Genomic DNA, 57,671 nt, shown 5'->3' on the forward strand with positions numbered 1-57,671 from the left:
CAGAAAGAATGTTACACCAACATAATAGAACCAGGATATAAGTATCCTCTCAATTTTGAAAGGAAGTATACAAGCAAGAATCTACCTTTAAAAAGAGGATGTAATTGGAAATTGAATATATCGAACCTTACCGCCCCCGAGGTTTGGTGATTTCAGTAAAAAGTTTTGGAAATCTATGTGACCTGTAATTTCTCCTGAACGCTTCGTACCTTATCTTCCATGGTCTGTTCACGATCCGTGCGTGTTCCCAATCGGATCGTTGAAGAGATGCGAGGTGCCCCCATCTCATGCACCCGTTCATGACAACGCTGTATCGCCTTAAACACATCTTCCCAATCACCCTCGATGTTCGTCCCGTAGGCGTGCAGCTGGGTCTTCAGCCCGGCCTCAGCCAGGATTTTTTCGCATTCAGCGATATATTTCGACACAGATACCCCCACCCCTATGGGGACCAGGCAGAAATCAACAATTACTTTCATATTTAACTCTCTTTTCTTTCTGTTTCAACGGCTTACCAGGTCTCTTGCCGATTGGACGATACGCTCCACGTTTGGCAAGGTCTGGTATTCCAGTGTCCTTGAAAACGGGATGGTACTCGTAGTGCAAACCCGCCCATACCGGATGCTCAAACCCGCCTCACCAATAACGGCGGCCAACTCTCCGGATAGCCCAAATTCCTGGTAATCTTCATCGACGACCAGCATCCGGCCGGTTTCTGACACAAAACCAATCACCAATTTTCTATCCAATGGAGAGATCGAGCGCAGGTCTATCACCTGAGCCGAAATTCCTTCTTGGTCAAGCAGCTTAGCTGCTTCGATGGCCCGGTGGACTGACACACCCACAGATACGATGGTGAGATCTTCTCCGGTGCGCCGTAATGTTCCCTGACCGATGGGAATAGGCTCCCATACTTTTGGTACTGCTCCGCGTACGCCCTCTGATGGGACGTCAAACTTTACATTCTTCCGGCTGCTGCCTCCCATGGAATCCAACCAGGTTTCCGATAGCAGCTTATGCTCCAGGTAGATTACCGGTCCATCATGTGCTAAAGCAGACGCCATCAATCCGCCTGCATCAAATGGCGTGGAAGGCACCAGCACCACCAAACCGGGGATGTGTGCCAGCCAACCCCACAGGCTCTGCTCATGCTGGCCTCCGTCCCCATATCCACCTCCGCAGGCGGCGCGGATAACCAAAGGCACCTTCCACTGGCCATTGGAAAACATCCCTATCTTGGCTGCCTGGTTGAAGATCGCATCCAAGGTCACCCCAATGAAATCAATCAGCATGACTTCCACCACCGGACGAAGACCACCCATGGCAGCTGCGACGGCTGCCCCGACGAAGGCTGATTCACTGATGGGTGTGGGCAAAACACGGTCGCGCCCAAAACGCACCCGCAGGTTTAATCTCAAGCCTTGTACATCCTCCCCCAGGATGATGATACGATCATCTTGGGCCATCGCCTGCATCAAGGCATCTTCGATTGCATCTTCGAAGCTCATAGTCCTCATTGTGCCCAGCCTCCCTTCGGCTCAACCGGGGTGCTTACCGAATCAACAATGGCTTTGATCTCAAAATGTACCTGCTGTTCGATCACTTCTACTCTGGCAGCATCGACTTGTACCAGCTTCTTTCTCAAAGGTGGGATCGGATCCCCTGCACCTGATCGAATTTTCCCAGCATTTTCACGGATTAGGTCGAGCATTTCCCTTAATCCTGCGGTTCGCTCCCGCAGGGGTGCGCCTCGCGATTGGGTATGGGCCTTCACCAACGGCACAGCGATCTTAATTGTCTCACCGATGGAACGATGGGCATTGCGTATCAATGGATCACCCAGGAAATGTCCCTCCAGGTGGGTGCAATGTGCCAGCAGGAATATCGGCCCACCTCCTTTCCTCAGCCTGTCGATCTCCTCATAGGCGGTCGTCCATACTTCCTCAACATCACTACCATCCACTTCAACAGCCCTGAGTCCAAAGCCGATGGCACGTTCAATCAGGTTTCCACCGGTCTGCTTGGATGTCTCGGTCATGAGCGCCAGTCCATTGTCTTTGCACACAAACAGAACAGGTAGCTTCCAGGCAGATGCCAGGTTGAACGATTCCAGCATCATTCCCTGGTTGGCTGCCCCTTCACCGAAGAAAGCCACGGAGATCTTCCCTGGTCTCAACCGCTGGTTAGCCAGCGCAAACCCCACCCCCGCTGGCCCCGATGCGCCGATGATCCCTGAAGAAGCAGCCAGGATTTCAGGGGCGAACAAGTGCATATGCCCACCCATACCACCATTGAGGCCATTCGGATTGCCAATAAACTCATTTAGCAATAATCGGGCATCCACGCCTCTTACCAGCAACGGAGCGGTAGCGCGGTGGTCAAGGGCCATGGCATCTCCATCCACCAGCTGGTCAACGATGCCAACCGCAATCGCCTCTTCCCCCATGCTCATATGCATCTCGCCGGAGATGATACCCTCATCCCAAACGCGTTTTACTTCGACTTCAAAGAAGCGGCAGCGTAGCATCTGTGTATAAAGGTGCCAGCTGTCAGGTTCAGGTTGTGTTCGATTCACGTCCATGTCTCGTCTTTCCTCCCCAATGAATACATTAATTCTCTTATTTTAATCCCAAAAGACACAAATCCTACAATTTGAGAAGGATTTGTGTCTTCAGCTTTGAGATTTACTGAGTAATTCTACTCCAGGCTCCCGATAATTTTTTCTACTTCGTCGAGGATTTCACCTGACTTGACCAGCTCCTTCATCTTGTTATGGTCTGCATGTAACGGACGGTCTTCATCCAGGTGGGATACGTGCCTCCTGATCACATCCCGGGCAGTCTGCACACCTTTTCCTGGGGAGAACTCCCTGAAGTCCAGCGCCTGGGCTGCCGCCATGAATTCGATGCCCAATACACCGTAGGCATTATCCAGGATCTGCCCGTTTTTAATGGCTGTGTTCATACCCATCGAGACGAAATCTTCCTGGTCAGCTGCGGCTGGGATGGACTGGATGCTGGCTGGCATGGAGAGGATGCGCTGTTCCACGATCATGGTATCGGCCGTATATTGGCTAAGCATCATGCCCGAAAACATCCCTGCACCTTTGGTGAGGAATTCCGGCAACCCTACACTGAGCGCCGGGTTGGTCAAACGATTCAACCTTCGCTCAGATAAAACGCATATCATGGTGATGGCCGCTCCCACCATATCCATCGGCAGGCTGACTGGTGAGCCCTGGAAATTCGCTCCCGTCAGGGTCAGCCGGTATTCCGGGAGGAAAATTGGGTTATCTCCTACGCCATTCAGCTCGATCTCCACCTGGCTCTGGGCATAATCCAGTGCGTCGTGTGCAGCACCAATCACCTGCGGTGATGAGCGCATGGAGTAAGCATCCTGGACCTTGGTTTTCATCTTGCCAGTGGTCAGATCGCTACCCTCAATGCATTTCATGATGACCCTGGCTGTCCGGACCGCACCTTTGAAGCCACGTGCCTGGTGCAAGCGTATATCATACGGTTTGAGGTTCGCCAGCAAGGCTTCCAGGCTCATGGCACATGCAATCTCCGCCTGTTTTAGCCAGCGATTCATGTCATACAGATGCAAGGCACTCATGGCGGTTAGCATGTTCGAGCCATTGATCGCCGCCAGGCCATCGCGTGCCTGCAGCCCAGGGATGGCAATCCCAGCCCTTTCCATGGCGATCCGCCCAGGCAGTCGCTCACCCTGGTAGAATGCTTCACCTTCACCCATGAGCAGCAAGGCGATCTGCGACATGGGTGCCAGGTCACCGCAGGCACCCACTGAGCCTTTCTGGCAAACCACCGGCGTCACACCTTTATTCAGCATTTCCACCAGGGTCTGGGTGATCTCCAGCCGACAGCCCGAGTTACCGTGGGCATGTACGTTGATTCTCCCGGCCATAGCCCCACGGATATTCTCCACCGGGCTAGGTTCCCCGATCCCTGCCGCGTGGTTGTAGATCAGGTAGCGCTGGAATTGCTGAACCTGGTCATCGTCCAATACTCTCTCAGAGAATTCTCCAATGCCGGTGTTCACCCCATACATGATCTCATGTTTCTTGATCTTTTCTTCAACCATCGCCCGGCAAGCTTTTATACGCTCCAGCGCTTGCGGGTGTAGCTCGACTTTTTCCCCCTCCCGCGCAATCTTCATCAGCTTCTCAAGAGTTAATCCTGTACCATCCAGGGTGATTGTCATAAATAACTCCTTTACTGAATATCCTGTATCCTCCCTGTTATACCGGAGAGTCGGATTATGGGCAAGTGATATTTGTCCGCAGTTGCCAGAGAGATTTCGTATTCTCATCAACCGGGTTAAGTTTTTACTTAAGATAACTTTCCTGGTACACATAGGATATCTGTCTCTACCCGGAATCTATAACTTGATATAATCTAATTACACCGTCTTACCACGGAGAGAATTTCATTATTTACTCCAACAACACCAATCATTATCCTGGCTGGTCCTGAAAGGAGGTCCGCTATGCGGCTATATGCCGATAGTGCTAAGTGCTCGGGGTGTCGAGCCTGTATGGTGGCTTGTTCACTCAATCTCTTTCAAGAAAGTAATCCAAAAAAAGCTTCGTTGAATCTGATCCCCCATTTCCCCGCCCCAGGTGTGTATGAGATGAAAGTATGCACCCAGTGTGGCGATTGCGCCGCGGTCTGTCCAACCGAAGCCATAAAGCTGAACGAACGTGGCGCTTATTATGTGGATTTTGCCGAGTGCAATCTCTGCGAAGCTTGCGTACCCGAATGCCCTGAGGACGTCATGTTCGTTCGTGCTGAGCTGGCTAATGCCGCCTGGAAGTGTGATCTGTGCGGTGATTGCGTCAGTGTGTGCGGCACCAGCGCATTATGGATCGACAACTAGGAGGCAGATATGAATGGCTATGGCGGAACAATCCTACGTGTAAATCTTACCGATGGAAAAATCACCAAAGAGCCCACACCTGCCCAATTGGCACGCGATTTTATCGGTGGGCGTGGTTTCGGTATATATTTCTTATTTAAAGAAGTCCCCAAACACGTTGACGCGCTTGGTCCTGAGAACAAGCTCATCATCTCCACTGGTCCTCTTTCCGGTATGCTTGCCCCTGGTGGCGGAAAATGCGATTGGACAACCAAGAGCCCCCTTACCGGAGGCTATGCCGACGCTTCCATGGGGGGTCATTTCACTGCCGAGATGAAATATGCTGGTCTGGATACAATCATCCTGGAAGGCATCAGCCCCAAGCCAGTCTACCTGTTCATCGATAACGACAAAATCCAGCTGCTCGATGCTGCAGCCTTTTGGGGCAAGGGTGCCATTGATGTAGAGGTGGAGCTCAAGCACAAATACGGAGAGGAATATCAGGTGGCTGCCATCGGACCGGGTGGTGAAAACCAGGTCCTGTACGCTTGCATTAACCATGATTATGGTCGTCAGGCCGGGCGCGGTGGTGTGGGAGCCGTCATGGGCAGCAAGAAAGTAAAAGCCATCGTCCTGCATGGCACCAAATCAGTGGTCGTCGCAGACCCCGAGAATTACCACAAGGCTGGCCTGGCGCTCTACAAAGCCTGCAAGGATGCTGAAGGCCTGGCGGAGTGGTCACGTTATGGCACCACGGTGGTGACGAGCTGGTGCAACGAGGTGGGTGCCCTGCCAACCCGCAATTTCAGTGCTGGCTCGTTTGAGGGTATTGACCAGATCAACGGGCAGGCTATGCGCAAGGAAATCGTCATCACCGACAAGGGCTGCTTCGGATGCCCCTCCCCGTGCGGTAAGTACTCCAATATGAAACGCTACAACACCCAGGTGGAAGGCCCCGAGTATGAGACGATTGGCTTGATGGGATCCAACCTGGGGATCGCCGATATCCAGGTCGTGGGCGAGGCGAATCGCCTGGCAGACGATATGGGGATTGATTCGATCAGTGCCGGTAGCTGTATCGCCTGGGCAATGGAATGCTACGAAAAAGGTATCCTGACCAAGGCAGATACGGATGGCCTCGAGCTTAAATTCGGGAATGCGGATGCTGTCTTTACGCTGATCAAGAAGATCGGCCATCGTGAAGGAAAGCTCGGCGAGCTGCTCGCTCTGGGAGTCAATCGTGCCTCTCAGCAGGTTGGCCAAGGCAGCGAGAAATTCGCCATCCATGTTAAAGGCATGGAACAGTCAGCCTATGCCACCCACAACGCCACCGCCATGTTGCTGGCATATATGACCTGTGATGTAGGCGCTCACCATAACCGCTCCTGGGCCATTACCTACGACCTGCAGGTGGGGCGTGAGAAGGTGGTACCCGAGAAAGTCGCCCGCATCATCTGGTTGCAGAATTTCCGACCGATGTTTGACGTTATGGGTTCCTGCCGATTGCAATGGGTGGAGCTTGGCATTGACCGCGACCTTTACGTCCCGCTCCTGGAAGCCATCACCGGCGTAAAGCGAACCTGGCAAGACCTGGAAGCCGTTGGGAATCGCATCTGGACCCTAACCCGCATGTATTGGCTGCGGGAGAACGATGGCTTTGATCGTCAATGGGACCTGCCATCCCCACGCTTTTATACCGAGCCTCCCAAGACCGGTGCAACAGCTGGGCAGATCACCAAATTTGAGGATGTCCAGCGCTTACTCGATATGTATTATGAACAACGCGGCTGGGATAGCCATGGTTTGCCCACCCCAGCCACACTAGACACACTCAACCTGACTGCCCTGGTGGCATAGTCAAATAAATCCGAGGTTCGAGGTCCAATAAAGACCTCGAACCTCAATTTTGGGAGTTTATGAGCGCAACCATCCGTCCACTGGGCATGTTGAAGACCTACATCGGCGATCTTAAAGAGACCTCCGTCGAAGCAGGTCGGACTGTGCGCGAGACGATCCACCATATTGGTATCAACCCCGAGCTGGTAGCTGGGGTGTTTGTAAACAACGAACAACAATCCAAGGATTATGTGGTCCAGGATGGGGATGTTATCAAGCTCCTGGCAGTTATCGGTGGTGGCTAAACCACCTGCCCCTTAATCACCTTTTACACAAAATTCATTAATTACATCCCACAGCACCGGTAAACCGCTTTCGATAAACGATACCGGCATTCGTTCGTCATGCCCATGAGCTAGCTTCAGGACAGCCATCCCAGGCGGTAGGATGCCTGGAGTGAAGCCGTATACTTTGATCCCAGCTTCCTGATACTGGCAGGCATCCGTGGCACCCGTCATCATCATCGGGATGACTAACCCCTGTGGGTCCATCTGGTGGGTGCGCTTTTCCAGCAATTTATACAATTGCGTATCTGTAGGGAATGCTGCCCCAGGGCTGGTATATACGATCTCCAGCTCAATCTTATCACCCAGGATGTGCTGAAGCTCAGCTTTTACCGTTTCTGGTGTTTGCCCTGGTACCAGTCGACAGTCTAACCCTGCCTCGGCTACCGACGGGATAACATTTACTTTGCTACCCGCCTGGAGTATGGTTGGTGAGACCGTATTGGTAACCAGAGCTCTTAGTAAGTCACCCGCTTCTCCTTTAATACGAGGTAAGAGCAAGCTGACCATCAAAGGCGAATGCAGGATCTTGATGAGAAAGCTGACGGGGAACTTCAATTGGACTGCTGCAGCATCCAGCATCTGCAATAAAGTCGGTGTAAGATGTACAGGTAAATGTCCCACACGTTTCAATTTATCAAGCGCCTGGGCCAGGAACAACACTGCGTTATCTGAGTGTGGCACGGACCCATGACCCGGTTTACCATGGGCGATCGCCCGCAACCAGCACATTGACTTTTCTGCCACCTGGATCGGATAGACCTTGTTTTTCCCAAAATAGACTGTCAGTGCCCCACCTTCTGTGAATCCATACTCCGCATCGATAAGATCACGGTGCTGAGTGACCAAGAACTTTGATCCATGATCAAACCCGGCTTCCTCGTCTGCGATGGCAGCCAGGATGATATCCCGTTTCAAAGGCACCTTCTGGCGGAATAGCTCCAGGAATACCTGCAGATACATGGCTAGAAAACCCTTCATATCCAGGGCCCCACGGCCCCATACCATCCCATCGATGATCTCGCCGCCAAACGGGTCGTGGCTCCACATGTCGCGCTCAACCGGCACCACATCCACGTGCCCGCTTAATAGCAGCGGCCGCTCAGAGCCATCCCCTTTGAGACGGGCTACCAGGTTTGCCCGGTTGGGGGCTGATTCGACGATTTTATAAGCTTCTTGAGGGAACCCTTCCTTATCCAGGATATCCTTGATAATTAAGATCGCAGGAAGCTCATTCCCGGGCGGGTTTATGGTTTGTTCTCGTAAAAGCCGCACAAGATGCGAGACAGTTTCTTCCGTTGCTTTTTTCCAATTGATGGTTTCTGACATGGTTTTGCCTCATTAATTGTTTGATGGTCTCATTCTTTTATCACCGGTGAGTAAGCTCGCAAGGAATGGATTTGGGTCAAGATCACCGCACCCAGGATCAGCCCACAGCCGACAAGCTGCACGGGCTGCATGGACTCACCCAGGAAGATAGCTCCGAAACTGGCTGCAAAGACCGCCTCCATGCTGAGCAGGATGGTTGCATCGGTTGGCGGGGAGTATTTCTGCCCCAACCCCTGCAAGGTATAGCCTACGGCGGTGGAGAGCAGCCCGATATAAAAAATTGTCCACCATCCGGAGCCCAATTCAAATGCCGGCACATTTGAATTTACCAATAAATTAATGGTTCCCGCGATAATGTACTGCCCGGCCGCGAAGGTGAGCAAATCCATATGGTGCACTGCCCGGCTAACCAGGATCAGGTGTAATGCCCATAGAACTGACCCTGCCATCACCAGGGCATCCCCAAGCGCTAAGCGCAGTGTGCCACCAGTGCTGAGCAGCAGGCTTCCGATAATGGCGATGAAAGCTCCCAGCCAGGCCAGGCGGTCAATTTTTTCTTTCCAAAATATCACCAGCAGGATGGGTACCAGCACGACATACAGGGTGGTGATGAATCCCGCGTTACCTGCTGTAGTGGTTTCCAGCCCGGCTTGCTGTAGCCCGGCAGCACCAAATAATAAGATCCCTCCCAGCAGCATAAAGGCGAATGATTTCCTATCCAGTGGGATTATGGGGGTGGATTTTTGATTTCTGTTGTATTGCCGGGATTTTTTTGCATAACGCAAGGGATTGAGCCCGCTAAAGGGTATCAGCACCAGCCCACCTAGCAAGAAACGCAATCCATTAAATGTAAATACATCAAAATACTGGGCAGCCACACGCTGTACGGCAAAGGCACTCCCCCATATCAATGCGACCAGCAGCAGCACAAGGTCAGCGCGGAAGCGGCTCATGGCTAAATTATCTCATGAAGCTGGTGATCTATCTGTGTTATCCTCGGTTTTTCAGCCAATCGATTAAACGGGTCGGACTCCAGGTATTAATTACGTCCTCAGCAGTGACCCAGCCCCGCCGTGCCGTGGCGACTCCGAAGTGCATCATCTCCATGTCCGCTTCGCTGTGGGCATCCGTGTTAATGGTCAGCTTAATCCCCATCTCGATCGCCCGCCTGGCATGCACATCGTCCAGGTCCAAACGGGAGGGATGGGCATTGATCTCCAATGCAATGCTCGCCTCCTTGGCTGCTCCCAGCACGGCCTCCATATCCAGGTCGGCCCCCTCCCGATCGGGCAGTAGCCTGCCTGTTGGATGGGGGATGATATCGACATTTGGATTTTGGATGGCTTTGACCATCCTTTCAGTCACCTTTTGACGTGGCTGGCGTAAGCTGGTGTGCAGTGCTGCAAATACGATATCCAGCTCAGCCAGTACTTCATCGGGATAATCCAGGCTGCCATCTGCCTTTATCTCCACTTCAGCACCACGCAGGATATGGATTTTGCCATCCAGCTCTTTTACTGCCTCATTGATCTCCAGGCGTTGCTTCCTGACATCCTCAGCTGTCATCCCTTGCACGATACCCAGGCTGGAGGTATGGTCAGTGATGGCCAGCAGCTTGTAACCCCTTTTGATGGCAGCCTCGGCCATCTGCTTGATGGTCAGCTTTCCATCACTCCAGGTTGTGTGAATCTGGAGATCAGCTTTTATGTCATCCAGCTCGATTAACTTAGGTAGTGTACCTTTGATAGCGGCCTGTACCTCACCTCGGTCTTCACGTATCTCAGGGGGAATAAAGGGCAAACCGAGGGTCTCGTATACCTGCGCTTCGCGTTCACAGGTGACCTCGCTGCCGTCTTTGCGCTGCAGGGAATGTTCTGACAATGAAAAACCTTTCTTTAAGGCGTATTCGCGCAGGCGCACATTGTGATCTTTCGAGCCAGTAGCATACACCAACGCCGTACCCCAATGCTCTGGCGGATGCACCCATAGCTGGGCTTGTAAGCCGTGGGTAAACTCAACACTGGATTTCGTCTCGCCTTTGCCTAATATCCGCGCTACATCTTTTCGGCTGGTAAAGGCATCCATGATTGCCCGTGAATCATTGGCTGCAGCCAGGATATCAATATCACCAACGGTTGCCCGCATCCTGCGCAGGCTTCCACCCAGCTCCACGGCTTTCACACCTGGGGCTTTGCGCAGGTAATCCATTAATTCCATGGCAAACGGCCAGGCTTTGCCGATCGGGATACGGTTCGAGCGCCTCCCCAGCGCTTCAATCCCTGCCAGCACCTTGGCTTCCGATTTTTCCCCCATCCCTGGCAGGGAACGCAACTTTCCAGCACGAGCTGCCTCTTCGAGCTGGCTTAAATTGGTGATGCCCAGCTCTTTCCAAAACATGGCTACCTTTTTCGGACCCAGGTCAGGCACTTGTAGTTCCTCTGCCAGGCTGGGTGGTACTTCCACTTCCAGTTTCTCCAAAAACCCAAGATGGCCGGTAGTGAGCAGCTCATCGATTTTCTCAGCGATAGCTTTACCCACACCATCCACCTCGGTGAGTTTCCCTTGTTTCCATACTTCATTAATATCCTGTCCCAGGTTACCCAGGCTGTCTGCTGCCTTACGGTATGCCAGGATCTTATAGATATTTTCACCCTTGATTTCCAACAGGTCAGCGATTGTTCGAAATGTATTGGCGAGTTCTTGATTGGTCATGGTTACCATCCAAAGTGTGTGTCTCTGTATGATGGGTAGGCAGTCTGAATTCTATCGTATTGCCACTTTTCACGATTCCAGAAATATAAAATACACATAATCCACCCCTTCTGCTAAAATTCTAATACTTTTATCAGCTTGTGGATAGGCTCAATTACGAATGGAAATCAATTATCTCTTGCGGGGATTGCTGATTGGCTTTTCGATTGCTGCCCCAGTTGGTCCGATCGGTATCTTGTGTATCCATCGGACACTTGCCTATGGCAGGATGTATGGCTTTCTTTCAGGCCTGGGTGCAGCCACCGCGGATGCGCTGTACGGCTGCGTGGCTGCTTTTGGGCTGTCCATCATCTCCGGTTTTCTGGTGCAACAACAGACCTGGTTGCAATTAATCGGTGGAGGTTTCTTGTGTTTTTTGGGAATCAAGACTTATTTAAAGAAGCCAGTAAAAAATAATCTCGTTGCTGAACCAGTCAGCAAGTTGAGTGCCTATGGATCGACATTTTTTCTCACCCTAACCAATCCGGTGACGATCCTGGCCTTCGCAGCCATCTTCGCCGGCTTGGGATTGGTTGGTGCTCAGGGGAATTACGTTACAGCGGGAGTGATGGTTTTAGGTGTGTTCCTGGGTTCAACTGCCTGGTGGTTAATCCTGAGCACTATCACCAGCCTGCTGAGAGACCGTATCAGCCCAACAGGGATTTTGTGGGTAAATCGGGTTTCTGGTTTGATCATCCTGGGGTTCGGGATCGCTGCCCTGGTGAGTGCATTCTCCAGAATCCTATAATCTCTTGAGATTTCTCGAGATGATTCTCGGATTACTTAACAGGTGCTTCACAGGGATTATACTTTACATAGATATTTCCCCATTCTTTGAGCATCCTGAATAGGTTGTGCTTTATCCGTTTATTGCAAATCTTTCTTTGTGTCTTCGCGATTCTCTTCGTCATCTCCCTGGCGTATGGATTGGTAAGTTAGTCCCAACAGCCAATCCTGCAGGTAAGTCTCGATATTCTCAAGCAGCTGAATTTTGCTGTTCAATGTGTTGATGAGCTCACGGCTGTCTGTTAAAACTTGCAGGCATCCGGACCTTGCTTCCTCTTCCACAATTTCTTGGCGGTCCATCAGCTCAACCAGCTGCCGTTCATCGATTTGTTGCAGCACCTGGTTGCTACCATATCCTTCAAGATTCAGACCATATCCCAATAAGATGATCGACAGTTGATTGATCACTTGGTTTAGGTCATCGTAGACCTGGGACTTACGCTTCATGGTTTCGCCCAAGATCTCTCGCAAGGCTTCCAGGCTCTGCGGCCCAGCAATCACCATCTCCTGGATTAATTCATGGATCGGTTCTGTCGAGCCATCCTCAATACAGCGAGTTAATACATCCCCTGCTTGTAGCCGGAAGTAAGCTTTTTCCACAATCGTATAAACGGACGATGGTGCCTTATTGCCCATAGATCTTCATTTCCTGGCAGATAGGGCAGGGGCATAAAGCTCTCAGGTAATGCCAGTTGTAGATACCAAATCGATGACCATCCTCCCACTTAATCGTTACCCCGTAAGACCCCACACCTTCTATTGTTGCCAGACGGGTCGCGGGTGTATCTTCTATGGGCATGTAAAAGACTTCGTTCGGAGGTTCTTCACTCATCTTGTCATGCCCACCGCGGCACACCTCACACGGGCAGGCATAGCGAACGAGCGCAAAAGGATACACGCTGATATGGCCATCATTCCACTCAACACTGATGTGCTTGTTTTTCTTGTCAGCTGTAATCCCAACAGGGTGTAGGGAATCCATATATTCCATATCATTATTAATATATAACGGATTTTCAATTCATGCAAATGTGTGGGATGAATCTGTTTTAATTTCTCTCAGGGATTTTGCACAACAGCCAGGTAATTCGCTACTCCCCATCCAGCTGCATTTTCGCTATATGGATCTTGAAGGTACCACCATATATATCCATCTGCTTCTACAGGACCATCTTTTACTATGAAGACCTCAGATTCCAATGCAATAAAGCGTACTTTGCTGGCTACGCTTGCTGATTCGTGCAGTCGTAAGCCATCGCCACCCGTCCCGCTCACTTGCACGTAGTTGCCAAGCGAAATATTAGCAGACGCAGTAGGCTCCAGACCGGGTGTTATAACAGATGTTGGTGTCTGCTTGGGTGCGATGGGTGTCGGCGTGGGTGCTTCGATCACCTTCAGGATTGCAGTCGCCGGGACGGGATTGCTGTCGGTCGCTTTCGCCGCCCATAGCGCGGCCACGAAGAAAGCGAACACAAGCAGGGCAAAGACGATCCCCCCCAGGATCACTTTAAGATTAAGCAAGACCCTCAATGACTTCATCAAGGAACCCTTATACAGGCATCAGGAAAAATGTCAATGCAAGGATAAGGTAGATCGCCAGAAGCTCAGCACCTTCCAGCCAGTTGGATTCACCATCTGCTGAAACGAGGGCCGCGATCAACACACCTGCAATCAAAGCGATCAGCTCGAGCTGGTTAAAAACCAGGGTCAATGGATTATTGAGGATTAAGCTGATAAATACCAATAACGGCGCCACAAAGAGGGCAATCTGCAGGCTGGATGCAATGGCAATCTCAACGCTGAGTGTCATCTTATTCTTAATCGCCATCTGCACTGCGACGATGTGCTCTGCAACATTGCCGATTATGGGGATGAAAATTAATCCTATAAAAAACTCTGAAATGCCCAGGGTGCTCACCACTGGTTCAATCACGCCAACCAGTACTTCTGACATGTATGCCACCCCAACAGTCGCTACAGCCAGGATAATAATGGCGGTTCTCAGGGACCATTTCCGTGGGGCAGCCCCATGGCTGGTTTCTTCTTCGACCATGGGCCCACCAACTGTTTTATAACTGTAAATCAACCCCAGGGCATACAATAGAATCATCACCGCAGCCACGCCCAGGCTGAGGGTCTCCACTCTTGGCTCTGGGGTATCGATATTTCCCAAATAATGGCTCAACAAGGAAGGGATCAGGAGGATGATCACCGAGAGCACAAGCATGATCGCGTTACTGCTGGCTTGTTTTCGGTTGAAGGTTTGCGTACCATGTTTCAGTCCACCAAATAGCATAGACATGCCAAGTACCAACAACAAATTACCCAGGATAGAGCCCGTGATGGAGGCTTTAACCAGCTCAAGGTAACCTGCTTTTATGGCCGTTATGGTGATGATCAGCTCAGCTGCATTTCCCAAGGTCGCATTCAGTAAGCCACCTATCCTGGGGTTGGTATGGAACGCCAGCACTTCGGTTGCTGACCCAATGTAACCTGCCAGAGGGATTATCGCAATCGCTGACAGGGCAAACACAGCAGTGGGTGACCAATGGAGTATCTCCCCAAGTACAGCAAAGGGCAATGCCAGGAGTAAGATCGCGATCGGGTTTTCTCGAATAAAGGCTGTCAGCTTTTTCATATGTCAACTACTTCTTATAGATTCGGTTAATTGAATAATTTCCTCGGGGTCTGTTCAGGAACCAGGATCTTCAATCGCTTCGGAATTACCTTGATCTCGACTGAATGTTCTTCACAAGCCAACGGTTCAGCATCAATCTGTATATACATGCGCGAGTCTGACCCGATCGTCAGGGTAGTAAATGGAATATTACGCACCTTTTCAGAATCCACATGTCTTCCAGCGTACAAGTCCCATGCCCGCTGTATCGTATCGCCCAGATTATCGCCTTCGAATAACCATAGATCCATGATCCCATCATCCAACAAAGCATCTGGTGAGACTTTTGCCAACCCTCCCGCATATAGGTGGATGTTGCTGATCAACGCTAGAAGGTAATGGCCGCTCATATTCAGGTGGTCTGCTGAGATATTTAGATTGACACCATGCCACACGCTGGCATGCCAGGCTGCGGAAGCCGCATACATGGTGTTAGCAAATAACTTTTCTCCCCTCGGGCGGGGCTCAATATGGTGAATTGCAAATGCGTCCAGTCCGACACCCGCCCACATTACAAACGGGATACCTGCGCACACCCCGATATCCGCTTCGCGCACGCTTGCCTTCGAAAGCCGGCGTGCACTTTCTTCCAGGGCCATCAAGCGCGTCCAGGTGATGCCAGGCAGTCCAAGTTCCTGGGCTAATACATTCGCTGTACCCGCTGGTAAAACCCCCAGTGCAGTATCACTACCAACCAGCCCGCGCATCGCCAGGTTGACTGTACCGTCACCACCAACAGCAAAAAAAGCATCCTTGCCTTCTGAGGCTGCCTGCTGTGCTAGCCTGGTGACGTGTTTAGGACCGTCTGCCATGGTCAGATGGATGATCCAGCCATTCTCATGCAAGACTTTTATGGCACGTTCAACTAGCAATCGTGATGGAAACCGGCCTGCATTGGGATTGTAGACCATGTCGGCGAAGCGCATCCAATCATTTTACCCGAATTTTCAATATCATTCATATTCGTGCTAGAATTATCGCCAGTATGAGTAATCTTGGACTCTTAAATAATCGTTATCAAATTGAAGGGCGGATTGGCTCGGGTGGTATGGCGGAAGTCTATCGCGCTCGCGACCTCATGCTGGAGCGTGCCGTAGCCATCAAACTGCTGCGCGAAGATTTTACTCACGACCTTGCTTTTCGCGAGCGTTTCAAGCAAGAAGCCAAGGCGGCCGCCAGTCTCTCTCATCCTAACATTGTGACCATCCATGATTTTGGGTTTGATGAACAGCAAGTATTTATCGTCATGGAATACATCCCTGGCACCGATTTGAAGTCAATCTTGGAAAGCCGGGGGATCTTGAGTGTAGAGGAAACCTTTCACCTCATCATCCAGGCCTGTGCAGGCATTGGTTATGCACATCGTGCAGGGTTAGTACACTGTGACGTAAAACCCCACAATATGATCGTCACACCTGACCAAAGGCTCAAAGTCACTGATTTTGGTATTGCCCGCGCCCTGGCATCCATCCAATCCCAGGAAGTGAATAATGTAGTCTGGGGATCGCCCCAGTATTTTTCTCCAGAGCAGGCAGCTGGTCGGCCGCCATCCCCTGCTTCCGACGTGTATGGGTTGGGGGTGGTCTTGTATGAAATGCTCACTGGCCGGCTGCCTTTCACCGCGGGCACCGCAGCAGAGCTTTCACGCATGCACCGCACTGCTGCTCCCACTCCGCCGATTGAATATAATCCTCTCATCCCTCCCAGCCTGGAGCAAGCCTGCCTTAAAGTCCTCTCGAAGGAACCTTCTTCACGCTATCGCACAGCCGATCAATTTGGCAGGGTACTGATTTCTTTACGCAATTCTCTGCAGGCATCACAGGCGGAAGTCGCGCCGACTGCAATAAATATTTCCTATGAAAGTGCACCTCAACCCGTCCTGCCTCGTAAATCGATATCAAGGACGCAGCCAACACCTGTCCCGCAACCCGATCCACAGCCTAGTTGGGAGCCTTCCTCTTCAGCATATGAGCCCACCCAAGCGCCCAAATATCCTTCAGGTACCCGGAATGCCTTGGATATCGATTGGGGAACCTGGGCTTTGGTGGTATTAATGGTCATTAGCCTGGGAGGCCTGATTCCATTTTGGGTATGGATTTACTTTTTATATAATCCACCGGGAAAGTGATCCTCATGAACCCTCCCTACCTGCTTGCGGCCTCAATCCTTTCCGCCGACTTTACCCAGCTCGGGCAGCAAATCGCACAAGCTGAACAGGCTGGTGCTGATTGGATCCATGTGGATGTGATGGATGGCCATTTCGTCCCCAACCTGACCATGGGGCCATTTATCGTAAAAGCATGCCGTAAGGCTACTTCGCTCCCCTTGGACGTCCATCTGATGGTTGAAAATCCCGACCAGTTCCTCGAGGCATTTGCTCAGGCAGGAGCAACGAACCTCAGTGTGCATGTTGAAACCTGCCCAAACTTGCACCGTACTTTACAAGCCATCCATGAGTTGGGGTGCAAAGCAGGAGTGGTGCTTAACCCAGCCACACCTGTAAGCCTGATCGAGACAGTCCTACCGATGATCGACCTGGTTTTGGTGATGAGCGTCGATCCGGGTTACTCAGGGCAGGCATTCCTACCCGAAGTATTGCCAAAGCTGGTCAATCTGGATGAAATTCTCAGGCGGGTCAATCCAACAGCTTATCTCGAGATCGATGGTGGGATAAACGCCGATACCCTGCCCCTGGCACTGAAAGCCGGGGCCAATGTTTTTGTGGCTGCCCATGCCATCTTTGATTACCCAACAGGGATCGCGGCTGGCATCCAACGCTTACGTACCCAATTCCAGAGTTAAAAAAAACAGTCACGGTCTGCACCGTGACTGTGTAAATCAGCGATCAATAATTTTTCAGGATGTTTTTACCAATGTGCGCAGGCATTTAGCACATAATACTTTGCGAACTTTTCTTCCATCCTCATAAACCGTCACAGATTGCAGGTTGGGACGAAAAGAACGCCGGGTGCTTTTATTCGACCATGGACGGTTCCGTCCAAAGGTAGTTGTTTTACCGCAGTGAGCACACTTTGCCATAGTTCACATCCTTTTCTGGTGCATTCGCCCGGGGGCCAGGTTAGGGCACTGGTCAAAAAAACTGCTTACGTATATAATGAAATTCACGCTATAATTACGTCTCAATTTAGGACTTGTCTTAAGCCCGCCAAGTTTACCACAGTTTGGATTTGATTACAAGCCAAAAAATTACCAAGATTGGGATTTTATCATATGAGGCCTGTTATGACAAATGAGAATACTCCCCTGGGACGAGTCACTGTATCTACTCGCGCCATCGCCACAATTGCCTACCAGGCTGCCAGGCAGTCTTACGGTGTTGTCGGTCTAACTTCCAAGAACCTCATGGAAGGGATCACCCAGGTCATCGTTAAAGACCCTACCCATGGGATTGAAGTAAAACACGATGATCAGAAAATCACCATTGATATCTATGTGATTATTGAATATGGCACGCGTGTGAAAGCGGTGGCAAATAGCGTCAGTAACACGATTAAATTTAATGTAGAAAAGGCCTTGGGAATGCCGGTTGACGAGGTCAACGTCCACGTACGCGGATTACGTGTCAGTGACACGGATTAGGTTTCCATCACTCTTATAGGTGCCATTCCCAGGAGCTCTTATTATGGATCTTGACCAAGACGTCCAAATATCGAAACAAACTTACCCCAACCAAAAATATCCCGTCGATGGGCAGGTATTTAAATTATTGATCGAATCCAGCCTGGCGTGGTTACGCACGAACCAGCAGGCTGTCAACGTGTTAAATGTATTCCCGGTTCCTGATGGTGATACAGGGACAAATATGGTCCTCACCATGCAGGCTGCCTGGGATGAAATCGCCAATTCCGCCGAGCATAATATTGGAAAGCTCGCCCACCAGGTGGCGCATGGTGCTTTGATGGGCGCGCGAGGAAATTCCGGCGTCATCCTTTCACAGCTGTGGCGTGGTTTCGCTCGTGCCCTCGATAACCTTGAGACCCTGGACGGCAACTTACTGGTTGCTGCACTCCACCAGGGTCGCAATACGGCTTACAAGGGTGTTGTTCGACCTGTCGAGGGTACGATTCTGACCGTGGCAAAAGACATCACCTCTGAGGGTGAAAGATCACTCGCGGACACCCAGGATCCATACGATATCCTAGAACGGATCGTGAGTGCCGCTGACGCTTCAGTTCTCCGCACGCCTGACTTACTGCCTGTCTTAAAGGACGCTGGAGTTGTTGATGCAGGTGGGAAAGGATTATTTATCATCCTTGAGGGCATGCTACGCTATATAAAAGGTTTACCATTGGATGTTGCCATTGCCACAGTTCAACCATTAGCCGCGATGAATTTAGAGAACACGCTGGATAGTCTTGAACCAGGCCAGGATTTTGAAGTTGTGGTGGATTTTCACCCTCACCAGGAATTAAATATCCCCAAGTTTTACGAGGATCTGCAGCAGATCGGCACATCTATCCAGCTTGGCGAAGGAGATGGCATCTACCGTATGCACATCCATGTCCCGGCGGAAAAACTCTACGAGCCGATCGAATATACCAACTCTCTGGGCGTGGTGACGAAAGCAGCTATTGAAAATCTGCGCGCCCAGATGGATGACATTGAGCATCAACGCTCAAGCTCACTCCCGCTTACCCCGGTAGAACCCGGACAGATCGCCACTATCGCGGTTGCTCCTGGTCCGGGGATTGCCCGGGTGTTTGCTTCGCTGGGGGTTTCAGCAATTGTCGAAGGTGGCCAGACGATGAATCCCTCCACGCAGGAGATACTCAACGCTTTTGAGAATCTTCCTACCGATCAGGTCATTATCCTGCCCAATAATAAGAATATCGTCCTGGCCGCTCAAGCAGCTGCCCAGCTGACTGTGAAAAAGGTCTCTGTCATACCAAGTCGTTCAGTACCCCAAGGCATGGCAGCAATGATGCGTCTTATCCCCACGGGTGACATAAAAGACGTCACCGCTGACATGAATGCTGCATTGAATGATGTCGAGACTGGTGAGATCACCACCGCTACCCGCAGCGTGGAAATCGATGGGGTGGATGTACTGGAAGGACAAATCATCTGCTTACTTAATGGAAAATTGGTCCTTGCTGCTGATAACCTTAAGGCTGCCACGATGGGGTTATTGAAAAAAGCCCATGCGGATCATTTTGAGCTAATTACCCTGTTTTATGGGGCTGGGGTATCACGCAAGGAAGTGGATGCGATCGTTGATTCCATCCGTAAGAAGTATCCCCGGCAGGAAATCGAAGTCCAGGATGGTGGTCAGCCGCATTACCAGTTTATCCTCTCGATCGAATAAGCCCTGCCCGTCAATTGTTCTATGCCGAGAACCTGCATCATCACCGATAGCACAGCATATTTCACTAAACCGGCGTTTGCAGGTCAGGAGCATATCACCATTCTTCCCCACCTCATTCAAGTCAACGGTCAAAGTCTGCCAGACTGCCGTGATCTGTCTATCTATCACCATTCACTGGATAGCAATCATCCTCCGGTTGCACTTCCTCCCTCCGTTGAAGTCTTCCAGGCAGCCTATAACTCTCTTGGGATGAAGTATAAAGAAATCGTGGTCATTTTACTTTCATCCCATTTGAGCCAGGCTCATATCAACGCCGGACTGGCTGCCAAAACTGCCAGGAGCCCAGCCAATATTTTCATCATTGATTCCTTGAATACGGCCATTGGTTTAGGCATTCTCGTACAGGCAGCTGCAGAGTATACGCACCGAGGTTTTTCCGGTGTGGAAATAAATCGCCTGGTGCGGGGCATGATCAATCATATCTACTCTGTTTTCTGCCTGCCCGATCTATTTCACCTGCATCGTTCAGGGCAGATCGATCCTGCCCAGGCTATCGTTGGGGAAATGTTGGGTGTGATCCCATTTTTCACCCTTGAAAACGGCCGGCTGGTCCACACGCAGAAAATTCGTAGCCCACGCCACCTGGTGGATATCATGTATGAATTCGTGGCGGAATTCGAAAACCTCAAGTACCTGGCTTTACTACAAGGCATTACTACCTACGAGCAGGAAAGTCGGAACTTGCGTGACCGCATCAGCCAAAATGTTCGCACGACGCCCTTGTGTGAGTACAGCTTAAGTCTGGCCCTGGCTACAATTCTTGGCCCGCACGGGATAGGCCTGGTAGCCGTAGAAAACATTCCCAGGGAGTCTTGAGGTGAAAATCGCCATTGTCACTGACAGCACATCCGACGTCTCTCCCCAGCTTGCTGAAGAGTATGATATCTCCGTCATCCCGGCAATATTGATGGTAAATGGCCACAGCTATGAAGATGGCATCGGCATCTCGCGTGATGAGCTATATGATAAGCTACCTAATATGAAAACGCCTCCTACCACCGGTGCTCCATCTATTGCTGCCTTTGTACAGGTGTATGATGGCTTGCTGAACAGAGGCGCTGACCAGGTGATCTCCATCCAGGTATCAAGTACGCTGAGCAGTATGTTTAACAATGCAGTGACGGCTGCCAAAGCTTTCGGAAAGCGTGTACATGTCATCGATTCCCGCCAGGTGACACTCGGATTGGGTTTCCAGGTCTTAGCTGCGGCACAGGCTGCCAAAGCCGGCCAAACCCTGGCAGAGATACAGAAGGTGATCCTCGACATCCGCACTCGTATCCATCTGGTGGCTATGCTTGATACCCTTGAGTATGCCTACCGCAGCGGACGCGTCTCGTGGGCACGCTCAAACATAGGCACCTTTTTTCGCATCAAACCATTCGTAAGCGTGGTGGATGGGGATGTACTGCGCATGGGTGAGACACGTACGCGCCAGAAAGGCATTGAACGATTATATAAAATGCTTTCTGACCTGGGGCCGCTGGATAGGCTAGCTGTCTTGCATACCAATGCAGAAACAGACGCACTAGAAGCAGTCGAGCACTTTAAATCAATCGTAAAACAACACCCTCTCATCGTCAATGTCACTTCCCTGATTGGGGTGCATGTGGGTCCAAATGGCTTAGGGTTTGTCGCTGTGACCGAATGACCAGCGTTCAGAAGACCTGCTGATGGTAAAATTACCATCAATGAGACCGTCCCTCCAAAAATTAAAGAAATTTATCCTGCTCGAAGCTCAGCATAATTACGATAATCGATCAGTCATCGGTGGGTTTGAGCGCATGGTGGAGCCCTGGGTTGCCGAAGCACTGGCTGATAACCTGCCGACTGAGTTGATCACTGTTGTCCGTAATCGCCTGCACGATTATGCCAGCCTGTCCCCCAAATCACGTTATGACACCCTCTGCGGTCTTTGGAATCGGCTCCAGCGCGAGACTCAAGAGACCCTCCCAGCACTGCCTCTGCCGGTTGAGCAGTCACCTGCACCTGCCTCCGCTGAAGCTGCCAGACATTCATTATCGCACCGGAAACCACCCCAGCTTCCCAGCCAACCAGCAGAAGTTCAGGTTTCCCCAGCGAAGCCACCTTCACAACCAGCTGCTCTTTCAGCACCCACGACGGTTTTACCAGGTGTCGGTCCGAAGCATGCCCAAACATTGAAACGCCTCGGCTTGTACACACTTGGGGACATGTTATATAACTTTCCTCGCCGGTATGATGACTACACGCAGCTGAAACCGATCCGCCGCCTGGTTTATGGCGAGGATGTTACTGTGATCGGAACGATCGTATCGATCAACTCCCACCCGATTCACGGTGGGCACTCTCAGATCACCGAAGCGATACTCTCCGATGGTACAGGAGCCTTACGCCTAACCTGGTTCGGCCGGTATACAGTCGCCAGCCGGCTTAATCCCGGCTCGCAGGTGGTCATCTCGGGAAAAACCGACCAGTATCTCGGACGACTGGTCATGACCAATCCTGAATGTGAGCCGCTCGAGCAGAAGAACCTACATACCAATCGCATTGTTCCAGTCTACTCTCTCACCGCAAATATCGCCCAGCGTTGGTTACGCCGTTTAATGTACGATGTAGTCACCTATTGGTCTCCACGGGTCGCCGATCCATTAACTGATTCCACCCGTCAGTTGGAGCAACTGCTGGACCTGCCCAGCGCCTTGTTGCAGGCCCATTTCCCCAGTACGGCAGACCAGTTAAGGGCGGCGCGTTACCGTTTAGCATTCGACGAGATCCTCATGTTACAGCTTGGTGTGCTCAGCCAGAAGCGCAATTGGCAAAACCGCTCCGCCCGGGTCTATGAGATATCCGATGCATGGCTAGAAACCCAAGTAGCATGTTTACCTTACCAGCTCACCGCTGCGCAGGAAAAAGCTCTGCTGGATGTCCGCACTGACCTTGCTTCGGGGCACCCAATGAACCGCCTGCTGCAGGGTGATGTTGGCTCAGGCAAGACAGTCATCGCAGCTTTGGGGATGGCGATCATCGCTCAGCACAGCGCACAATCCGCCATGCTTGCACCCACGAGCATCCTGGCAGAGCAGCATTACAGAAACATGCTTGGAATGCTGGCTGGAAATGGTAGACTCTCGACCGATTCCAATAATGACATTGAATACCCCGTGAAACCAGAAGAGATTCGCCTCTTGATCGGCTCTACCCCCGAAACTGAGAAGCAGGAAATCCGTGAAGGTTTAGCTAAAGGTTCCATTAAGCTTATCGTGGGAACGCATGCCTTGTTGGAAGAACCTGTGCTATTTGCCAACTTGCAACTGGCAGTGATTGATGAGCAGCATCGCTTTGGGGTCGAGCAGCGCTCCATCCTGCGTAACAAGGGTGAAAATCCCCACCTGCTCGTAATGACCGCTACACCTATACCCCGATCACTGGCCCTGACCGTATATGGCGACCTTGATCTCACGGTACTGGACGAAATGCCACCTGGACGGTTGCCTATTGAGACACAGGTTTTTTATCCTCGCGAGCGTGAGCGTGCGTACGTCTTCATCCGAAAACAGATCGAAGAAGGACATCAGGTCTTCATTATCTACCCTTTGGTTGAGGAAAACGAGACCAGTGAGGCTTTGGCTGCTGTTGAAGAGCAGAGCCGCTTGCAAAAGGAAGTATTCACCGATTACACCCTGGGCTTGCTGCATGGCCGGATGAAGCCGGATGAAAAAGATGACACCATGGCCAGGTTCTGCAGCGGTGAGATCCAGATATTGGTCTCCACTTCGGTCGTGGAAGTTGGGGTAGACATCCCCAATGCCACCGTGATGTTGATTGAAGGGGCCAACCGGTTTGGTCTTTCACAGCTGCACCAATTTCGAGGCCGGGTTGGTCGCAGCCAGTTCCAGTCTTTCTGTATCCTGATCCCCGATACTCCAGATGCGGCGGAGAACGAGCGCCTGGCTGCCATGGTCGAGACGAATGACGGCTTTGTGCTCGCCCAGCGTGATCTGGAGCAGCGTGGACCTGGTGAATTCCTCGGCACACGCCAATCCGGCTATTCTGAGCTGCGCTTGGCCAACCTGACCGATGTGCATCTGATCGAAAAAGCCAGGCGTTGTGCTCAGTCAATCTTCGAAAGCGACCCGGAGTTAACCAATCCAGACCACCTGCTCCTGGCCCAATCCGTAAAGCTTTTTTGGAGCCAGGGTCAAGGGGACATCAGCTAGGTAAGGTGGGCAACTCATAATAAAGGAGAATTACTAAACCAAATGTCAGTCAAAGCGTGTTTCCCAGGAACATTTGATCCCATCCACTACGGTCATTTGGATATTGCGCGCCGGGCAGCCAGACTCTTCGATGAAGTGGTGATCGCAGTCTATGACCGCCCGATGAAATCCCTGATATTCCCGCCTGAAGAGCGCATTGCCCTGGCCGCCCAGACGGTTGTGGACGACCCGAAAATTACGGTTGTGGGATACAGCGGCCTGACCGTCGATTTTTGTCACAAGATTGGAGCCCAGGTGATTGTGCGAGGGTTGCGGGTGTTCTCCGACTTCGAATATGAATTTCGCATGGCCTTAGCCAACCACCGCCTGGCACCCGATATCGAAGTAATCTCATTGATTACCAACGAAGAGCATACCTTTTTATCATCTTCCACCGTGCGGGAGATTGCTGCCTTGCACGGCGATATTAGCAGTATGGTCCCTCCCCACGTGGAAAAAGCTCTCAATCACCGTCTGCAAGAGCTGGAAGAGAATGAACAGATCTTTCCACCCACTTCGATGCGCGATTAATCGGGCGAAGTGCGAAGCATAGGTGAAATAGTTGACGTATTTTGGATTTCGTTGTAATCTTGTACGTAAGCAGGCAAGTATAGATATAAAAAATGGATTTATCTTCATCCCATGTGATGCACCTGAAGAATTCGGGTAAACTGGAGTAAGCGTATGGATATCCTGCAAATGATCGATCGGTTGGAGGAGCTTCTCAACGAAAGCCGCCCTCTTCCTTTTACCCATAATGTAATCGTCGATGAAGACAGGATGTTGGATCTCATCGACCAGATGCGAGTCTCCATCCCTGAAGAAGTCAAGAAAGCCCAGCAGATTATGGCCCAGCGCGATCGAATGCTGGCCCAGGCAACTGAAGAAGCACAACGTACTGTCAACCTGGCGCGCGATAAGAGTAGTGAACTGGTCGAAAGAGATCAAGTGGTTCAGGCAGCCTATGTTCAGGCAGAACAGATCAAAGCCCAGGCGCGTATCGAAGGCGATGCCATCCGTAAAGATGCAGATCAATATGTGCTTGAGACTCTGCGAAATCTTGAGATGGAAATGGAACGCACGATTAACCAAATCCGGAATGGTATACGGGCTCTCCAAGAAGAACCAACTCAAGCAGAAGAGTAATTACCTCGAAATAAGTACTAGTGAGTGGCATGGTCTGTGCCACTCACTAGTTTGTTTAAACCTGTTTGAACCCCCATCCCTGCCTCTCCCATAAAGCCACCCTGTATAGGAGAGGCAGAGATGTGTAGCTGACCAGCTTATCCCCTCAAGCACTGGTACAGGATTGATCTATGATCATTATAAGAATCAAACGTCACAAGAACGTCACGATCAACGTCACATACATTGCTTTTATCACCTTTTTTATGTAAAATTAATCCAGGATTAATCCAATGTCTCAACTATCACTATCCTTACTCGGGAAGCCATCCTTATTACTGAATGGACAACCCGTTAACTTACCCACCTCAAGGGGAATACCTCTCCTTGCCTATCTAGCAATGACTGATATTTATCAATCACGTGAAGCTCTGGCCTCATTACTCTGGACGGATAATAGTCAAGGGCACGCCCTGGCGGCTTTACGGACTACACTGTGGAGGTTGAAAGGTTCGGATTTAAAGGATTGGATCGGCTGGGATCGTAACGAGGTGTGGTTGACCCAGGCTCAAAATATTAATTTTGATGTCGCCAAGTTTTATGCAGCTCTTGAGCGCTGCAATACGCACGGGCATCCTCTTTCTCAGGTTTGCTTATTATGCACACCAGCCTTAACCGACGCCCTGGAAGTTTACAGGGGCGAATTCATGCATGGCAGTTATCTGGCAAAAGCAGGATCCTTTGAAAACTGGCGAACTCAGCAACGCGATAACTTCGAGATGATGCATTTGGGTGCCCTCGAACGCCTGGTGAAATGTCATCGCAAATTCGGAGATTTTAATTTAGCAATTCATTATGCTCGCATCTGGCTCGCGCATGACAGCTTGAATGAAAGCGCTAATGCCCAACTGCTGCAGCTATACGCAATCACTGAGCAGAGAACTGCTGGGATGTCACTTTACAAACATTATAAGCAGCTACTCGAGCAAGAATTCGGCATTGCACCATCGGACGAGATCACCGCATTATACAAGCAACTCGTGAGGGGACATACCACGCCGGTTTCAAAGAAGAAAGTTCTGTCACCCATTTTCTTGATTGCAGATATTGAAAGAGCACCCATCTATTGGGGATCTGCCGGCGATCATAAAGATGATCTGCTAAATACATATCGCGAGATTTTCAAAGATGCTTCTCGGCGTTTCGGGGGCACTTTGATTCAAAAAACCGAAAATCGTATCACCCTGCTATTCGAAAATGGTCAGCCGCTGCATTGTGCAGTATATTTACACTTGCTATTTAAGAAAACTGATTGGGGCATGATCGGTCCGCCTAGCGTCCGCATGGTGCTCTACTCCACCGTTCTGGAAGAAGATAATCCGGGTGATTTTGCCATGCTTACCAGCGCCGCATCATCACTCTTATCAATCAGCTGGGGCGGGCAGATACTTTTCTCAGAGTCGACCCTAAAACTTCTAGATTTTCCGTCCGGTGCGAAAATCAACGACCTGGGATTTCACAGCCTGATTAATAATCAAGCACCGGTACATATATATGAATTATGTCACCCGCATTTACCGGCAAAGGATCACCCCCCGCTACTATCCACATCTCAGCAGTTATTTAATTTTCCCATCTTTGATGTACCGTTCATTGGTCGCGAAGAGGAGCTTGGTGAATTACACAGATCAATTCTCTTACCCACCAATCGCCTGGTATCACTCACGGGTCCAGGTGGGGTTGGAAAAACTCGATTGGCAGTGCAGTTTGCTCCCAGCGCGGTTGATTTTTTCCCAGATGGGATATATTTTGTCTCGTTTGCTTCGATCGAGGATGCAGATTTTATCCCAATCCTGTTAGCTGATGCCCTAAGGTTCAACTTCTACGGGCCGACCAGCCATACTGAACAGCTCACCCAATATCTGCACCGCATGAAAGCCTTGTTAGTCATCGATAACTTTGAGCATCTACGGCTTGAAGGAGCGAAATTCCTGGCAATTTTGCTTTCTAACACTCACTACTTGAAATTTATTGTGACCACTCGCGAGCGGATGAACCTCATCGCAGAGACTGTGGTCGAGGTCGTTGGGTTTCCCATCCCTGATCTATTGGCAACCGATCATCCCGAAAATTTCACTGCCATTAAACTATTTATCCAAAATGCCCAAAAAAATTATCCCCGGTTCACAATACCGAATAACCTCAAGTCAATAATTCGCATCTGCGGTATGGTGGATGGTATGCCACTCGGCATCCTCCTGGCCTCAGCTTGGGTAAGGGTATTTAGCTGCCCTGAGATTGAAGCCGAAATCAGCAAGAATATCGATTTTCTCACCACCCATGCCCCCGACCTGGACCCACGCCACCGTAGCCTGAGTGCTGTTTTTGAGAATTCCTGGAAATTGCTTCCGGAGGCTGAGCGCAGCGTCCTTGGCAGGTTGTCCATATTTAGTTCACCTTTCACCGGCAGGGCAGCCCAGGAAATTTGTGGAGCTACACCACTTGCACTTTCTCAATTAGTCGATAAATCTCTGCTTCTTCATCAGCAGGATGGTCGTTTCTTCATGCTGAACACCATCAGTCATTTCGCTGCAGCAAAACTTGAAGAATACTCGACAGAACAAGCATCAACCATGGAAAAATATTGTGAATACTATGCCGAGTTATGTGCACAAAAAATCCCTGAAATTAATTCACTTCTGCAACATAATGCGATTAAGGAGATGATATCTGAAATAGAAAATATCCGAAGCGCCTGGATGTGGATGATTCAGACTAATCGTTGGGATTTAATTAATAAAACAAAAGATGCGTTGCTTATCTACCATGTTCTCCTTGGCAATTATATTCATGGGAGTGAGTTGTTTACCGCTGCATTTCAAAAAATCACCTCATCAAATCAACCTGAGGTGGAAATAACTAGATATTCTCTGCGGCAATTGAGTGCGTGGATGGATTTTAGAAAAGGTTATGTTTCTCGAGCTCTACCTGAGATTGACGAATGTCTTGAGTATTTCCGAAGCCATGATGCTAAATGGGAAACCGCAATGACTTTATTTTATCTATCAGTCATTCACCAAGCGCTAAACCACATTCATTTGGCAAAAGACCTGATCCTGGAATCGATTGAACTGTTGGAAAGAGATGGGGGAACAAAATCTAATTACGTGCTTGCGATTATTGCTAATTGTCAAACGACTTTGGGAGGTATCTTAGTCCGACTCGATCAATATTCGCAAGCCAAATCATATCTCAATATGAGCTTGACTACCCACAACAAATTAGGAACGACTTATGGAGCGCTTCATTCTCTTATGGGGCTTGGAAGACTGGCTAATCTTGAGAGTAAATACATGCAAGCGCGAGATTTATTCCTGCAGGCTTTGGAGTTAGCTGGAGGATTATTTAACCATCGTGATATGGTCAGCATCCATAACAATCTGAGCTCCGTGTATGAATCCATGGCTCATATTTCCCTGTCTTATCATCACATCCAGATTGCGCTAAAACTTTGTAAAGAATCTGGTGACCGCCGCCTGACTGCTGTGATCTTGAATAACCTTGCATACGAGCAATTGAGATATCACAATCAGCCGACAACAGCTATTCGGACCTATCAGGAATGTCTGGAGATATTTTCTGAAGTTGGCGACCTGCGCGGGATTGCCTTCTCTTGCTATGATATTAGTAAGGCGTATCTCAAGGTCGGATTGCTGGAAGATGCCTGGAGTTATAACTTGCGCTCCATAAACACTGCCATGACATTAGACGATATTTCCCTGGTCCTCCATGCGCTGCATGGTTTTGCGAATTTCTTTGTGGAAGTTAATCTGCCTGAGCGAGGCCTGGGATTATGCTACCTGATTGAGCATCATCCCCAAGTGGACCGAGATACTCAGAAAAGGGCGATCGTTACCCGGGCTTTTGTGGAGGCTTCCCTTGATAATATAACCAAACAATCTGTGCGTGTCTGGGGGGAAAATGCTGATTTACAAGAGACGATCAACCAAATCATGGCCGATAAGTCTTACATCCCCAGGTACTAATACTGTAAATTAAAACTCAGCCTAAAACTCTAATCAAACCTGGATCAAGAATCCTTGACTTTTCTACTTAATTAATCTAAAATCATACCGACCGGTCGGTTTTTGGATTTGTCAAAGGAAAATATCATGCAAGTTCGCAGTGAAGAAACCCGCAGCCACATCCTGGAAGTAGCCATGCAACTTTTTTCAAAATCCGGCTATGACGCGACTGGCGTTGCTGAGATCTGCCAGGCTGCTGGAGTAAGCAAAGGTGCTTTTTATCATCATTTTCCTTCAAAACAAGCCGTCTTCCTGGAGTTGCTTAACTCTTATCTGAATGGCATCGAATCCGGTTTCAACCTGATGCGCCAGGAAGTTCATGATGTTCCCCAGACCATCCTGCAGATGGCTGACCTGGTTGGCTCACTCTTCCAAACTGCAGATATTCATTTACCTATCTTCCTCGAATTTTGGACCCAGGCGAATCACGACCCGCGTATATGGGAAACCACCGTTGCACCATACCTGCGCTATCAGGAGTATTTTGCAGAAATGATCCAGGAAGGCATCCATGAAGGTTCAATTGAGCCCATAGACCCACAGCTGGCAGCCCGAGTATTGGTATCCCTCGCCATAGGCTTGCTGATGCAATCTCTTTTCGATCCGCAGGTCACCGATTGGCAAACCGAAGCCAGACAGAGTGTGGAATTATTGCTAAAAGGCATGGTAAGGAGACAAGCATGAATTTAATCACCGGTGCTACCGGGCACATAGGGAATGTATTGGTACGCATGTTTAGTGAACGTGGCGTAAAAGTTCGCGCCATGGTCATGCCAGGAGAGGACTCTTCCCCATTGAATAGCCTGGATGTCGAAATCGTTGAATCAGACGTCCTTGATTACCAATCACTGCTCAAGGCTTTTAGTAATATTGAAGTCGTCTATCATCTGGCCGGGATGATATCGATTCTGCCGGGTAGGGATGATTTATTACGTGCTGTAAATGTCATGGGGACACGCAATGTGATTGAGGCTGCACGTAGCAGTGGTGTCCGTCGCCTGGTTTATACCAGCTCCATTCATGCCCTTCAACGAGTTCCAGAGGGCATCCTTATCGATGAAACGGTGCCATTTGATATTGAACACGCCATCAGCAGTTATGACTCATCCAAAGCCAGTGCTTCTTTGGATGTCTTGAACGCGGTACACGATGGTTTGGATGCAGTCATTGTATGCCCCACGGGAGTAATCGGTCCTTATGATTTTCGAACCTCTGAAATGGGACAATTAATCCTGGATTGCGTCGAAGAAAAAACCATGTTTTATGTCGATGGAGCCTACGATTTTGTGGATGTCCGTGATGTGGCCCAAGGCCTCATCCTGGCCGGCGAAAGAGGCCGTTGCGGTGAAAGTTATATCTTGTCCGGTGAGCGGATAGCTGTCTTTGATATTATTAAAATCGTCCAGGAAGTTATTGGCAAGCGTCTCTTCAGTCTAAAAATTCCCTTTTCATTGGCAACATTCACTGCTAAACTCACACCTCTTTACTATCGCCTGACTCGAATTAAGCCGCGCTTTACCTCCTATTCTCTGGCTACGATTATCTCAAATTCTCATATCAGCCATAGCAAGGCCCAACGTGAGCTAGGCTACCACCCGCGCCCCTTGCGCGAATCACTTTCTGATACGGTAAAGTGGATTAAATATCAAAAACTCATCAAGAAGGCCGGTCATAAGTACCCGGTCAGTGAGTGATGGTGTCTACTGTGGTTAAACCGCACTTGAAGAGCTTGAACGGGAAAATTTGCTTGATCACTGGTGCGTCGAGTGGAATTGGGGCAGCCACCGCACGAAAACTGGCTCAGCAAGGGCTGAAAGTCATCCTGGTGGCTCGTCGGACCGACCGGCTGGATGAGCTGGCTGCCGAGATAAACCAGGCTGGTGGCCAGGCTGAAGTCATCTCTGCCGACTTATCTCAGGAATCAGAGCGCCAACAAGTGTACTCACTGGTCGAGAGTAGATATGGGCAAGTGGATATCCTGATCAACAATGCCGGGTTAGGCTGGTATGGGTATGGTACCGACATGCCCTGGACAATCGCTTCGGAAATCCTACAGGTGAATGTCGAAGCTTCGGTTCATTTCACCTTGCTATTCTTGAAGAAAATGCGCTCAATCGGATCTGGACATATCATAAATATCGGCTCGATTTCGGGCAGCTTGCCTAGCCAGGGGATTGCCCTTTACGGTGCCACGAAATCGTTCATCGACAACTTCACCACGGCCCTGTACCGTGAGCTAACCGGAACCCACTTGCATGTCAGCGTGGTGCGCGCCGGTCCGGTCCTTACCGATTTTTGTGATACCGCTGCTAACCAGGAAGGGGGTCTGCACTTACCCACTGAACGTATGGGGGTAACCGCCGAAACCATTGCTGACCATGTTTGGAATCTAATCAAGCACCCGCGCCGCGTTGTTTATGTGCCTTTTTGGTTGGGAATCACACCGTATATTGAAAGCCTGTTTGGCTGGCTCATCGATCGTCTTGGCCCGCTGCTCTTGCGCTTCCAAACCAGGCAAAAATAACAACTTAACAAACAATCCCAAAACAGGTTCTCTTATGTTTGCGGGTCTCAGATCTCTGACGCAGTAGATACCGGAGATCCAGTCTTTTGCATCATTTGCAGCTCTAGATAAGTATTTTTCAAAAAATCATTTTCGGATGTTCCACCAGGCATCCGGAATTTATCTCTACTTACTTCACTAATCCTGGGTCTCAATATCCTGTACTATTCGAATTCGTTCACCAAAAATATTGCATCACTAAGGATTGATCTACTCCATACCGCGGTATACTTTAAAACAACTCGATAATCTGAAATCAGGATTTGAAGAAAAATCGAGATATCCTCAAAACCTAAATCATATCCATGATACATCCTATCCATCTTTCTGCCATCAATGGCCCCGCATCTGGCTACCTGGTGATTGTCCTCGGTTTCCTTGCCTTGCTGGTGATCGACTTAATCATTGCCCTCGTAGAAGGTGTCAGCTTGACCCTCCTCAAATGGTATCCCTTTCGAACATCATTGCTGGTTTCCATAATCATGAATATTATCTCTGGGATCATCAATGGTGTTTTACTCATCCTTCTCCAAAAGGCGCCAGTGATCTGGTTGCCCTGCTCTTTTCTTATTTCAATTTTGCTCGAGACTTTTATCATGACATTTTTCAAACGGGATGCCTTGCGGAAAAATAGCCTGTATGCCCTGATTGCCAACCTGATTAGTTATGTGCTGCTCATCCTGCCGGCGTATTATTTCGGTGTCAAAACATGACCTGGTGCACTACCTGATACTCAGCCTCTGCATGGTTGTTCGGTGTACAATTATCATTACTTGATCATTAAATACTCTCGTGTTATTGGTGTCGAATGGTTGATGATCCAATAAAACAAAATGCGTCTCAACCTGAAAGGAGATACCAGCCATGGATTATGACCTGACTGATGAGCAGCGCATGTGGCGTGCAGCGGTGCACGATTTTGTTGCCCGTGAAGTAAAACCCAACGCTCATGAAGTAGATGAGAAGGCTGAATTTAATTGGCCTGCCATACGGAAGATGGGCCCTCTCGGCATGCTCGGTTTGAATATACCTGAGGAATATGGTGGTTCGGGGGTGGATGCCGTCAGTGCCGCCATCGCCATTGAAGAGCTGGGCTGGGGGTGTGGCTCCACCGCGCTTGCCATCGCCGCGCACAATGGCCTGGGCACAGCACCGATCGTCCTCTATGGCACGGAGGAGCAGAAAAGGAAATACTTGCCACTCGTCGCTTCTGGAAAGAACAAACTTGGCTCACTGGCTCTTACTGAACCTGGCGCGGGTTCAGATATCCAGGGTGGCATCCGCACCCATGCGGAGTTATACTCTGGGGAATGGGTGATCAACGGTTCTAAAGCCTGGTGTACCAACGCCAGCATTGCTGAGTACATCATTACCCTGGTACGGACGGATCCTGCCGGAGGCCCACACTCATTGAGCATGATCATCGTCCCAACCGATACCCCCGGCTTGCACATTGCACCCGCAGAGAAAAAAATGGGCCTGCGAGGCTCCCCGACGCACGCTGTGACCTATGAAGATGTGCGCCTGCCTGAGAGTTACCTGTTAGGCAATCTTGGCCGTGGTTTACAACAAACCCTAACCACCCTCGATGGAGGGCGTATCAGTATCGGTGCCCTGTCTGTTGGTCTCGCTCAATCTGCTATGGAAGATGCCATTCGGTACGCCAAGGAACGCCAGACTTTCGGACGACCGATCGCCGAACACCAGGCCATCCAGTGGATGCTTGCCGATGCTGCCACCGAAATCCAGGCTGCTCGCCTCATGATATACTTTGCTGCCTGGCTGAAAGAACAAAAACGCTCGTTCACCAAGGAAGCTTCCATGGCAAAGCTATTCGCCACTGAGATGGCCGAGCGGGTTTGCCGGAATGCTATCCAGATTCATGGCGGATACGGCTACAGCCGCGAGTATCCAGTCGAGCTCACTTACCGCGATGCTCGCCTGATGACCATCGGTGAAGGTACCAGTGAAGTCCAGCGTATGGTGATCGCCCGTAAGCTGCTCACTTAGCTGGGTGGAAGTATTGGGATAATTTATAACGAATGATCGCTAAACTAAAGAAATTTCGTTTACCAGGCATCCTGCTGGTAGGCATTTTACTGTTGTGTTTAGGGCTCTTCTTCGTGCTCCGTAAGTCCGTGACACTGTCTGTCAATGGCGATTTGCAACGGATCACCACATACGCTCTCCGGGTTGGCGATCTATTACGCTCTGAGGCGATTGCATTGTCATCCCAGGATAAGCTTACCCCAACTGCTGAAACCTGGCTGAAAAATGGGCAGGTGATCACTTTGACCCGGGCTGTGCCAGTTCGCATCCTGGCAGATGGAAAATGGACCTCCACAGTGAGCGCCGAGCGTACACCATCCAGGTTGTTTGCCGAAGCTGGCGTGACCGTCTATCCTGGGGACCTATTTCTTTCAAATGGTAGGCAAGTTGAACTAGATGAGCAATTCCCGGTCAGTGTCCAATCGATTCCCTTGCAGCTGGTCCGCACAATACGCTATACCCTCACCGAAGATGGGAAAAACCTGGGGCTAACCTCAACCGCTCCCACCCTGGGCTCCGCCTTATGGGCTGCAGGTTACACGCTATTCGAAGCTGATCAGCTGACGCCGGCAGCCAATTCCCAACTTACTTCTGACCTATCTGCCCAGTTGGTCCACTCCAGTCCGCTGACCATCCAAACCCAATATGGCGAAGTGTCTCTTCGCACCTCGGCCAAATCCGTCGGGCAAGCGCTTAAAGCAGCTAACCTTTCGCCCCAGGGCCTGGACTACAGCTTGCCAACCTCAACCGAGCTCATCCCAGGGAACCGTCACATCCGCCTCATTCGTGTGACAGAGGAAGTCTTGATCGAGCAAACCCCTCTACCCTTCGAAAACGAGTACCAGGCGGTTGCGGATATGGAGCTCGATACACAATCCGTCGTAGACCCTGGGGAATATGGCTTGAGAGCTGAACGCGTGCGTGTCCGATATGAAGATGGGCAGGAAGTCTCTCGCCAGACTGACAGTGAGTGGACAGCCCGGGAGCCCCAAGCGCGCATCATTGGCTATGGCACCAATGTTGTGATGCAAACCACCACCGTGGATGGGGTCACCATCCAATACTGGCGCGCCGTGAGCATGTATGCCACCTCCTACCATCCATCTGAAGTCGGGGATACGACTGCCTCTGGCTTACCGCTCAAGAAAGGCGTCGTAGCAGTCGATACCAGCCTCATTCCATTCTATACCCAGCTGTATATTCCTGGCTATGGGAACGCCGTGGCAGCCGACATTGGAGGTGGGGTTATCGGTCGCTGGATTGACCTGGGCTACAGTGATAGCGATTATGTCCCCTGGCATTCTTGGGTAACAGTATATTTCTTATGGCCTCCCCCGGATAATATTGTGTGGATCCTTCCGTGACCCTGCCAAATTTAGATATCGCTCGTTTGCTGCGTGATTATGGCTTACACCCCAACAAATCGCTTGGGCAAAATTTCCTGGTGGATGAAAGTGCCTTGCACAAGGTGATCGAAGCCGCAGAGATACGCAACCAGGATGTTGTACTGGAAATCGGTGCAGGTTTGGGAAGCCTCACCCGTCTCCTCGCATCAGCTGCTGAAAAAGTCATCGCCGTTGAGATCGATAAGAGCCTGATACCAGCATTAAAAAACGTAGTGTGGCACTTCCCCAATGTTCAGGTGGTGGAGGGAGATATCCTGGCGTATGACCCGGTTGAGCTCGTCTCTGGCGCTGAATATCTGGTGGTCGCTAATATCCCCTACAACATCACCTCCGCCCTTATTCGCCATCTCCTGGAATGTAGCCATCCACCTCGCCGCCTTGTATTAACCGTCCAAAGGGAGGTAGCGGAACGCATCTGTGCTGGACAAGGTGATATGAGTTTACTGGCTCTTAGCGTCCAGGTGTATGGACATCCCGTCATGGTTGCGCACATCCCGGCAGGTGCATTTTACCCGCCCCCGCGGGTGGATTCAACGGTCATTCGTATCGACCTGCATGCTGATCCTCTCATCCCGCCCGAAAAGCTCGACGTGTTTTTCCAGCTAACGAAAGCGGGGTTTAGCCAAAAACGGAAAACGCTGCGTAATGCCCTGGCAGGTGGCCTGCATCTGGCACCCTCCAGCACTGCGGCTTTGCTGACCCAAGCTAAGATTGACCCAATGCGTCGGGCTGAAACCCTGAGCATAAATGAATGGCATCAGCTAGTGGATGAGTATTACACGATGCTGGTTGTCAGTTAAAACTTTCCAATTATCCCCATAACCAAAACAGTCCGGCTGCCAACAGCCGTAGGAATGCCCCCAGAAATATCGAAGGTTGCAAGCCAATTAAATCCGCGGATAGTGGTCCTAATAACGATCCAGCAAGGATGCCCAGGTTAAGCGCCATATTGTGCAGGGCCATATGCGCTGGCCGGTCATTCGAAGGCACGCGTTCCATCAAGCGATTAATCAACGCCCCACTGAGCATGGCATATACCCCACCCCCCAGCAGGCATGCCAGGTAATAATACACGGGGTCTTTTCCGATTGCAATCAACAAGGGATAGATAGGAAAAATCGCCGCGCTGGCAATCAACAGTCTGCGATGTCCGTACCGGGTGCTCGCATAACTGAGCCTGAAGGATGCCAGCATCATCGTCCCATAGAAGAGCGCAGAACCAAAACCGATCATGCCATCGGTCAGGTTCATCTGGTCGACATAGGCGATCGGAAAAAGCGGCAGGGGAAAATACTGGAATGCATAAAAGACCAGGTAGGAAAGCATGAAAATACCGAATGGACCTTTGAGCAAGTCCAGTCTGAGCAGGGATCGAGGCTTTTGTTCGATCTCTGTTTCTGATCCTGCTGGGGTAGACATCCCAACCGGTGAGTCAATGGATTCGACTGGTTTTCGAATTCTCCCAATATGGTAGCTGCTCAGTAAAGCCCCTGCTGCTCCGATCAGGAACACCACCTGGTAGTTTTGTGGAAAATCCAGCCAATCTAATATCTGGCCACTGACCAGGGTAGTGACGGTGATGCTGACGGCTAGCAGGATGTTCCTTCTCCCAACTGCTTGGGCACGCCATTCTGCAGGCAGCACTTCTGCAAATAAGGCATTAAATGAAATCGCAAGCATTGTCCCCGCAATTGACATGACCAGGGTCGTTAATATCAACCCCCACACCTGCCCTTGCGCAGAAGGGAACATCCAGGGTAAAGCCACTAGCACCAGGTAACCCAGGCGTTGCCAGATCGCTGACCGGAAAGACACCTTGATCAGGGATTTCCCCTCCAGCCATCTGCCTGAGGGAAGGGTAAAAATTAAGCCGATGACTGCTGGCCCTGCACTGATTAATCCAATCTGAAATCCCGTAGCCCCCAGGCGCGCCGCATATACCGCTTGAAACGCGATGGTACTGCCTGCTAATACGCCAAACCACACTACGTCCCAGTAGAGCTGGCGCAGGTTCCACTTCAATATTGGTTCCGGTTTTCGGAGGACTTCGGTTGTCATCTGCAGAAAAACGCGGAGGCCAATTCAGATTGGCTCTCCGCAGAGTGGGTCTCGGGACTAATTATACTCTTAACTAAATCGATCAATTAAAGCAGGCTTTTCAGTGCCTCCACAGTGCGATGCATATCCATCAGGATCAGCCCTAATTTGGCGTTTTCGTGGGCAAGCGCAGTCAAGACTGCCTCACTCCCAATGGACATCAGCAATACATACCCTCCTGCACCTTTGATGTAAACCTGCTCCAGCGCCCCACGCCCGAGCTCCATGGCAATCCGTTCACCCAGCGATAACATCGCGGCTGACATGGCTGCCACACGGTCTTCTTCAGCGTTTTGGGGTAATGCTGACGCGATGGTCAGTCCATCCACACTCACCACTGCAGACGCCTCGATATTAGGCGAGGAGGCCTGTAAATTCCGTAGAAGCTCAACCATGAGTTGCGAGCGAGTCTTGATCATGTTTACTCCTGACCTGATTAATCAACGCTTGTTTGCTCTGAACTTACTGGATGCAGCTGAAATTGAGCAATTCTGCCATCCTTTTGGTGCAATATCAATACCAGCCATCAAAATGGGTGATTCACTTGGGTTTCTTTTGATCACTGTCCTGGGTCGCTTCTCCTGAATTATTTACATTGGGAAGGCTGTCGGGGTCATAATCGCCCCACTTTCCGCTAAATGATGAGGCAAACACCATCGCATTGGTATTTTCAACCTCAAGCATGGTTTTAATCATTTGGTTTTTACGTTTTTCCGCAGCGTCAGGGGCAGGCTGCAGGGTCGCCTTAGTAACCAATAAAATCTCAATGCTCAAAATATCGTCTTTCAGGTATGGGATGACACTGCCTGCATGCTCACCCAGGATGGCCTGGGCAAGCGGTGTATCCTCGCTGAGAAACCCTTGAGAATAATCAGCCGAACTGTCAGGGACAATCACGACTTGAAGATGGTCTTTATAACCTGCCCGGTCAACCAGCTCGAGCTCTACCTGGCAACCCACGGTAATCGGCTCTTGTTGTGCCATGACCCTAGTATACACGGATGCTCACCTACCGAAAGGCTAATCAATTTATTAAGATATAAGCCAATGCTGGCACATCTCCGCTGGTATAATCTTTGACGAATATTAATATGAAAAAACTACTTATCCTTATCTTAGTCTTCGTACTCGGTTTTTCTTTCCTTATTAATCCTCAGCCAATCTCCGCGCAAGGGGAAATTTCTCAACCGACTGCGGACTTATTATGCCTGCCGGGTATTTATGTTGCCGATCCACAGGATTGCCTGCCCCTCGGTCCATCCAGCTACATGACCCAATTGGCCTCTGAAGGAATCTTTCTGCCTTTAGCAAATTTACCCTCCCATTCGATCGATAGCCAGCTAGCCGAGTTACCATTTTCCTATGCTATTTTGGGGGATGGTGCTACACCGGTATATCGCTCACTCGAAGATGCAATGTATGGGAGAAATGAGATCCGCGAGATCGCCCCAGGTAAATTACGCTACATTTCCTATATTGATTATGCCGAAACTGATTTCGGACGCTTTTTCCAGATGGCAGACGATACCTGGGTTAGCGTCTCCAGCCGTGTCTCCGTCCCACGCAGCTATTCGGGTGGGATCGAATTTTCACAGACTCCCGCAACTTCCTTTGGCTGGATACTCCCCTTCGCATCGAGTATTGAGACCAAACTTACACCTGGATATGGGGTGGACGATCCATCAGGCAATACTGTGACCCCTTACCAAGTTGGCCCGGTCTACTCTACCCAAACGATTGATGGACAGGAATGGGATTTGATCGCCCCTGACCAGTGGATTGATGGTCGGTACATCGGTAAAGTACATCCCACCGCCACGCCTCCACCTGGGGTAGAAAATGGTCGTTGGATCGAGGTAAATCTATTCGAGCAAACCTTGTCAGTCTATGACCATAACAAATTGGTTTTCGCCACCCTTATTGCCAGCGGATTGGATCCGTTCTTTACCAAACCAGGCTTGTTCCAGATCCAAAATAAACTAGAATCGACAACTATGTCTGGCGCATTCGAAGCCGATCGCTCTGACTACTACTACCTGGAAAAAGTCCCCTGGACCATGTACTACGACCATGCGCGTGCCTTACATGGCGCTTATTGGCGGACAGCTTTTGGTTATCCTCAATCGCATGGATGTGTAAACCTGTCTCCGGCAGACTCCCACTGGTTATATGATTGGGCAAATGTAGGAGATTGGGTTTACGTGTGGGACCCATCTGGTCAGACTCCCACAGACCCAAGCTATTACAATGATGGCGGTGCTTAGCCATTAATTAATAGGCGGGATATCCGATGAGAAGAAAGACGGGAGAGCAATTTACCAGGCATGAAGCAAAGTACAATCGTCTATGAAACCTGACACTCGCCCCATTTTCCTGCTTCCCATAATTTTAGTGCTGGTATCTTGCCAGGCACTCATTCCCCGTCAGTCACCAACTCCTGAAGTAAAGTCAATAGAGCGTAATCTGATCGAGAAACCCTTGCCGGGGGCTTTATCGACCGAAACGCCTGTTCCAACTGTCACTTATTCACCAACATCAACCCAAGAGCAACCTACTGCGACTCAGAGCGTAACAGGCACCCCTACCCAGACCCAGATTCCATTATCCGAGCAGCAAAGTATCTTTGATGACTTGTGGAATGTAGTGAATGATACCTATGTGTACCCGGATTTTAACGGAGTGGATTGGAATTCAACGAAACAAGAGATCTCGGAGAAAATTTCAGCAGGTTTATCAACAGAAGACTTCTACAGAGAGATGAAAGACCTCATCATCAGTCTCGGGGATGACCACTCTTATTACCTCGACCCTCAGGAAGTGGCTGCCCAAGACGCAGAATATGAAGGGTCACATGATTATGTGGGTATTGGCATTTATGTCAGCGCAGTGCCTGAGCGAGCGCGAGCTGTGATCATCTCTGTATTCCCCAACAGCCCTGCTGAACAGGCTGGGTTACAACCCCGCGACAGCATCTTGTCAGTGGATGGAACACCGATCCTGGATGAAGATGGCTACCTGCGCGATATCGTACGTGGACCGGAGGGCACTTCCATCGCCATTACTGTCCAGACTCCCGGTGAGCAACCGCGTGAGATGCGCCTGACCCGCCAGAGAATAACCAGTACCTACCCAGTCACCCACCAGGTCATCACCACCCCCGAAGGGATGCATATCGGATATGTCTTCCTGCTAACCTTCATGGATGGGACGGTGGACGAGCAGGTTGCCGATGCCCTGAAAGAAATGAACATCGATGAGCCGCTTGATGGGCTGATCATAGATAATCGCATGAATGAAGGCGGGTCAAGCCTAGTTCTGGAGCCGATGCTCGGATATTTCACCAGCGGCACTTTGGGGTATTTTGTCCGTCACTCCACTGAAACACCGTTAAAAATAAAATTAAATGACGTCAACAACTCGGCTGAGGTACCCATGGTTGTCCTGGTCGGTTCAGGAACAGCGAGTTTTGGGGAAATTTTCTCGGGAATCCTCCAGGATACCGGCCGCGCCTACGTCATCGGTACGACCACAGATGGAAATGTCGAGATTTTATGGGGGTATGACTTTGAAGATGGATCAGAGCTATGGCTGGCGAATGAAACTTTTCGCCCAGCAAATCATACAGAGCAGGATTGGGAGCAATCAGGAATCGTCCCTGATCTTACGGTACCGGCAGGCTATGACGAGTATACCTTCCAGACTGATCCATTGATCCTGGCTGCAGTACAATATTTTTCAAATCAATAGAACCTGAGGACCGGAGACTTTCCTTCATGCTGACCACACCAGAGAAAATTATCTTCATCCTGGCCGTCCTGTTTTCGTTGTCTCTAACCTCTTTGGCTGTCAGGCGCATCGTCCGCATCATCCAACGCGGGCATGGACGGCCAGATTTCTCCGTGTTGCGTAAGCGATTATTATCAGTCCCACCTCGTATTATCGCTTTCCAACCTGTCTTCCGTTTCCGGCTGGTCCCCAGCCTGTTTCATGCCATGATTGGTTGGGGCTTCCTGTATTTTTTACTGGTAAATTTGGCTGATGTCCTCCAAGCGTACCTTCCCAATTACACTTTCCTGGGCACCGGGCTTATTGGGAACCTGTTTCGATTAGGGGCGGATATCAGCAGCCTCCTCGTTTTTGTTGGCATCAGCTTCATGCTGGTGCGGCGTTTCGTTATCAGGTCAAAAGACCTCACCGCTCGATCGGATGTCTTGCTGCATCCCAAGGCACGCACTGGCATCCTGCGCGATTCGGCGATCGTCGGTGCATTTGTTACCATGCATGTCCTGGCACGCTTTGTAGGTGAATCTTTCAAACTGGCTGAGCATGGTACAGATTCATGGCAGCCGTTTGCCTCAACAGTGTCTCGCCTCTGGTCTGGTTGGGAAGTTAGCTCCCTCGTAATTGGTTTTCACGCCTGCTTTTGGATCTCACTCGGATGGATCCTGGCCTTCCTGCCCTACTTTTTATACTCCAAACACATCCACCTCTTCTTTGCACCATTGAACTTCCTGCTTAAGCCCGCCCGCAGGTCGATTGGCGAATTATCACGCCTGGATTTCGATGATGAGAGCGTCGAAGCTTTCGGTGTATCGAAACTCGAAGATCTTGGCTGGGAACAGCTCATGGATGCATATGCCTGCATCATGTGCTACCGCTGCCAGCAGGTCTGCCCAGCCTATAACACCGGCAAGGTCTTATCACCCGCTGCCCTGGAAATTAACAAACGCTATTTTCTGAATTATTATGGGGCTGAAATTTCCGGCGGCAAGGCAAGCCCACAAACCCTGATTGAATTTGCCATTCCTGAAGAGGCTATCTGGGCTTGCACGGCTTGTGGTGCTTGTGTGGATATCTGCCCGGTGAACAACGAACCCATGCGTGATATCCTTGACATCCGCCGCGCCCTCGTTTTGAATGAAAATGCATTCCCTCAACAGCTACAGACTGCTTTCCGCGGCATGGAACGGAATGTGAACCCCTGGAACATCCCTCCCACGGAGCGCTTGAAATGGGCTGAGGGGCTTAACGTGCCCACCATAGAAGAAAATCCGACGCCCGAGATCTTATGGTGGGTTGGTTGTGCGCCCGCGACTGACGTACGCGCCCAAAAGGTCGCACAGGCATTCGCCCATATCCTCGAGCATGCAGGTATGAATTATGCGGTCTTGGGGAAAAATGAGCAATGTACGGGTGACTCAGCTCGCAGGGCAGGCAATGAATACCTTTTTAATGAATTGGCTTCATCAAACGTGCAGATATTGAATGAAGTAAATCCGCGACGGATCGTAACCACCTGCCCGCATTGCCTGCATACCTTGAAGAACGAATATCCAGCGTTTGGTGGGAATTACACCGTGATACACCATACGCAACTAATCCAGGAGCTTATATCGGAAGGCAAAATTCGGCTAGCTTCCCTATCGCCTGATGAGGATCCCAACAATGGGATCACTTATCACGACCCTTGTTACCTGGGCAGGCATAACCACATCATCGACGAACCTCGCACAGATATTAGCCTCCTGGGTGGGGAGTTTACAGAATTACATCGCCATGCGTATAAGTCATTTTGCTGCGGAGCAGGAGGAGCCCAGATGTGGAAGGAGGAAGAGCATGGCCAGCAACGCGTCAATGCCAACCGTTTCGCCGAAGCTCAAGCAACCGGTGCGGACGCACTGGCAGTGGCCTGTCCCTTCTGCCTGATCATGTTGACGGATGCTCAGAAAGCTGCTAACAGCGAGCTGCGGGTTCTAGATATTGCTGAGCTGCTGGCAGCGAGATTGGAGTAAAAAGTGGAGGAAACGAAAAATTTACCCAGCGTTGAGGAGATCATTAAAGATTATCGGCTGGCCTTCCGCAGCCGGCAAGCCAGTTACATTGGCCGGCGAGAAGTATTAAGTGGCAAGGCAAAATTTGGCATCTTTGGGGATGGCAAGGAGCTGCCCCAGCTTGCCATGGCACGCGTATTTCAAAAGGGAGATTTTCGTTCCGGCTATTACCGCGATCAAACCATCACCTTCGCTTCAGGTGTGGCTACCATCCAGGAGCTATTTGCTCAACTGTATGCCACCCCGGATGTAGAAGCTGAACCATCCAGCGGTGGGCGCATGATGGATGCTCATTTCGCTTCACGAAATCTCAACCCTGATGGAAGCTGGAAAGTCTTGACCACTCAATCCAATTCAAGCGGAGATATCTCACCCACTGGGTCACACATGCCGCGTGTGGTGGGTCTGGCTTACGCCTCCAAGCTCTATCGCCAGATTCCCGCACTATCCAAATACACCCAGTTTTCAAATAACGGTAATGAAGTAGCCTTCGCAACCATCGGTAATGCCTCCTGCGCAGAAGGCATGTTTTGGGAAACCGTGAATGCCATCGGTGTCCTGCGCTGCCCTGCGATCATCACCATTTATGATGATGGTTATGGGATCTCCGTGTCGAACGAATCGCAAATTGCCAAGGAAAATATCTCCGAATTGCTGATGGGTTTTCGGCGTCCGCCCGGCGAATGTTGTGACGGATTCGATATTTACACCGTGAAGGGCTGGGATTATCCCACCTTGGTTGAAACCTTCCAGAAAGCATCTCAGGTGGCCCGTGATGAGCATATGCCTTCGATCATCCACGTTTCGGAGCTGACCCAGCCCCAGGGACATTCCACTTCCGGCAGCCATGAACGTTATAAATCCAAAGAACGCCTTGAGTGGGAACATGAATATGACTGTATCAAAAAGTTCCGCGAATGGATCACCGCCCAAGGCTACGCTGCGGACGAGGAGCTGGATCGATTAGAGAAAGAAGACCAGCACACTGTCGAAGAAGATCGGAAGCGAGCCTGGGATGCCTATATGAATCCTATTCTCAGCGAGCGCTCTCAGCTGGTAGTGTTCATCGATCAGCTCGCTGAAGGATCAGCCCATAAAGCTGCCCTGGATCAGATCAAGGAAAAGCTAGCCAATATCCAGGTCCCGTTCCGCCGCGATATCCAATCGGCTGCCATGGCGGTACTCACCGAAGTCCGGGAAGAGCAGCAGCCGGTTAAACAGCAACTGATCGAGTGGAAAGACTCACAGGAAACACTTTACCAGGAACGCTTCGGTTCCCATCTTTACAGCCAATCCAATGAATCAGCCCTGCTGGTGCCGGAGGTTAGGCCAGTCTACTCAGAAAAATCGCCTACATTGAATGGTTATGAGATCATCAATACTTATTTCGATACCGCCTTCGCCCGTGAGCCCCGCTTGATTGCTTTCGGTGAAGACGTCGGCCGGATTGGCGATGTCAACCAGGGCATGCGCGGCCTTCAAGACAAATACGGGGTGCTGCGGGTCACCGATACCGGTATCCGTGAAGCGACCATCATCGGCCAGGCGATTGGTATGGCTTTACGCGGGTTGCGCCCCATTGCCGAGATCCAATACCTTGACTATGTGCTGGTGGCCCTGGAGCTCATGTCAGATGACCTGGCTACCCTGCACTGGCGCACACTCGGAGGGCAAAAAGCCCCGGTCATCATCCGCACGCGTGGTCACCGGCTTGAAGGAGTATGGCATTCAGGCTCGTTGATGGCAGGGCTGATCGATTTACTGCGCGGGATGTATGTTTTGGTACCACGCAATTTCGTCCAGGCTGCTGGCTTCTACAACACCATGCTCCACTCGGACGATCCTGCCTTATTGATCGAGGTTTTGAACGCTTATCGCTATAAGGAGCGCTTACCTGACAATATCGCCGAGATCACCGTTCCCTTGGGAGTGCCGGAAGTCATCCGCCCCGGTATTGATGTCACCTTGGTGACCTATGGTGCCTGCTGTCGCGTGTCACTGGATGCGGCAGATAAACTAAGCGCGTTAGGTATCGAAACTGAAGTGGTCGATGTCCAAACCATGCTTCCTTTCGATTTACACGGGGTGATCCTTGAATCACTGAAGAAGACAGGGCATATCATCTTTATCGATGAAGACGTCCCAGGTGGCACCACGGCGTATATGCTGCAAAAGGTGATCGAAGAGCAGGGTGGCTACTCCTGGCTTGATTCTCCACCCCGCACACTACCGGGCGCACCTCACCGCCCAGCCTACGGCTCGGACGGTGATTACTGGTCAAAACCTAACGTTGAGACCGTGTTTAAAGCGGTGTATGAGCTGATGCATGAGGTCTCACCCGCCGATTATCCGATATTCTATTGACGCAGATGATGTAACCAGACAGGTAAAAAAGGAGGAAACATGGCTACGAAATTACTGATGCCATTATTGGGCGAGGCGGTCACCGACGCCACGATTACCAAGTGGCTTAAAAAAGTCGGCGATAAGGTGGATGAATACGAGCCGATACTCGAAGTAAACACCGACAAGGTCGACACTGAAATCCCCAGCCCAACCTCGGGTGAGATCCTGGCAGAATACGCTGGCGAGGGGGAGGTGGTCAAAGTCGGGTCTGTTTTAGCCTGGATCGGTCAACCTGGAGAGGCTATCCCGGAAGAAGGAGCAACGCCCCCGAAACCTGCAGCAGCAGCACAACCCGTCAGCCAACCAACACCGCAGGCTGCTGTTGCTCCAGCTGCCACAGGCCAGGCTCAACCTGCTCAACCGCGTGAGCTTGGCTTTATCTCACCGGTCGTTGCCAAGATGGCAGCTGAACAAAATATTGACCTGTCAAGAGTACCTGGAACGGGGATGGGCGGGCGTATCACCAAAAAAGATATTGAGAAATACCTGGAAACTCGTTCGCAAGAGCCTGCAGCCCCAACAACTACTACGCAAGCGCTCCAGGCTGCACCCACCCCACCCGCTCCGAGTCCAACCATAATTACACCAGCCATCTCGAGCCTTGCCGGATCTTATACCACCCGACCACAGACACCCATCCGCAAGGCAATTGCCGAGCACATGGTGATGAGCAAGCAGGTCGCACCGCATGTATCCACGATCATGGAAGTGGATATGACCCGCGTCGTTGCTCACCGTGCAGCGAATAAGGAAGCCTATTCAGCCCAGGAGGTGAACCTGACCTTTACCGCCTATTTCGTTCTGGCTTCGGTGGCAGCCTTGAAAGCCTATCCCCTGGTAAATTCTTCCTGGTCGGAGGAAGGTGTCAGGCTATTTAATGATATTAATATCGGCATGGCCGTATCGATGGGCGAGGAAGGCCTGATCGTCCCGGTGATCCGTGGCGCTGATAACCTCTCCCTGCTAGGCGTCGCCAGGATCGTCAATGACCTGGCTGCCAAGGCACGGTCGCATAAGCTGCAGACCGATGAAGTAAAAGGTGGCACATTCACCATTACCAACCACGGTGTGACCGGCTCACTATTTGCCACGCCCATCATTAACCAACCGCAGTGTGCCATCCTGGGTGTGGGCGCCATTCAGAAACACCCGGTAGTGCTCAGCCTGCCTGAGCTCGGTGATGTCATCGCCATCCGTCCGATGATGTACCTGTCGCTCACCTTCGATCATCGCATTATCGATGGGGCAATCGCCGACTACTTCCTCGCCAGGGTAGTGGAGACTTTGCGGGATTGGGCCTGAAAATATTTATCAATAAAATGCTGATGAATAGTTGCTTATAATATCTCCATCTTCGCAATGCATTTTAAGGAGTGGTCATGGAAAATTTTGATGTCGTCGTCGTTGGGGCTGGCCCCGCCGGGTATGTATGTGCCATACGTTCAGCGCAATTAGGACTAAAAACTGCCATTGTCGATAAGCAGTGGCTGGGTGGTGTGTGTTTAAATGTTGGCTGTATCCCATCCAAGGCGTTGTTGAGGAATGCTGAAGTCGCCCATATCCTGCGCGAGCGTAGCAAAGAGTTTGGCTTTTCATTCGAGAACCTGAACCTTGATTACAGCGTGGCGGTCAAGCGCAGCCGCCAGGTATCGGACCGCCTCACCAAGGGCGTGGGTTTTCTGATGAAGAAGAACAACATCACGGTTTATATGGGCAAGGCCAAAGTATCTTCCGCTGATATGGTTATTGTCACCGATAGTGAAGGTAAATTGTCCGAGCTCAAGGCCAAGAACATCGTTATCGCCACTGGAGCTACCACGATGGTACCTCCCGCCTGGAAAGTAGATGGCACTAAAATCGTGACCTATCTGGAAGCAATCCTCCAGCCTACCTTACCTAAATCAGCCATCATCATCGGTGCCGGTGCCATCGGAGTTGAATTTGCCACCATTTGGAGCTCTTATGGTGTGCCGGTGACGATCGTGGAAATGCTGCCGCGCCTTGTACCTCTCGAAGACGAAGAGGTCAGTGCGGAGCTCGCCAAGGCTTTTGCCAAGCGTAAAATAAATATCCTGGTTGGGCATCGGGTTGAATCTCTGCAGGCCACCGATGCAGGCGTCACCCTGCAAGCAGCTGGTGAAAGCGGACCGGTCACCCTGCAGGCTGAGCAAGCACTGGTTGCCATTGGTTTTCGTCCAAATTCGCCTGAGCTTGGCCTGGAAGGGGTGGGCGTTAAGCTCAGCGAAAAGGGTGCGATCGAGATAGATGAACGTATGGCAACCAATATCTCCGGGATATGGGCGGTTGGCGATGTAACCGCAAAGCTGATGCTGGCTCACGTGGGATCGGCCCAAGGCATCATCTGCGCTGAGAACATCGCTGGCGCAGAGACAATCCAGTTGAACTATGAGATGATGCCACGCGCTACCTATTGCCAACCGCAGGTAGCATCATTTGGCCTCACCGAAAGCCAAGCCAAGGAGCGTGGCTATGAAGTAAAAGTGGGGCGTTTTCCCTTCCAGGCCAATGGCAAAGCCCTGGGTTTGGGCGATTATACCGGCTGGGTGAAACTGATCATCGACGCGAAATATGGTGAGATCCTGGGTGGTCACATGATCGGCCCTGAAGTGACCGAGTTGCTGCCTGAGCTGACCATCGCTCAGATGATGGAGCTAACCACGGCTGAAATTGCCCGCAATGTCCATGCCCACCCAACCTTGAGTGAAACCCTTATGGAAGCAGCTCATGCTGCAGAAGGACACGCCATTCACATTTAGGATTTTCATAAGCACACCGGGGCTGTACCGATCTTCTAGGACAGCCCCTTTTTGTATCTACGAAGCTGGATGATGTATACTTGGATTTGAACAACGGTTTAAATAATTCTCGTTCATACGGGAAGAAATTGATTGCTCGGAAAATCTAGAAAAACATCTCGCTCATGACAAAAATCCGCACCTTACTCGCTGACGACCACACGATCTTGCGTGATGGCATCCGGATAATATTGGAAGTCCAGCCAGATATTTGTGTCGTTGGTGAAGCTCAGGATGGCCGGGAGGCGGTGAAGTTAACCAGCCAGCTCCACCCTGATGTTGTTCTGATGGATATTGCCATGCCGTTATTAAATGGATTGGAGGCCACACGTCAGATTCGGCAGGCCAATCCCCAGGTAAAAATCCTCATCCTTACCATGCATGAAAACGAAGATTATATACGCCAGGCATTGGCATATGGTGCCGTGGGGTATTTGCTCAAGGATGCGACTGCAGCTGAATTAGTAGCCGCAGTCCGCGCAGTATATAAAGGGGAGGCGGTCCTTTCTCCACCCGTGACCCGGCTGGTTGTTGAGAACTATCTGCGCTGGGGAGACCTTCAAAAGGACACCTCTAGCGATGGTTTAAGCCCGCGCGAGCGTGAAATCCTTCAGCTGATTGCTGAAGGGTATACCAATAAACAAATCTCAGATATCCTGTCTATCTCCATCAAAACCGTGCAAACCCACCGCATGAACCTGATGTCGAAGTTGGGCTTGCATGACCGCGCAGAACTCATTAAGTACGCAATCCAACGAAAAATCATCGATATCTAAGCTTGCCTAAGGTGTATAACCCAGGTCAATTAAGGTCTTGAATTGATTGCACCTTAGGCAATTTCAGGTATACTATTAATGTGCGTTTTGTCACAATAAGCAGGGGAAACCCTCCTGCTGCCCTCTACATACCAGCTGAATAAGAGGTGGCTCCATGCGATTCCTGTCTCTGAAGCGTTTTGGCATTATTTTGATGCTGGTTGTCGCGATTGGGCTTATCATCTTCATCACATCACATGCCCAAGCGAATTCTCCTGCAGCAGGAGAAGACACGCTACCAGCCGCATCACCGGATTGGGCTTTAGCTGAAAGCATTTCAGCTGGTCCACAGCTTGCCGTAACCCCTCCACCCCCCGCCGAAGATACCTGCCTGAGCTGCCATATCTTGGGCCAAAATAAAGGCCTGTGGACACCGCTGGGTCGCTGGATCCTCTTTGGCGGCTTGGGCTTGGTATTCGTTTTTGGTGTTTACCGCAGCGCCAGCACCTGGGTAACCCGCTCTCCCTGGAAGCCTTTCAGCCAAAGGGCAGTGGGTTGGGTGGACGAGCGCTACCAGGTATCTGAACCCCTCACTAAAGTACTTAAAAAACCCGTTCCAAAATACGCCCTGCGCTGGTTTTACTGCCTGGGGGGGATAACAGCATTTCTCTTTGTTGTCCAGGGGATTACGGGCATCCTGCTGGCTTTCTACTATAAACCAACGCCTGAGGCAGCTTACGCTAGCATCCAGTATATCGAAACTCAGGTATATTTCGGCTCATCGATCCGGGCAATCCATCACTGGTGTGCCAATGCGATGATCGTCGTTTGCGTTGCCCATATGCTGCGTGTGTTCATCATGGGGGCATACAAAAGACCCAGGGAGCTGAATTGGGTTTCAGGCGTCCTGCTGCTGATCCTCACCCTCGTGTTTGGGTTTACCGGTTACCTGTTGCCGTGGGATCAGCGGGCTTTTTGGGCCACGACCGTTGGATCCGAAATCGCTGGTGCCATTCCTGCCATTGGCAACCTCGCCCTGGTATACCTGAGAGTGGGATGGAACGTCACCGGAGAGACGCTCAGCCGTTTCTATGGCTTGCATGTGATCGTAGTACCGTTGGCAACCGTAGCGTTCATGTTCGCCCATTTCCTCATGATCCGCCGCCAGGGGATCGCAAAGCCCTTATAAGTCGCTGAGGAGAACAGCCATGTCTGAAATCGAACACAAACCTGAAGACACCATCCCCTTTTACCCCGATCACATCAAGACCGAATTCTACGTCGTGCTGGGGATATTAGGAGTGGTGCTGATCATCGGCCTCATTGCCCTTTTTAAGCCCGTCGGTGTCGGAGAGCCAGCCGATCCACTCAATACGCCGTTGCACGTCAAACCAGAATGGTATTTCCTCTCGCTGTACCAGATCCTTAAGAAGATCCCTCCCATCGTGCTGGGCATCCAGGGGAAGATCATTGGGGTTGTAGTACCGATCGTGTTGGTTGGCCTGATCTTTCTATGGCCATTTATTGATCGCAAACCTGACAAATCCCGCAAAATTTACCGCATCCGCATGATCTTCGCCATAGTAGCGGTCATAACCATCATTGCCCTGACCATCTGGGGAGAGGTGAGTTAGCCATGAGCCCAATCAACCGCCGCGATTTCATTAAATTGGTTGAAGGAACCCTGGTAGTCGCCGGGACCGCAGTAATTGCCGGACCCGTGGTTGCCTATTTCTATCCCAAGAATCTGCAGGAAACCCCTTCAGAACCAGTCCTGGTATGTAAGGTCAGTGAGCTGCCAGTCGGTGAAAGTAAAACCATCAATTACGGCCGTTACCCGGCAATCGTGATCAACGCCTCTGATGGGCTGCATGCCTTTTCAGCAGTGTGCACCCATTTCGCTTGCATTGTCAAATGGGAAGCCTCCAAGGGTCAGATCTACTGCCCTTGCCATGATGGATATTTCGATCCCATCGATGGTCACGTGATCGCAGGACCTCCTCCGCTAGGATTAACCCCCATCACGGTCAACGTAGTCGGTGACGAAATATTCATTGGAGGTGCAGCATGACTGCTCAAGCCACTACACAACCCGCACCTGCCACACCAGGCACCAACCGCCTCCAGGCAGCCTGGGCGAAAGCCTCACCTGCCATCCGTGATTTCTTTGTTCACGTCCTCGGTCAGGTGAGGATATTAAAGAAAGCCTATCCCGGAATAATGCACTTTATGATCTTCTGGGGAGTAACCATCCAGGTTATTGGCACGGTCATCAACATCCTCAACATGCTCCTGTTCTTCCCCTGGGTGATCACCTTCCCCCGCGGCACAGCCTACCTGTACTATGAGTTGATCATGGACATCGCCGGGGTTATGATCTTACTTGGGGTGACCATGGCGTTCATCCGCCGCCTGTTCATCCGACCCAAATATCTTGAAACCCGTTGGGATGATTACTATGCTTTATCGATGCTGGCACTCATCCCCATCATCGGCTTTATTACCGAAGCGACTCGCCTGCTCTCCGCCAACCCACCCTGGAGGGCATGGTCACCTATCGGGAACCTGGTGGCGAACCTCCTGGCAGCCATGGGGCTGACGCCTGTTGGTGCGGTTCAGCTACATGACATCTTATTTTGGACCCATGCCGGTGTAGCCCTGATCCTGGTTGCCAGCATCCCATTCACCAAGATGCGTCATCTGGTGAACACACCCCTGAATATCATTCTGCACCCGCGTCGTAAAACCGGCGAGATCGAAAAAATCAAGAACATCGATGAAGCTGAAGTGCTGGGTGTCGGAAAGGTTTCAGAATTCACCTCTCAACAGCTCCTGTCTTTTGATGCCTGCCTTAACTGCGGTCGCTGTGAAGATGCCTGTCCTTCCACTATCAGTGGGATGGATTATTCACCCCGCACGCTCATCCAGAGAACGCGCCAGCGCATGGTCGATTCCATCGGGACATCCAAACCAAAGTCCGATGAAGAGATATTCGGAGAGGTATTCACTGATTCTTACGCCTGGCAGTGCACCACCTGTGGGGCCTGTATATTACGCTGCCCGGCGATGATCAATCCAGTGGATGAAGTGGTGGATATGCGGCGCTACCAGGCACTCACCAGCGGGAAGGTGCCTAAATCGGTCGCCGATTCGCTGCGCAATATTGAACGCCAGGGTAATCCCTGGGGTATTCCGGCTCAAGATCGCCTGAATTGGTCTGACGGCTTGAACTTACGCGAGCTTGCCCCTGGAGATGAAGCTGATGTGCTGTATTTTGTGGGTTGCGCTTCCGCTTTCGACGATCGTAACAAAAAGGTCGCCCGCTCCTTTGTCCACCTGTTACAAAAGGCCAACGTAAACTTCGGGGTGCTGGGTTTCGACGAAACCTGCTGCGGAGAGACAGCCCGTCGCATGGGTAATGAATACCTGTTCCAGGTATTTGCTGAACAGAACCTGGAAGCCATGAGCAAAATAAAATTCAACCGTATCGTCACCCAATGCCCCCACTGCTTTAATACGCTCAAAAACGAGTACCCCCAGTTTGGGAGTGCGTATAAAGTACAGCATTACACAGAATTCCTGCTGGAGCTGGGGCTGAACCAGTTTCTCTCACCCGACGGGAACAAGGTCGAAGGACGACTAACCTACCATGATTCCTGCTACCTCGGCCGCTATAACCAGATTTATCAGGCGCCCCGCAGCCTGTTAAAAATGGCGGACATGACTCCCATCGAGCTACCTCGCATGGGCGAAAACAGCTTCTGCTGCGGTGGCGGCGGTGGGCAGATGTGGCTGGAGACGGATCCCAACACGCGCATTAATCACCGGCGGCTGGGCGATGCACTAGAGGTGAAGGCAGACGTGGTCGCAACCGCCTGCCCCTACTGCCTGATTATGTTCGACGATGCCATCCGTTCCAAGGGATTGGGTGAACAGTTACAGGTAATGGACATTGCAGAGGTTTTGGAGAGACGGTTGGCTGTATAGTTAGGTGATTAATGGTGAGCGAGGAGGTAATGTGATGAACACCCAATGGTCACTTGATACCCATGGCGACCCGCTTGGAACCGTCAGGGAGCTGCTCATGGAAATCTGGTCCCTGGCTGACCTGGCAGGTATGTTGGTGACCATGCCCGATGGTAGAGAGTCGAGAGTTATCCCAAGGTTTATTACCGATAAAGCATCCATTGACCGGATTAATCCATTCAAGCCTCTCATGGAGATGAATATTGCCAGGTTAATACCTGGGATTCTCGACAATCATCCGCATGCATGGATTGGTGCGCTGCTACGACCCTGTGAGCTGCGCGCCTTGATCGAAATGACGAAGCATACCCAGATGAACCTGGATCATCTACTAACGATCACGGTTGACTGCCTGGGAACATTGCCAGCCGATGAATACGAGTGGCGACTCGAACGGATGGCAAAACAGCATGTATCGGGTGAGATTGATTCTCCTGATGTAAATGATGAGCTCGCCCAGGAAGCTTTGAAGTTTGCCAGGCAAGGCGGTGTCATCCCATATCGCTATCGTCCAGCCTGCCAGGTGTGTATCTCGCCGGCTGCGGGTCAGGCAGACGTAAATATTCAAGTCCTGGGGCTGCCTGTCCGCCAGCAGCTGCTGTTATCCATCTCAAAGGAAGCGTTTGCCAGCGGAATCAACCGCGGAAATATCACTCTCAAGCCTGCAGAAGGAGGGTTAATCCTGCAGCATGATCATATCGTAGAAAAGATGGTTGAGCGCCATCAACGGACAATGGAGCGAGTTAATGAGGGTCTGGGCAGTCTGCTACCCTCCGATGTGGATGCGGTCATCGCGCAGCTGGAAGGTTGTGGAGACTGTCAGGCTTGCATGGACGTGTGTCCCATCTGTTCTGTAGATAAGCCTCACCGCGACACCAACGGACATTATGACCGAATGCAAATAATGCGCTGGCTGATCTCGTGTGCTGGCTGCGGAATGTGCGAGCAGTCTTGCCCTGATCACCTTCCAACTGCAGCCATCTTTGCCCATATCCGCCAGCAGTTGGACCTGGAGTGGCAATATCTGCCTGGTAGCTCAACAAACGACCCACTCCCAAATATGTAGAGGACTATCATCATCCATTGAGTCCACTCCTCTGAATTTGCTTTTTCCAATTGTGTTGACAATCCATATTTAAAGTCATAGAATAGATGTAACATAACGCCCCCACGTCGATAAAAACAAATTTCTTAGCAAGAAGAATGGAGGTGCATTGGATTCCATTTAATTATTAACGACCGATTTCTGTCCGGCCGCCAGAAATAGTATCAGACAAATCAGTCATTGCGTCAAAGGAGGAAGATATGTGGATTCTCCGGGTTAACATGAATGATCAGTCTTACAGGGTGGAGCAATTACCAGAAGCGTACAAGTTCTTGGCCGGGCGAGCACTCACCTCAACCATCATTGCAGAAGAAGTCCCGCCTCTCTGCCATCCATTGGGAAACAACAATAAAGTCGTTTTTTCACCTGGGATCGTTACCGGTACTCCAGCCCCCACCTCTGCCCGTATCTCTGTGGGTGCTAAATCTCCCCTCACGGGAGGAATCAAGGAATCCAATGCGGGTACAGCCTGGGGTTCTGATCTGGCAGACCTTAACATCCGGGCGTTGATCCTCGAGGGGCAACCACACCAAAATGGAGATTATTGGGGATTACATCTCTCGTATGATAAGAAATCCGCTAAACCAAAAGTAAAATTTTTCAATGCGACCAGATATACCAATCAACCGCTTGCCAAAGTATTTCCAAAACTTTACCAGCGCTTTGGAAAAACTGTCGCAATTGGTGGTTGTGGTATTGCCGGTGAACGCGGTTATGCAAATTCAGGCATCGTATTCAACGACCTGGCGGGACGTGCCACTCGCTATGCAGGCCGAGGCGGCATGGGAGCAGTCCTGGGAAGCAAACGCGTAAAGTTCATAATTCTTGATTGTAAAGGTGCTCCGGGAGTAAAGATGGCGAATCCTGACCTGTTCGAACAGGGCAGGAAGAAGATCACTGAATCAATCCAAACCCATGACCTGACAAAGCCTAAGGGAGCCCTGAATACCTATGGAACAGCCGTCCTAATCAACATTCTGAATGAGGCCGGTGGCTTACCTACCCGTAATTTCACCGATGGGCGTTTTGAAGGTGCGGCCAAGATAGCCGGTGAAGCAATTTTCGAAGGCAATAAGCAGAGACTGGGCAAGGAGCTGTACAACCACGCGTGCAGCCCCGGTTGCATCATCCAATGCTCAAACACGTGGTATAAGGCAGATGGCTCGGAGCATGTTTCCTGCGTTGAATATGAATCTGATTGGGCATTAGGCGCTGATTGCGGCATTGACAATCTTGATGATATTGCCGAAATGGTTCGCCTGTGCAATGATTACGGCCTGGATACCATTGAGACGGGTACAACCCTGGCGGTTGCCATGCAAGCTGGCGTGATTCCCTTTGGAGATGGAAATGGTGCCATCAAGCTCGTTAAAGAAATGGGCAAAGGCACTCCCCTCGGGCGCGTCTTAGGTAGTGGGACGGATGTCACCGGTAAAGTATATGGGTTAACCCACGTGCCTACCGTGAAAGGCCAATCTATGCCAGCTTATGAGCCGCGCGCTGTAAAGGGCATCGGCGTCACCTATGCCACTACTCCCATGGGTGCCGATCACACGGCAGGCTATACCATCGCTCCGGAAATTATCGGTGTAGCCGGAAAAGTTGATCCCCTCACCTCAGATGGCAAGGCTGAGCTCAGCCGTGCTTTCCAGGCAGCCACTGCGTTTATCGATTCTTCCGGGCATTGCCTGTTCATCGCCTTCCCGATTTTGGATATCGTGGCTGGTTTTGAAGGCATGGTGGAAGAATGCAATGGGGTGCTTGGCACAAGCTGGACCACTGCCGATGTTGCGAAATACGGCGATGCTGTCCTTAAAAAGGAGCGCCAGTTTAACAAAGCTGCTGGTATCGGAACGGGGGCTGACCGGGTTCCTGAGTTTATGAAGACTGAGCCGCTTCCACCTCATAATCAGGTCTTCGAAGTAACTGACGAAGCATTGGATTCGGTTTTTACGAACCTTTAAGCACTTAGCTGATTGGGCAGGGTAGTCAGCCTACCCTGCCCTTGATGCAAGAATAGATTTCTGATCTATCTCAATTGGCTCAAGGCTGTTTCATGGTAATCACCATCAAACTCTTTGCCTCACTTTCTCGATTCTCGCCCGGCGGATTACCTGGTACTCCATTTGAGGTCGATATTCCTCCCTCAACGAGCTTGCGTCAATTAGCTGACCGGCTGCGTATTCCTGCGGAGGAGATGAAAGTTGCCTTCGTCAATGGACTGATTTGCGACCTTGATCGGATCCTGCAACCAGGTGACGAGGTAGGTTTTTTCCCTCCTGTTGGTGGGGGTTAGGTTGATGGAAATTAAAGTTGACACATGGCTGTATGGAGATTTATCGCAATTTAGCGGTGAAGCTAACCAGGGTAGCTATGCCAATATTCAAGTAAGCCTGAACGCGGGTAGTACAGTCAGGGATTTACTGGCAAAACTTGCCTTACCCACCGAGAAACGGGGGATCACATTTATCAATGGTAATTTGAGTGCATTACCAGGTTTACAGCCCGATTTAGATCACGTATTACACAACGGCGATCGAGTAGCATTTTTTCATTTACGCAGCATGTGGCCCTACCAGTATCGTTCTGGCGCAGCTATGACAGGAGAACTGTCAGCTGCCATACAAGCGCGCACCGATCAGGGGATATCGCATACGACCTGATTAGGCTGTTAGCACGCCAATTCCTGTATTACGCTAATTCACATCCTGCCCAAGCCAGAGTGTTTGTTTAGAATTCCACATTATCACGGTTATCCATCCGGTTTTATCAGCTATAATTCCGTCACTTTTTTATTACAACCCAAGAAATTGAAGGTTTTCGTCGTCTGGCGCGTCTAATCTCTCAAGATGCCCAATCATGACACTTTCCAACTGACCCATATGGCACGTATAGCCCAACAAGAGCACCTCGACACACAAGTACAGCTTGAGAAGCTGTTGGGTGATTATTATCCATCCATCCGCAGGTTGGCACATTCTATCCTGGACGATCTGGATGAAGCCGATGATGCTACCCAAGAGACCTTTATCGCTGCGCACCGCTCAATTTTTGATTTCCGGGGCGAATCCAATCCGAAAACCTGGTTGTTTTCGATCGCCATTAATGTCTGTCGTGGCAGGCTGCGCAAGCGTAAAGTCCAGCGCTACTTACACAATACTTTGTTGTCACTGCACTTGCTGACCGAT

53 protein-coding genes (1 of these 53 running past the window's edge) are annotated in these 57,671 nt (G+C 50.7%); 37 read left to right on the forward strand and 16 right to left on the reverse strand.

Features of this window, described 5'->3' with window-relative positions:
• Window positions 1-173 precede the first annotated feature (173 nt).
• The 4 genes from C3F13_11715 to C3F13_11730 form a co-directional block, all read right to left on the reverse strand.
• A complete protein-coding gene (locus tag C3F13_11715) occupies window positions 174-479 on the reverse strand; it encodes a hypothetical protein (protein PWB52189.1) in 306 nt (101 codons plus the stop codon).
• A gap of 24 nt (window positions 480-503) precedes the next feature.
• On the reverse strand, window positions 504-1,517 hold the full coding sequence (locus C3F13_11720) for a pyruvate dehydrogenase (GenBank protein PWB52190.1): 1,014 nt from the start codon (window positions 1,515-1,517) through the stop codon (window positions 504-506).
• Entirely contained in the window at window positions 1,514-2,581 is a 1,068-nt protein-coding gene (locus C3F13_11725) for an ABC transporter substrate-binding protein (protein PWB52191.1), read from the reverse strand. Before C3F13_11725 ends, C3F13_11720 begins: the two co-directional genes overlap by 4 nt.
• Before the next feature lie 116 nt (window positions 2,582-2,697).
• Window positions 2,698-4,221: a phenylalanine ammonia-lyase gene (locus C3F13_11730; GenBank protein ID PWB52192.1), complete on the reverse strand. Its 1,524-nt coding sequence runs from the start codon at window positions 4,219-4,221 to the stop codon at window positions 2,698-2,700.
• Between the two features lie 285 nt (window positions 4,222-4,506).
• On the opposite strand from C3F13_11730, the gene C3F13_11735 reads away from it, so the two are divergent.
• The 3 genes from C3F13_11735 to C3F13_11745 are packed head-to-tail and all read left to right on the forward strand — an operon-like array spanning window position 4,507 to window position 7,016.
• On the forward strand, window positions 4,507-4,896 hold the full coding sequence (locus C3F13_11735) for a 4Fe-4S ferredoxin (GenBank protein ID PWB52193.1): 390 nt from the start codon (window positions 4,507-4,509) through the stop codon (window positions 4,894-4,896).
• Window positions 4,897-4,905: 9 nt separating this feature from the next.
• The gene (locus tag C3F13_11740; GenBank protein PWB52194.1) at window positions 4,906-6,732 is read left to right on the forward strand and encodes an aldehyde ferredoxin oxidoreductase; all 1,827 of its coding nucleotides are present in this window, start codon (window positions 4,906-4,908) and stop codon (window positions 6,730-6,732) included.
• Between the two features lie 59 nt (window positions 6,733-6,791).
• Complete coding sequence (locus C3F13_11745; protein ID PWB52195.1) at window positions 6,792-7,016, forward strand: hypothetical protein; 225 nt, start codon at window positions 6,792-6,794, stop codon at window positions 7,014-7,016.
• A 12-nt stretch (window positions 7,017-7,028) separates the two neighbouring features.
• On the opposite strand, the gene C3F13_11750 is transcribed toward C3F13_11745, so the two are convergent.
• Genes C3F13_11750 through C3F13_11760 form a run of 3 tightly spaced genes read right to left on the reverse strand, consistent with a single transcriptional unit; the run spans window position 7,029 to window position 11,105 of the window.
• A complete protein-coding gene (locus tag C3F13_11750; protein PWB52196.1) occupies window positions 7,029-8,384 on the reverse strand; it encodes a peptidase M20 in 1,356 nt (451 codons plus the stop codon).
• A 29-nt stretch (window positions 8,385-8,413) separates the two neighbouring features.
• A complete protein-coding gene (locus C3F13_11755; GenBank protein ID PWB52197.1) occupies window positions 8,414-9,337 on the reverse strand; it encodes an EamA family transporter in 924 nt (307 codons plus the stop codon).
• Window positions 9,338-9,374: 37 nt separating this feature from the next.
• A complete protein-coding gene (locus C3F13_11760; GenBank protein PWB52198.1) occupies window positions 9,375-11,105 on the reverse strand; it encodes a DNA polymerase/3'-5' exonuclease PolX in 1,731 nt (576 codons plus the stop codon).
• 151 nt (window positions 11,106-11,256) lie between these two features.
• Between C3F13_11760 and C3F13_11765 the strand changes: the two genes are divergently transcribed.
• Window positions 11,257-11,883: a lysine transporter LysE gene (locus C3F13_11765; GenBank protein PWB52199.1), complete on the forward strand. Its 627-nt coding sequence runs from the start codon at window positions 11,257-11,259 to the stop codon at window positions 11,881-11,883.
• Window positions 11,884-12,002: 119 nt separating this feature from the next.
• Here the strand turns inward: C3F13_11765 and C3F13_11770 are convergent, their stop codons facing one another.
• The 5 genes from C3F13_11770 to C3F13_11790 form a co-directional block, all read right to left on the reverse strand.
• Window positions 12,003-12,557: a hypothetical protein gene (locus C3F13_11770; GenBank protein ID PWB52200.1), complete on the reverse strand. Its 555-nt coding sequence runs from the start codon at window positions 12,555-12,557 to the stop codon at window positions 12,003-12,005.
• Window positions 12,547-12,912: a hypothetical protein gene (locus C3F13_11775; protein ID PWB52201.1), complete on the reverse strand. Its 366-nt coding sequence runs from the start codon at window positions 12,910-12,912 to the stop codon at window positions 12,547-12,549. The genes C3F13_11770 and C3F13_11775 overlap by 11 nt, the downstream gene beginning before the upstream one ends.
• Before the next feature lie 68 nt (window positions 12,913-12,980).
• A complete protein-coding gene (locus C3F13_11780) occupies window positions 12,981-13,442 on the reverse strand; it encodes a hypothetical protein (protein ID PWB52202.1) in 462 nt (153 codons plus the stop codon).
• A 28-nt stretch (window positions 13,443-13,470) separates the two neighbouring features.
• Window positions 13,471-14,559: a calcium/proton exchanger gene (gene cax, locus C3F13_11785; GenBank protein ID PWB52203.1), complete on the reverse strand. Its 1,089-nt coding sequence runs from the start codon at window positions 14,557-14,559 to the stop codon at window positions 13,471-13,473.
• 26 nt (window positions 14,560-14,585) lie between these two features.
• Window positions 14,586-15,524 (reverse strand): hypothetical protein, encoded by a 939-nt coding sequence (locus C3F13_11790; GenBank protein PWB52204.1) that lies wholly within the window; start codon window positions 15,522-15,524, stop codon window positions 14,586-14,588.
• On the opposite strand from C3F13_11790, the gene C3F13_11795 reads away from it, so the two are divergent.
• Complete coding sequence (locus tag C3F13_11795; GenBank protein ID PWB52281.1) at window positions 15,476-16,726, forward strand: hypothetical protein; 1,251 nt, start codon at window positions 15,476-15,478, stop codon at window positions 16,724-16,726. The two genes, C3F13_11790 and C3F13_11795, sit on opposite strands and share 49 nt — an antisense overlap.
• A 5-nt stretch (window positions 16,727-16,731) precedes the next feature.
• The gene (locus C3F13_11800) at window positions 16,732-17,400 is read left to right on the forward strand and encodes a ribulose-phosphate 3-epimerase (protein PWB52205.1); all 669 of its coding nucleotides are present in this window, start codon (window positions 16,732-16,734) and stop codon (window positions 17,398-17,400) included.
• 54 nt (window positions 17,401-17,454) lie between these two features.
• Here the strand turns inward: C3F13_11800 and rpmB are convergent, their stop codons facing one another.
• Window positions 17,455-17,637 carry a 50S ribosomal protein L28 gene (gene rpmB / locus C3F13_11805; protein PWB52206.1) on the reverse strand — a complete coding sequence of 61 codons (183 nt, stop codon included), beginning with the start codon at window positions 17,635-17,637 and terminating at the stop codon, window positions 17,455-17,457.
• Window positions 17,638-17,829: 192 nt separating this feature from the next.
• Between rpmB and C3F13_11810 the strand changes: the two genes are divergently transcribed.
• From C3F13_11810 to rsmA, 15 genes are all read left to right on the forward strand, one after another.
• The gene (locus tag C3F13_11810) at window positions 17,830-18,198 is read left to right on the forward strand and encodes an Asp23/Gls24 family envelope stress response protein (GenBank protein PWB52207.1); all 369 of its coding nucleotides are present in this window, start codon (window positions 17,830-17,832) and stop codon (window positions 18,196-18,198) included.
• 43 nt (window positions 18,199-18,241) lie between these two features.
• Entirely contained in the window at window positions 18,242-19,924 is a 1,683-nt protein-coding gene (locus C3F13_11815) for a hypothetical protein (GenBank protein ID PWB52208.1), read from the forward strand.
• A 21-nt stretch (window positions 19,925-19,945) separates the two neighbouring features.
• Window positions 19,946-20,800, forward strand: coding sequence for a hypothetical protein (locus C3F13_11820; protein PWB52209.1), 855 nt, complete (start codon window positions 19,946-19,948; stop codon window positions 20,798-20,800).
• Window position 20,801: 1 nt separating this feature from the next.
• A complete protein-coding gene (locus C3F13_11825; protein PWB52210.1) occupies window positions 20,802-21,632 on the forward strand; it encodes a hypothetical protein in 831 nt (276 codons plus the stop codon).
• Window positions 21,633-21,654: 22 nt separating this feature from the next.
• Entirely contained in the window at window positions 21,655-24,180 is a 2,526-nt protein-coding gene (locus C3F13_11830; protein ID PWB52211.1) for a DNA helicase RecG, read from the forward strand.
• Window positions 24,181-24,222: 42 nt separating this feature from the next.
• On the forward strand, window positions 24,223-24,750 hold the full coding sequence (locus C3F13_11835; protein PWB52212.1) for a pantetheine-phosphate adenylyltransferase: 528 nt from the start codon (window positions 24,223-24,225) through the stop codon (window positions 24,748-24,750).
• Between the two features lie 153 nt (window positions 24,751-24,903).
• Window positions 24,904-25,365, forward strand: a complete 462-nt coding sequence (locus tag C3F13_11840; GenBank protein ID PWB52213.1) for a hypothetical protein — start codon at window positions 24,904-24,906, stop codon at window positions 25,363-25,365.
• 272 nt (window positions 25,366-25,637) lie between these two features.
• Window positions 25,638-29,390 carry a hypothetical protein gene (locus C3F13_11845; GenBank protein ID PWB52214.1) on the forward strand — a complete coding sequence of 1,251 codons (3,753 nt, stop codon included), beginning with the start codon at window positions 25,638-25,640 and terminating at the stop codon, window positions 29,388-29,390.
• 126 nt (window positions 29,391-29,516) lie between these two features.
• Window positions 29,517-30,113 (forward strand): hypothetical protein, encoded by a 597-nt coding sequence (locus C3F13_11850; protein ID PWB52215.1) that lies wholly within the window; start codon window positions 29,517-29,519, stop codon window positions 30,111-30,113.
• Window positions 30,110-31,123: an epimerase gene (locus tag C3F13_11855; GenBank protein ID PWB52216.1), complete on the forward strand. Its 1,014-nt coding sequence runs from the start codon at window positions 30,110-30,112 to the stop codon at window positions 31,121-31,123. The genes C3F13_11850 and C3F13_11855 overlap by 4 nt, the downstream gene beginning before the upstream one ends.
• Entirely contained in the window at window positions 31,123-31,953 is an 831-nt protein-coding gene (locus C3F13_11860; protein ID PWB52217.1) for an oxidoreductase, read from the forward strand. The genes C3F13_11855 and C3F13_11860 overlap by 1 nt, the downstream gene beginning before the upstream one ends.
• A 344-nt stretch (window positions 31,954-32,297) precedes the next feature.
• Window positions 32,298-32,705: a hypothetical protein gene (locus C3F13_11865; GenBank protein PWB52218.1), complete on the forward strand. Its 408-nt coding sequence runs from the start codon at window positions 32,298-32,300 to the stop codon at window positions 32,703-32,705.
• A gap of 151 nt (window positions 32,706-32,856) precedes the next feature.
• The gene (locus tag C3F13_11870) at window positions 32,857-34,002 is read left to right on the forward strand and encodes an acyl-CoA dehydrogenase (protein ID PWB52219.1); all 1,146 of its coding nucleotides are present in this window, start codon (window positions 32,857-32,859) and stop codon (window positions 34,000-34,002) included.
• Between the two features lie 32 nt (window positions 34,003-34,034).
• Window positions 34,035-35,405: a hypothetical protein gene (locus C3F13_11875; protein PWB52220.1), complete on the forward strand. Its 1,371-nt coding sequence runs from the start codon at window positions 34,035-34,037 to the stop codon at window positions 35,403-35,405.
• Window positions 35,390-36,247, forward strand: a complete 858-nt coding sequence (gene rsmA / locus C3F13_11880) for a ribosomal RNA small subunit methyltransferase A (protein PWB52221.1) — start codon at window positions 35,390-35,392, stop codon at window positions 36,245-36,247. The genes C3F13_11875 and rsmA overlap by 16 nt, the downstream gene beginning before the upstream one ends.
• Before the next feature lie 10 nt (window positions 36,248-36,257).
• Here rsmA and C3F13_11885 read toward each other — a convergent pair whose 3' ends face one another.
• The 3 genes from C3F13_11885 to C3F13_11895 all read right to left on the reverse strand — a co-directional run bounded on the left by C3F13_11885 (window position 36,258) and on the right by C3F13_11895 (window position 38,528).
• The gene (locus C3F13_11885) at window positions 36,258-37,505 is read right to left on the reverse strand and encodes a hypothetical protein (protein PWB52222.1); all 1,248 of its coding nucleotides are present in this window, start codon (window positions 37,503-37,505) and stop codon (window positions 36,258-36,260) included.
• 86 nt (window positions 37,506-37,591) lie between these two features.
• A complete protein-coding gene (locus C3F13_11890) occupies window positions 37,592-37,963 on the reverse strand; it encodes a hypothetical protein (GenBank protein ID PWB52223.1) in 372 nt (123 codons plus the stop codon).
• 121 nt (window positions 37,964-38,084) lie between these two features.
• Window positions 38,085-38,528: a hypothetical protein gene (locus C3F13_11895; protein ID PWB52224.1), complete on the reverse strand. Its 444-nt coding sequence runs from the start codon at window positions 38,526-38,528 to the stop codon at window positions 38,085-38,087.
• Between the two features lie 107 nt (window positions 38,529-38,635).
• On the opposite strand from C3F13_11895, the gene C3F13_11900 reads away from it, so the two are divergent.
• From C3F13_11900 to C3F13_11975, 16 genes are all read left to right on the forward strand, one after another.
• On the forward strand, window positions 38,636-39,808 hold the full coding sequence (locus C3F13_11900) for a hypothetical protein (GenBank protein ID PWB52225.1): 1,173 nt from the start codon (window positions 38,636-38,638) through the stop codon (window positions 39,806-39,808).
• 82 nt (window positions 39,809-39,890) lie between these two features.
• On the forward strand, window positions 39,891-41,291 hold the full coding sequence (locus C3F13_11905) for a hypothetical protein (protein PWB52226.1): 1,401 nt from the start codon (window positions 39,891-39,893) through the stop codon (window positions 41,289-41,291).
• Between the two features lie 26 nt (window positions 41,292-41,317).
• Window positions 41,318-43,336: a [Fe-S]-binding protein gene (locus C3F13_11910; GenBank protein PWB52227.1), complete on the forward strand. Its 2,019-nt coding sequence runs from the start codon at window positions 41,318-41,320 to the stop codon at window positions 43,334-43,336.
• 3 nt (window positions 43,337-43,339) lie between these two features.
• Window positions 43,340-45,739, forward strand: coding sequence for a transketolase (locus C3F13_11915; GenBank protein ID PWB52228.1), 2,400 nt, complete (start codon window positions 43,340-43,342; stop codon window positions 45,737-45,739).
• A gap of 39 nt (window positions 45,740-45,778) precedes the next feature.
• A complete protein-coding gene (locus C3F13_11920) occupies window positions 45,779-47,083 on the forward strand; it encodes a 2-oxo acid dehydrogenase subunit E2 (GenBank protein PWB52229.1) in 1,305 nt (434 codons plus the stop codon).
• A gap of 77 nt (window positions 47,084-47,160) precedes the next feature.
• Window positions 47,161-48,558: a dihydrolipoyl dehydrogenase gene (lpdA, locus tag C3F13_11925; GenBank protein PWB52230.1), complete on the forward strand. Its 1,398-nt coding sequence runs from the start codon at window positions 47,161-47,163 to the stop codon at window positions 48,556-48,558.
• A 164-nt stretch (window positions 48,559-48,722) separates the two neighbouring features.
• Window positions 48,723-49,373, forward strand: a complete 651-nt coding sequence (locus C3F13_11930) for a DNA-binding response regulator (protein ID PWB52231.1) — start codon at window positions 48,723-48,725, stop codon at window positions 49,371-49,373.
• Window positions 49,374-49,566: 193 nt separating this feature from the next.
• Entirely contained in the window at window positions 49,567-50,541 is a 975-nt protein-coding gene (locus C3F13_11935) for a hypothetical protein (protein ID PWB52282.1), read from the forward strand.
• Between the two features lie 19 nt (window positions 50,542-50,560).
• Window positions 50,561-50,986 (forward strand): hypothetical protein, encoded by a 426-nt coding sequence (locus C3F13_11940; protein PWB52232.1) that lies wholly within the window; start codon window positions 50,561-50,563, stop codon window positions 50,984-50,986.
• 2 nt (window positions 50,987-50,988) lie between these two features.
• Window positions 50,989-51,423 carry a hypothetical protein gene (locus C3F13_11945; protein PWB52233.1) on the forward strand — a complete coding sequence of 145 codons (435 nt, stop codon included), beginning with the start codon at window positions 50,989-50,991 and terminating at the stop codon, window positions 51,421-51,423.
• The gene (locus C3F13_11950) at window positions 51,420-53,339 is read left to right on the forward strand and encodes a hypothetical protein (GenBank protein ID PWB52234.1); all 1,920 of its coding nucleotides are present in this window, start codon (window positions 51,420-51,422) and stop codon (window positions 53,337-53,339) included. Before C3F13_11945 ends, C3F13_11950 begins: the two co-directional genes overlap by 4 nt.
• A 34-nt stretch (window positions 53,340-53,373) precedes the next feature.
• Window positions 53,374-54,444, forward strand: a complete 1,071-nt coding sequence (locus C3F13_11955) for a hypothetical protein (GenBank protein ID PWB52235.1) — start codon at window positions 53,374-53,376, stop codon at window positions 54,442-54,444.
• Window positions 54,445-54,683: 239 nt separating this feature from the next.
• The gene (locus C3F13_11960) at window positions 54,684-56,447 is read left to right on the forward strand and encodes an aldehyde ferredoxin oxidoreductase (protein PWB52236.1); all 1,764 of its coding nucleotides are present in this window, start codon (window positions 54,684-54,686) and stop codon (window positions 56,445-56,447) included.
• Window positions 56,448-56,539: 92 nt separating this feature from the next.
• Window positions 56,540-56,779, forward strand: coding sequence for a hypothetical protein (locus C3F13_11965; protein ID PWB52237.1), 240 nt, complete (start codon window positions 56,540-56,542; stop codon window positions 56,777-56,779).
• A gap of 4 nt (window positions 56,780-56,783) precedes the next feature.
• Entirely contained in the window at window positions 56,784-57,146 is a 363-nt protein-coding gene (locus C3F13_11970; protein ID PWB52238.1) for a hypothetical protein, read from the forward strand.
• Window positions 57,147-57,332: 186 nt separating this feature from the next.
• Window positions 57,333-57,671 carry the 5' portion of a hypothetical protein gene (locus C3F13_11975; protein PWB52239.1) on the forward strand. 264 nt of this gene lie beyond the right edge of the window, so the window shows 339 of its 603 coding nt (coding positions 1-339); the start codon lies at window positions 57,333-57,335; the stop codon falls past the right edge of the window.

Source organism: Anaerolineales bacterium, assembly GCA_003105035.1.
Lineage (GTDB): Bacteria > Chloroflexota > Anaerolineae > Anaerolineales > UBA4823 > FEB-25.

What these genes read in the sequence shown, in the direction of transcription:
- C3F13_11820 (PWB52209.1), top strand. Translation starts at nt 19,946, where the DNA reads ATGCCGAGAACCTGCATCATCACCGATAGCACAGCATATTTCACTAAA.
- C3F13_11895 (PWB52224.1), bottom strand. Translation starts at nt 38,528, where the DNA reads ATGGCACAACAAGAGCCGATTACCGTGGGTTGCCAGGTAGAGCTCGAG.
- C3F13_11950 (PWB52234.1), top strand. Translation starts at nt 51,420, where the DNA reads ATGACTGCTCAAGCCACTACACAACCCGCACCTGCCACACCAGGCACC.
- C3F13_11940 (PWB52232.1), top strand. Translation starts at nt 50,561, where the DNA reads ATGTCTGAAATCGAACACAAACCTGAAGACACCATCCCCTTTTACCCC.
- C3F13_11935 (PWB52282.1), top strand. Translation starts at nt 49,567, where the DNA reads ATGCTGGTTGTCGCGATTGGGCTTATCATCTTCATCACATCACATGCC.
- C3F13_11865 (PWB52218.1), top strand. Translation starts at nt 32,298, where the DNA reads ATGATACATCCTATCCATCTTTCTGCCATCAATGGCCCCGCATCTGGC.
- C3F13_11890 (PWB52223.1), bottom strand. Translation starts at nt 37,963, where the DNA reads ATGATCAAGACTCGCTCGCAACTCATGGTTGAGCTTCTACGGAATTTA.
- C3F13_11900 (PWB52225.1), top strand. Translation starts at nt 38,636, where the DNA reads ATGAAAAAACTACTTATCCTTATCTTAGTCTTCGTACTCGGTTTTTCT.
- C3F13_11835 (PWB52212.1), top strand. Translation starts at nt 24,223, where the DNA reads ATGTCAGTCAAAGCGTGTTTCCCAGGAACATTTGATCCCATCCACTAC.
- C3F13_11945 (PWB52233.1), top strand. Translation starts at nt 50,989, where the DNA reads ATGAGCCCAATCAACCGCCGCGATTTCATTAAATTGGTTGAAGGAACC.
- C3F13_11735 (PWB52193.1), top strand. Translation starts at nt 4,507, where the DNA reads ATGCGGCTATATGCCGATAGTGCTAAGTGCTCGGGGTGTCGAGCCTGT.
- C3F13_11745 (PWB52195.1), top strand. Translation starts at nt 6,792, where the DNA reads ATGAGCGCAACCATCCGTCCACTGGGCATGTTGAAGACCTACATCGGC.
- C3F13_11845 (PWB52214.1), top strand. Translation starts at nt 25,638, where the DNA reads ATGTCTCAACTATCACTATCCTTACTCGGGAAGCCATCCTTATTACTG.
- C3F13_11855 (PWB52216.1), top strand. Translation starts at nt 30,110, where the DNA reads ATGAATTTAATCACCGGTGCTACCGGGCACATAGGGAATGTATTGGTA.
- C3F13_11860 (PWB52217.1), top strand. Translation starts at nt 31,123, where the DNA reads ATGGTGTCTACTGTGGTTAAACCGCACTTGAAGAGCTTGAACGGGAAA.
- lpdA (PWB52230.1), top strand. Translation starts at nt 47,161, where the DNA reads ATGGAAAATTTTGATGTCGTCGTCGTTGGGGCTGGCCCCGCCGGGTAT.
- C3F13_11740 (PWB52194.1), top strand. Translation starts at nt 4,906, where the DNA reads ATGAATGGCTATGGCGGAACAATCCTACGTGTAAATCTTACCGATGGA.
- cax (PWB52203.1), bottom strand. Translation starts at nt 14,559, where the DNA reads ATGAAAAAGCTGACAGCCTTTATTCGAGAAAACCCGATCGCGATCTTA.
- C3F13_11730 (PWB52192.1), bottom strand. Translation starts at nt 4,221, where the DNA reads ATGACAATCACCCTGGATGGTACAGGATTAACTCTTGAGAAGCTGATG.
- C3F13_11760 (PWB52198.1), bottom strand. Translation starts at nt 11,105, where the DNA reads ATGGTAACCATGACCAATCAAGAACTCGCCAATACATTTCGAACAATC.
- C3F13_11870 (PWB52219.1), top strand. Translation starts at nt 32,857, where the DNA reads ATGGATTATGACCTGACTGATGAGCAGCGCATGTGGCGTGCAGCGGTG.
- C3F13_11885 (PWB52222.1), bottom strand. Translation starts at nt 37,505, where the DNA reads ATGACAACCGAAGTCCTCCGAAAACCGGAACCAATATTGAAGTGGAAC.
- C3F13_11800 (PWB52205.1), top strand. Translation starts at nt 16,732, where the DNA reads ATGAACCCTCCCTACCTGCTTGCGGCCTCAATCCTTTCCGCCGACTTT.
- C3F13_11750 (PWB52196.1), bottom strand. Translation starts at nt 8,384, where the DNA reads ATGTCAGAAACCATCAATTGGAAAAAAGCAACGGAAGAAACTGTCTCG.
- C3F13_11720 (PWB52190.1), bottom strand. Translation starts at nt 1,517, where the DNA reads ATGAGGACTATGAGCTTCGAAGATGCAATCGAAGATGCCTTGATGCAG.
- C3F13_11830 (PWB52211.1), top strand. Translation starts at nt 21,655, where the DNA reads ATGGTAAAATTACCATCAATGAGACCGTCCCTCCAAAAATTAAAGAAA.
- C3F13_11840 (PWB52213.1), top strand. Translation starts at nt 24,904, where the DNA reads ATGGATATCCTGCAAATGATCGATCGGTTGGAGGAGCTTCTCAACGAA.
- C3F13_11955 (PWB52235.1), top strand. Translation starts at nt 53,374, where the DNA reads ATGAACACCCAATGGTCACTTGATACCCATGGCGACCCGCTTGGAACC.
- C3F13_11810 (PWB52207.1), top strand. Translation starts at nt 17,830, where the DNA reads ATGAGGCCTGTTATGACAAATGAGAATACTCCCCTGGGACGAGTCACT.
- C3F13_11790 (PWB52204.1), bottom strand. Translation starts at nt 15,524, where the DNA reads ATGCGCTTCGCCGACATGGTCTACAATCCCAATGCAGGCCGGTTTCCA.
- C3F13_11910 (PWB52227.1), top strand. Translation starts at nt 41,318, where the DNA reads ATGCTGACCACACCAGAGAAAATTATCTTCATCCTGGCCGTCCTGTTT.
- C3F13_11765 (PWB52199.1), top strand. Translation starts at nt 11,257, where the DNA reads ATGGAAATCAATTATCTCTTGCGGGGATTGCTGATTGGCTTTTCGATT.
- C3F13_11770 (PWB52200.1), bottom strand. Translation starts at nt 12,557, where the DNA reads ATGGGCAATAAGGCACCATCGTCCGTTTATACGATTGTGGAAAAAGCT.
- C3F13_11905 (PWB52226.1), top strand. Translation starts at nt 39,891, where the DNA reads ATGAAACCTGACACTCGCCCCATTTTCCTGCTTCCCATAATTTTAGTG.
- C3F13_11875 (PWB52220.1), top strand. Translation starts at nt 34,035, where the DNA reads ATGATCGCTAAACTAAAGAAATTTCGTTTACCAGGCATCCTGCTGGTA.
- C3F13_11725 (PWB52191.1), bottom strand. Translation starts at nt 2,581, where the DNA reads ATGGACGTGAATCGAACACAACCTGAACCTGACAGCTGGCACCTTTAT.
- C3F13_11930 (PWB52231.1), top strand. Translation starts at nt 48,723, where the DNA reads ATGACAAAAATCCGCACCTTACTCGCTGACGACCACACGATCTTGCGT.
- C3F13_11965 (PWB52237.1), top strand. Translation starts at nt 56,540, where the DNA reads ATGGTAATCACCATCAAACTCTTTGCCTCACTTTCTCGATTCTCGCCC.
- C3F13_11715 (PWB52189.1), bottom strand. Translation starts at nt 479, where the DNA reads ATGAAAGTAATTGTTGATTTCTGCCTGGTCCCCATAGGGGTGGGGGTA.
- C3F13_11775 (PWB52201.1), bottom strand. Translation starts at nt 12,912, where the DNA reads ATGGAATATATGGATTCCCTACACCCTGTTGGGATTACAGCTGACAAG.
- C3F13_11815 (PWB52208.1), top strand. Translation starts at nt 18,242, where the DNA reads ATGGATCTTGACCAAGACGTCCAAATATCGAAACAAACTTACCCCAAC.
- C3F13_11755 (PWB52197.1), bottom strand. Translation starts at nt 9,337, where the DNA reads ATGAGCCGCTTCCGCGCTGACCTTGTGCTGCTGCTGGTCGCATTGATA.
- C3F13_11970 (PWB52238.1), top strand. Translation starts at nt 56,784, where the DNA reads ATGGAAATTAAAGTTGACACATGGCTGTATGGAGATTTATCGCAATTT.
- rpmB (PWB52206.1), bottom strand. Translation starts at nt 17,637, where the DNA reads ATGGCAAAGTGTGCTCACTGCGGTAAAACAACTACCTTTGGACGGAAC.
- C3F13_11850 (PWB52215.1), top strand. Translation starts at nt 29,517, where the DNA reads ATGCAAGTTCGCAGTGAAGAAACCCGCAGCCACATCCTGGAAGTAGCC.
- C3F13_11960 (PWB52236.1), top strand. Translation starts at nt 54,684, where the DNA reads ATGTGGATTCTCCGGGTTAACATGAATGATCAGTCTTACAGGGTGGAG.
- C3F13_11795 (PWB52281.1), top strand. Translation starts at nt 15,476, where the DNA reads ATGGAAACCGGCCTGCATTGGGATTGTAGACCATGTCGGCGAAGCGCA.
- C3F13_11920 (PWB52229.1), top strand. Translation starts at nt 45,779, where the DNA reads ATGGCTACGAAATTACTGATGCCATTATTGGGCGAGGCGGTCACCGAC.